This is a genomic window from Chryseobacterium polytrichastri (assembly GCF_900142445.1).
Taxonomy (GTDB): domain Bacteria; phylum Bacteroidota; class Bacteroidia; order Flavobacteriales; family Weeksellaceae; genus Chryseobacterium; species Chryseobacterium polytrichastri.
Genome location: NZ_FRAV01000007.1, coordinates 1 through 57,671 on the forward strand (window position 1 = coordinate 1; position 57,671 = coordinate 57,671).

A 57,671-nucleotide genomic window follows, 5' to 3' on the forward strand; every position below is an offset into this window, starting at 1 on the left:
TTTAGCAGAAAGAATAAATGGGATATTAAAACAAGAATTTTTGATTTATAAATGCAAAAATATTCAAGATCTAAAACAAATGGTTAAAGAAAGTATTTATATTTACAACAACAAAAGACCACATCTGAGTCTGAAGATGCAAACACCGGAAATGATGCATAAAAAATCCGGAAAAGTAAAATCTTCCGGATTCGTATCTTAATTGATAACTTGTAAACCTATTTTAGGACTAGTCAAAAATATAATTACGGAGCTTAAAAAATTTAAGTTTTCTTAATACAAATTAATAAATCACTTTAATAAGACTCATTTCTTAATCACTTAAAAAAGTAATCAGCATTACTATACATTCGTTTTACCAATTCGTGTGAAAGAGCTATATTTAAAAAAATAATATCTAATATCCACAATTAGCAACAGTACCAAACAACAACCTATTAATCAAACAGTTCTTCTTTTTTTTCTGAAATATTATCTTGAAAGTAAACGAAAATATTTTCAACTGTATTTAAATGAGTTCATTTTACATACTAAATCGGACATATTTTGGCAATAAATCTTCAATAGGATCCTATCCTAAAACAAATCTTTAAAACAACTTTTATAAAAAATTGATTTATACAACACTTTTAAATATTGCAATTTTCCAAGGAATAATCTTAGGCTTGGTTATTTTAAAGTCTTCCCTGTTCAATAGTAATTCAAATAAATATTTAGCTTACTTATTATTTACCCTTTCAATTAAATTACTGACTCATGTTTTTGATATTGAAAAGGTATTTACCTCCTATCCTCTTCTGCATTTTATAGACGATATAGAATGGGTATTTCTAATGCCTGCTTTCCTATTCCTTTTTATTATAAACCGGATTGATGATAAAGGAAAATACAAACAAAAAAAATATTTGTGTTTTATCCCATTTGCCTATTCCGCTGTGCTTAATATTATAAACGATCTTGATCATGTTGCCGGGGTTTATACTTTTTCTGAGTCAGGCATCGCTATCATCAGCATACTTGGTTTGGTTCAACTTTTTTTAGCCGTTACATTCATCCCATTCCTTCCGGTTTACTCATATTTTATGATAAGGCATTTAAAAGATTCACAGGAAAAAAAATGGGTAATTACCTTACTAACCTTTGTTTCATTATTGTTATTTGCATGGCTTATTACCGCTCTGGCGGGCTTACTTCTTAATTATGATATTTCTTCTACAATGAGTGCCTTGGCTTTATGTGCAACATTTATCATTCATTGGACCGCTTATATAGGTATTTACAAATATAAATTGGCCAAAAACAAGGATGCTATCTACCATTTTTTACATCAAGATTCAGCTGTTTCATATTCCAATCTGCAAATCGTAGAAGATGATTCCCCACAAGAATATAAGGAATCTATCACAGTTGATAATCTTTATTTTCAAAAACTAGAACTCCTTTGCAAAGATCAGCACATTTATACCGACAGTACATTAAACAGAGAAAAAGTTGCTGAAAAACTAGGCATAAGCGCTGGATATGTTTCTCAAATTGTAAACACGATAACAGGAGACAACTTCGCTCATTATATCAATCAATATCGAGTGGAAGCTGTTAAGGAAATGATATCAAATCCGGAATATGAAAACTACACTTTATTAACGATTGGATTAGAATCTGGGTTTACTTCAAAAACAACTTTTTATAATGCCTTTAAAAAAGTTACGGGTCAGACGCCCAATGAATATAAAAATACCATCAAATAAGTACCATTTTATCCATTTTTAAGGTTTTGAAACCTGCATTAATTTTTATTATTTGAGTTTTGCATTCAAATAATTCAAATTAAATTTTTTATGAAAAAAACCTTTTTACTAGTAATCATGTTGTTTGCTTTTTATTCTGTTAAGGCTCAAAATGAAACTGATCCCAATCCTTATCAGAAAAACAATGAAATTAGATTAAATGTAATTGCGCCATTATCCGGTGCTGTGGAAGTAAATTTTGAACGTCACCTCAACAAAAATTCATCACTGGGTATTGCTGCATTTTTTGTTTATGATGATAAAAAAGAAAAGGATATGAATTACTTCATTTCCCCATATTACAGATATTATTTTGGAAAAAAATATGCTTCCGGTTTCTTTGTCGAAGGATTTGGAGCGTTCACTTCCATTGATGGAAAAAAAATATACTCAGCAGACAACCTGACATTCACTGAGAATAAAGATGTCTATGATGTTGCATTGGGTGCCGGCTTGGGTTATAAATTGGTCACCAAAAAAGGATTCGTTTTTGAAGCCAACGTAGGTTACGGAAAACTTTTATTCAATGCAGACAAAACAGATCATGACGTGATTGCAAAGTATGGATTGAGTGTTGGTTACCGATTTTAATATTAACGCTATCTAAAAACTAAAGAATGAATAAAATCCTGACGAGAGTTGGGGTTTTGTTTGGGTCATAAAGAATATTTATATAAACCGTAAGGAAAATTCCGTTCAAATACGGGTTGAAAATTTTGAAATACTTTTTACTTTTGTTGTTTATAGTACACTATCATTTATTGAAGTCATCTTGACTTAAGTTTTAACTATTTCTGAGGCCAATAAAATTATTAAATTTGATACCCAGATAAAAATCCCTATAACTGGAATAAAACAGTACTGCCGTATTCGCAAATGTATTGAAAGCTATGGGTGCTGTGTCATCAGTAGATGTAAAAATTTTAACTAAATTAAAATTAACTTGGCATTATTTAGATGGGAATTTAAAAGAGATTATGCAATTAATTAAGCGGACATCCATGAAAAAACTTTACCCCATATGGGAAGCTATATTCAAATAAAACCCATTTTAGATATAAATTAATTTTAAATATAAGAATATGATCAATTTTGAAATAGAAAATAAACTTATAACGCCACAAGAATTAAATGAGTTTGAAATAGAAATGGAGCTATCATTACCCCAAGATTATAAAGAATATATGTTAAAATATAATGGAGGATTTCCGTTGAGTTACTATATCTATTTTGGAGAGCCTGATGATGGTATACTTTTATCCGGTTTTAAATCTATTAAATATGGTACTTCTCTTGTAGAAAAGCAAGACTATTTACCAAAAAATTATCTAAGTATCGGGCATATAGAAACCGGTTATTTAGCAATGTCACTAGATGAAAAAGATTATGGAAATATTTTTGTGTATTACTCAGAGGCAGATTTAGAATTTTCAGCTTCATCTTTTACTGAGTTTTTAGACGGTTTGGTTGATTATACCAATATATTTGAATAACGAAACATTTGCTAGTGGAATTATTACCATTAAAAGACGATCCATTTCCTCCTGATGAGGAATAGGTAAAATAAAAATAATGGATAACCAGTAGCTATCCATTATTTTTATATATGATTCATTAATTCAACTTCACATTCATTTTTCGAACAAAATCATCCCATTGATTATTCAAATATGGCAGCGCCTTCTTCTTTTCACTTTCATTCAGGGAAGAATAGTTGATTGAATTAAAAACCAGTTTCTTCAGTGCTTTTACATCAAGCTCCCAATACACAAAAGCTACCCAGAAATCATAGCCAAGACCTTCATATCCGTAAACACTTGGGTCGTCACTATTAATTGAGCACTGTACTCCATTGCTTAATAAAACCCTTGCAGGATGGTTTCGCAGATCACTTACATATCCTAAAATCTGGTTACTGATGGGGCTCACCTCAACTAATTTATTTTGGTTTTTAATCAATTCCATTGTCTTTGGAAAATAAATCAAATTCAAACCGTGCCCAATCCTTGGATTGTTTAATGACGAAATATCTACTATATTTTTATTAAAGACAGAATTGCTTTCGCCTGCATGAAGAAAAAGAGGCATCGTTACCCCATACTTTTTACTGAGTGCGTCTAATTTCATCCAATTTTCCTGGAAAGAATTGATACTGTTTCCAGCCGCCTCATCTGCTACAAGATCAAAGCCCGAAATAATATTAGGAAATTCTTTTTTGAGTTCAAAGGCCGTTTCAAGTTGTTGATCAATGCTTTTCGGATCTAAAAATTTAAAACTTGAATAGATCAATTTCAAACTGAACTGCGGCTGTGTTTTTTGGATTTCTTTAACGACATCCTGCAAATCAGTAATCGAAGTTTTCAATGGATATTTTCCATGCTGAAAATCATAAAGTTCATCAAAGATAAATCTGATTTCCAAGTGCTGTACTTTATTTGCCACCAAATCCTGAAAGCCTTTCTTGTAATATTCTTTAAAAAAAGGACGATAAGGCAATAACAAGCTAATACGTTTAAAACGTTTCTCAAATTCAATCCAATAATCTGTATAGCTACACAACTGATCTCTCTTCAGAATGAGAAGCTCCGTTAGTTCTTTTTCAAAAGCAGGAGTTGCATTAAGCTTTTCATTAAGATTGACAAATCCTTTTGGAACTTTTCCTCCTTCAAAAAAAGCCAGCTGACCGAAAATAAACTGGTCATTATCAGCTTGATCATAAACGTAACATTCTTTGTACTTTCTTGCTGCTGTAATTACCCATTTTACATCGGTAATCCCTCCACTATGGCTATGCAGCAGGCCTCCTTTTGGCATTGATTGAAAAATATTAAATAATTCACTGCCTTCTATCAATGGTTTTATTTCATTGAAAGAACTATTAAACAATGGTATTTTCTGTTGATTTGTTTCGGTAAGGAGCTTTTTTCGTAACTGAAATAATTTTTTATCCAATACCATTTCAGCATCAGATAATTTTATATCAGCATCAAAAGCTAATGATTCATTTTCCCGTTCTAATACAGTCCAATCTTTTTGATAAGTGGATTGTGCAGCCACTCTATTTTGGCATCCAAACAAAGGAAATCCAAAAAGTAAAATATAAGTAAAATATCTCGTCTTCATAATATTGAGATTTGCTTTGTACGATTGATTTTACGCAACAATGTATTGAAAAAAAATAAAGATTACAATGAAATTCTATGAAAAATATAATAAATTTTTAGAGTAAAAAGCAATAGCAATAAGGACTCCCTTGAAAAGTTCTCATTATCAGGATTAAAAGGATTCTTTCATTTATTAAAAAAGAAAAAACTGGGTTTAATTTAAATCATAAAATACGGATTCCCACAAATTCATTTTTTTAATATGAATATCTTTGACACAAAAATAAGATGTATATTCCAACCAGATCGTAAATGTTAATTTAGAAATAATAAACGCTCAGATATGAAACCTCAACCAATACAATCTAATGTATTTAACAATAAGGTTTTCACATCAGGCATTATCATTAAGGAAAGATTTCTCTTATTCAATTAAAGGAAAGACAGGTGAAATGCAATATAATTTTTGACAGAACAGAATCATGAAAATCCTCCATACCGCAGACTGGCATATAGGTCAGCTGTTCCATGAATACGACCGTACCTACGAACACCAACAGTTCCTGAATTGGCTGGTGCAAACTTTACAAGATGAAAAGATTGATCTACTTCTCATAAGCGGAGATGTTTTTGATATTTCTAATCCTGCAGCGGCTTCCATAAAAATGTTTTACAGCTTCCTCAACAATGCCACTAAAGCAAACCCAGATTTACAAATCATTATTACTGCAGGCAATCACGATTCTGCGTCTCGATTAGAAGCACCAAAGCCGTTATTGGAATCCTCGAATGTACATATCATTGGTTTGGTTGAAAAAGATGCTACAGGAAATATTGATTATGAGAAATTACTTGTTCCTATCTATGACCATTCAGGAAACATAAAAATATGGTGTCTGGCTATTCCGTTTTTACGTATGGGTGACTATCCAACGATTCCCGACTCTGAAAATCCTTATACCGATGGCGTAACCGCATTGTACCAAGAAGCATTCGAATATGCGGAGAATAAAAAACAGGATGGACAAACCATTATTGCCATGGGACATCTGCATACACATCATGCTGAGGTAAGTGATCTAGATGTGACCGAAAGACCGATTATGGGAGGTGTAGAATGTATTCCAGCCACAGCGTTTCATCAGGATATTAAATATGTCGCATTAGGTCATATCCACAAGGCACAATGCATTGGTGGAAAAGAGCACATTCGATATTCGGGAAGTCCATTACCGATGTCTTTTTCTGAACTTAATTACAAACATCAGGTTATTGTGTTTGAACTCAACGATGAAATCAGCAACCTTACATCATTAGAGATCCCGCTCTTTGTCCCGCTGCAAAGAATTCCTCAAACCTCGCTGCCTTTACAAGAAGTGATTGTGTTATTAGAAAAATTACCTGTTGTAGAAAACGATTTAGAAATAGCGCCTTATCTTGAAGTAAAAGTATTACTTGATGGACCTGAACCTGCTTTGCGACATAAAATAGAAACTGCATTATTGGGTAAAAAAATAAGACTTGCTAAAATTGATGTTAAATACCCTACCGCAAGCCAGCAAACACCTGAATTTATTACCCAGGAAAAACTAATCGAACTACAGCCCTTGGATGTATTCGATAAAATATACCAATCCAAATACAACAGCAATGTTCCTGCCGATATACTGAAACTTTTTCAACAGGTAACGGAGGAAGTAAACCAAAAAGGAGAATAAGATGAAGATATTGGCCATACGCATAAAAAACCTAGCCTCCTTAGAAGGAAATACTGAGATTGACTTTACCGCCGAACCCCTTTCTTCAGCAGGAATTTTTGCCATAACCGGAGCTACCGGAGCCGGTAAATCTACCATATTGGATGCGCTCTGTTTGGCTTTATACGGTAAAACTCCCCGATACCTTCAGGCAAAAGAAACAGGAATAGAAATCTATGATGTACAGGGAAGTACACTTAGTCAAGGAGATGTGCGAAGTATTTTACGTGACGGAACTGCCGATGGATTTGCTGAGGTTGATTTTAGAGGAGTCGATGGGCAACATTACCGTGCCACCTGGAGTGTAAGACGTGCCAGAAATAAAGCGGAAGGAAGTATGCAGTCTGATTCTGTCACCTTAAAGAATATAAGTTCCGAGGTAGCTATTCCGGGTAAAAAAGTAGAAACGCTGAGAGAAATAGAAAGGCTTGTTGGTTTAAATTTTGAGCAGTTTACCCGATCTGTATTATTGGCACAAGGCGATTTTACTGCCTTTATGAAAGCCAGCAAAGATGAAAAATCATCCTTATTAGAAAAACTTACCGGAACCCATATTTACTCCGAAATTTCTAAAAAGATATTCGAAAAAAATAGGATTGAAGAACAACAGCTTCGCGAACTTACCCTCCGAAAAGAAGGAATCGTAACCTTCAACGAAGAAGAACTCAAAACTTTATTGGAAGAGCAGAATGTTTTAACAATTCAAATTAAGGGGTTAGAAAAAGAAATAGAAAATCTAAGCAACGAAATAAATTGGCACGAACAGCTTGCTACATTTCAAGTCAATCTTCTTGAAGCCAATACCGCATTACAACAAGCAACTGATAATAAAGTAAATACAAGCACACGTAGACAAAAGCTATTGGTTACCGAACAGGTGCAACAAACCAGAAGTTGGGCAGATGCACAAAAATATTCACAGAAACAGCATGATGAGAAAACAACCGCTTTAGGTAAGCTAGAAGAGACAATTACATCGCTTCAAGAACAAAAAGGAAAATTAGAAACACAACTTTCAGAAGCTGGAAATCATTTAATCACACAAAATAAAGCCCTTGATGATGCTCTCCCCTTTCTTGAGCAAGCAAAAAAACTCGATACACTCCTCGTTGAAAAAAAGGAAACATTAGAAAAAACCAAAAAAGAAGCTGAGAATGCTTCAGAAGCAAGTAGCCAGCAAGAAAAATCATTGACGGATAAACAAGCGGAATTAGCAATTGTATCAACTCAGATTACCACTATCACCAACTGGCAAACAGAAAACAGAGACCGTAGCCTAATCGCTGAAAATAAAAACATCATTCTCTCCAAATTACAGGATGCTCAAAAGCTTTTGGAAACCGTACAATCTTCCACCAAAGAATTGGATGTAGTAAAGGATAAAATTAGTCATACTGAGACCGAAAAAACAACGATTGAAGCGAACCTAGGTAAACAAAATCAAGAATGGGAAAGTCTAAGGAAAACATATGATTTCCAATCGAAAGAATTGCTATTAATACCAATCGAAAGTTTAAATTCAGATAAAGAATCAACAACCCGATCTGTCGAAAATACCATCAAAGCACAAGCGCATTGGCAACTGTTATATGGCACACTTACAGAATTGGAAACTTTAAACCAGAAGCAACTAACAGATCAATCCGACTCTCAAACAAAACAACAAAGCCTGGAAGAACTTTCCAGACAATTGGTTGTAGAAAATGCTAGAAAAGAAACTGCTGCACAGCTTTTACAGCAAGCCCGTCTGGCATCAGCCGAAAATATTGAGACGCTTAGAAATGCTTTAGTTGATGAAGAACCGTGCCCGGTATGTGGCAGCACAAGCCATCCTTATACCCAACATCATCCGCAATTACAAAATGTATTGGCTAAGTTGGAAGAAGCTTACAATGAAAATGATCGCATATATCTTACCAGTTTCGGTAAGCATAAAGCTTTAGAGCAAGCTTTTCAAACGCTACAACAAACCATTCAAAATCAAAGCGTGGCAATTCAAACCTCAAAAGCTGCCTTGGAAAGTAGAAAACAAATTTGGGAACAATTCGATATTGCCCAAGAAAGTCATTCGATAGCTAATGCTAAAAAAGCAGACTGGATTGAAGAAAAATTACAATCACTCCAAACAAAACAAGACGGTTTATTTGCGCAAATAAAGGCTCATACTCATCAAAAACAACAGCTAGAAGCAGATAAAACTAAAATCGATCAATTAAAGGAAACCATTGATAGTCTAGCGAATCAATTAAAAGATAAGAATACATCCATTGCTCTTTACCTAGAACAGCAAAATGGAAAGGCTAAGGAACAAAACAAAGCGACATTGGATCTTCAGGAGGTTGAGAAAATAGTCTCCCCCTACTTCACCACCTCAGAATGGATGAAAAACTGGAAGGCAGATCCCACTACATTTGTAGAACGCATTGAAACCTTTGCCAAAACATGGAATGAAAACTCTGAGAATTTAGCGCAAAAAAATCTTCAAAAAGGTTCACTTGAGGCAACGTTAAAAGAGCTGGAAAGTCAGGCAAAAAAACTGTTATTGGAAGTTTCCAATACCTCAGCGGTATATGCACAACAAAACCAAAATTATTTGGAACTTACACAGCAACGCCATGATATTTTCGAAGGAAAATCTGCAAAAGATGTGGAAAATCAATTAAAACAATCCATCACTGAAGCTCAAAAAAAGCAGGATCAGCTTAAAGAAATACAACAGGAACTAAGTATTAACAATACAAAAGCCAACACCCAAAAGGAGGAACTGTTAGCCACAATAAGCATTCTAACAACAGAAGTAAAAAATGCTTCAGAAAAAATAAAAATCTGGCTTAATGATTATAATCAAAAAAACAATCAAAGTCTAAGTATGACTGAGCTTCATCAGCTTCTTACCTTTACGAATGATTGGATTGATGCCGAACGTATAGCATTACAAACTATTGATGATGAGGTAACCAAAGCAACTTCCATCCTCTCTGAAAGAAAACAATTGCTAGATGCTCATCAGCAAAAATCAATATCTGAACGTCCACTCGATGATCTCAATGCATTATTTACTGTGGCAAAATCGGATGCCGAATTGCAAAAACATAAAAGAAGTGAAATTGGTTTCCAATTGCAACAGGATAAAGCCAATAAGAACAAAATTGGCGACTTACTGAAAAGTATCGAAACACAGGCTGGTATTACCGAAAACTGGAGTAAGTTAAATGATATTATTGGCTCTGCAGATGGTAAAAAATTCCGTCAAATTGCTCAGGAATATACTCTAGATGCTTTGCTTGGTTACGCCAATATTCACCTGCAAGCCCTCACGAATAGATATAAGATTGAACGTATTCCTTCTACGCTTGGCCTACAGGTTGTGGATCAGGATATGGGTGATGAAGTTCGCACCGTTTACTCGCTTTCGGGTGGAGAATCTTTCTTAGTTTCGCTGGCCCTTGCGTTAGGTCTGGCCTCTTTGTCATCCAGCCGCATGAAGGTAGAATCTTTGTTTATTGATGAAGGTTTTGGCTCTTTAGATCCTACGACCCTCAATATTGCCATGGACGCCTTAGAAAGACTCCACAATCAAGGTCGTAAAGTGGGGGTAATTTCTCATGTGCAGGAAATGACAGAAAGAATACCTGTGCAAATTAAGGTGAGTAAACAACAAAGTGGGAAAAGTAAAGTGGAGGTTTTGGGAATGTAAATAATAGCTAAGAATACAGAGAAAAATACTTCCACATCATTCATTACCCTAAAAAAAGTGTATAATTTTAACGAATAATAGTTTTAATTCAAACCAATTTTAACTATATTTGTTATGCAAGGAATGAGAGATTTTTCACATTTTCTACTCATGATTTGATATTCATTAATTATTAAAATATGCCTGTAAAACAAAATAACATCTCAGAAATAGCCTTGGAATTAGGGTTGGCAATGGGAGAAATGAAAAGCCGATTGCGGCAGAAAATTCAGGCAAAAATTAATGAATATGATCCTGATCTGTCTTTTGAACTTATAGAAATACTTGGACTTCTCCGCAGGAATAACGGAATAAACCAGCAGGAAATAAGCAGTAAAGTAAGCAAAGATAAATCAAGCATTACCTATCTCATCAATAGTCTTGTAAAGCGAGAATTGGTTGAACGGGTAGAAAATACAACAGATAGAAGAAATAAACAGATCTTCCTTACTGTAAAAGGAAATGAAATTGTGGAAACCGTTTATCCCTGGGCATTAGAGCTGTATAAAAAAGCAGCCGATGATCTTAATGAAAATGATATAAACAACGCTCTTCTCTTAGTAAAAAAAATGACCGCAAATCTCGAATAACTGAATTTTACACTAATTAATATGAGAACAATACTTATACCTGTTGATTTTACATCAACCACAGAAAATGCAGTAAGGCTTGCTGCTGAATGGGCAAAGCGTTTTGAATACACGCATATTATTCTTTTAAAAACTTCTAAAGAATCTGAATTTGATTATCTGCATATGGCAGAAGGTCATTCATTTGTTAATGAAGAAAATGTCAACAGTCTGTTGGAACAAACAGAAGTACTGCTGAAAACGCTAAGCACGATAATCAACGAAAAATCACCTCAACTAAAAGTATCAACGGCGGTAAGTGACTGGACGCTTACAAAAAGTATCAATGAACTGTTAAAAGATCATCCGTCGGTAGAATTGATTATTTTAGGAAGTGACGATCAGGCAGCTTCCAATGACAGTTTTGTTTCGGAAAATATTATAAGTATTGCAAGAACAAGCCCTGTTAAGACCCTCATTGTTCCCAATGGATACACATATACTTCCATCAAAAACATTCTTATTCCGTGCGATGTAAATGCTATAACAAAGCTAAACCGACTGTTTCATCATAAATCTATCATTCAGGAGCAGGATGTTAATCTTATGTTTTTGAATATTCATACAGACGAAAAAACGGAAGTAAGTAATGATAAAAAGAAAGAGCTGCAAGAATATATTCATCAATATTTAACCGAGATCCCAAGCAGCATTCATTATTCATATGATGAAAATATTATCAACGGAATTCTGAATTTTGCATCATTGAATGAAACCGATCTTATCATTGCACTACCGGGAAGACACAGTTTCCTATATTATATGGCAAGCAGAAGTATTTCTGAGGGCATTTACCAGAATGTTAATCAGCCTGTTTTGATATTAAAATAATGATCCATTATAGAAATGGATCATTATACTAGTTTTTAGAAATAAGAAACAATAAATTCCTAAGTTTTATGTCATTTGATTCTTTTTGACAGATTCAAAGAAATATGCAATACTTATTTTTCTTTATTACTGACTTGGGTTTCTACTTTCAGGTGATCTCTTATTAAGGTAACAGAGCTTAATTTACCATTGCTGAAATCAAATTTTAATAAGTTAGGATAGTCTACAATTTTAAATAATCCATTTTCCAGATACAACAACTCATTATCGTTTTTCCCTTTAAAATATCCCAAAAGTTGAGACTCTACGTAGAGACGGTTATTTTTTTCTACTATTTTGGTTTCCACTTTTTGCCCGTAAAGAAAATCGTCGTACGTTCCTATTAGTTTTTGTTTTAGGCTTAATGGCATTTCCTGAACGTTTTCATTGGCTGGTTTTTTATTCCAATCCATCAATGTCAGAATTTTTCTTTGCGTATGCCCTATCACAGGAATACGATTCTTTTTTTCGCCATTGGCAAGGAATACAAACCCATTTCCATCTGTCATCGTCGCAAAAACACTCCCACCAACTCCAGTATTAGATCCGTTGCATGAAAACCAACCATAATTGTTATATTCAAAAGACTTTTGCCATCCGTATCCCCAACCACCAACGGCATTTTTTAAAGCAGTAGCTTCCGTTACTTTTTGGGCTACCCGATGAGAAATCACTTTGTTGTTTTTATTGCGCAAAGCATTTTGTATCTCTATAGAAAGTATAGCCAAATCAGAAGGTGTAGACCATAATCCAGATGCTCCAACTTGTGGAGTGATAGGTATTCCTGTTTTAATTACGTTTCCGTTTTCATCATGAACAAGGGCAATATTGGTTAAAAATCCCTTTTCATTAGGTTGGATCATCGTAGTATTTTTCAAACCTAGAGGTGAAAAAATATGCTCTTTTGCAAGCTCTGCAATAGACTTATTTAAAGTGTCTTCTAATGCCATTTGAACAATTACATACCCGCCGCCGCTATATTCGAAATCGGTACCCGGTGAAAAAAGAAATTCAATTTCCTTATCATATCTTGGTATTTGTCCTAAAAGACTTTGTTTTATGGTAGGAATTGTATCTCCTTCATAATAATCTGCAAATCCACCCTGATTTGTACCTGATGTATGATTAAAAAACTGTTTCCAGGTTGGGCTGTTATTTTCCGTAAACTTACTTTTTGGCAAATGCCAGCGCTTTAAATATTTTTCTATGGGATCATCCAGATTAATCAATCCTTTCTCTTCAAGAATATGGCAAAGAAGTGCTGTGATTGGTTTTGTAATAGACGCAGAAGAAAAAGCAGTGTTCTCATCAATTTTTTCGGGAGAATTGGCAGACTTTACCCCCACTTGGTTTGAATATACAATCTTATAATTTTCAAATACAACAAGACTAAATCCTCTAAGTTTGTATTTTTCTATTTGTTGATTAAGCTGTAAACTGTCTGTAAGAAAACTATAATCAGTTTTTTTTGACAACACTTTATGACTTGTCTGACAACTTGAAATAAGTAGGATAAAGATGAGTAAATAAGTAGCACTTTTCATGGTATCGTTTTTTTAGATTAAAAATTATTTCGATACAAATATGTGAAAGATGCTCAGGCTATGCGACCGAGTAAAAGTAATCGGCCTTATTGGGTAATAAAAATAAGTACGAATACTAAAATGAACAAGTACGAGTAATTACAATGCACTATACTACAAATATTTACGATACGCAGTTGGTGTATTTCCTGTGTGTTTTTTAAAAGCCGTATTAAAAGAAGATTTTGAATTAAACCCCACTTCATATAAAATTTCAAGAACCGTAACTTTAGTTTTTGTAACATCTTTTAAAATTTCCATTGCATTTTCTATACGGTAGGTATTCACAAAATCATAAAAATGCTGTCCTAATTGATGGTTAATTAAAACAGATAATTCCCGAGTCGGAATATCCATATCATTAGAAATATCCTGAATGGTTAATGAAGGATTAAGAAATGGTTTTTCTTCTGCCATATATTTTTTTAGCCTTACTAACTCTTCATTGTACTCTTCGTTAGTTACAGCTAGCTGATCGTTATTTTTCTGTTCTAAAATAATATCAGAAGTAAGCTTTAATTTTGAATCTATATTTCTAAATAAGCCGGGGTTATTTAAAGCTTTAAATAAATACCAACAAACAATAAATAACTGAAATACGAGAAGTCCAATTTTTATCCACTCAGAAATATATGGATAATCTGAAAACTTAAAAATATTTTTTAATAGCGTAATTAAATATAAAATAGTCAGTAAAACCGTAAACTGGAATAACCAATGATAGGAATTAACACTGGCACCTGCATAATTTTCAAGATAGAGCTTTTTTGCTTTTCTTAAAATCATAAAAACTGCAACAATATAAGCCATCAATTGAATATGTATTAATATATGATTGAATTGCAGCTCTATCATATGTTGGCGATTTTCAATAAAACTAATTTTAGAAGCCCCATCTACTCCATAAAAATGGGGTATTAAAATTATATTCGCTACCAAAAATGGAAGCAGATGGAGTAAATGTTTAGGTTGAAGCTTAAAATCTGAATAACAAACAGACAATACATAGAGATAAAAAACAGGAATTTGCAAAAAAGCAAACATACCTCTCAGCATTCCCAGATTTGAAGGACCGTCAACTGTCAGATTAAACAAATATTCGCTTACATCTATTGCCATTATTATGAGAAAAACCGCAAACAAAGCATTACTTGTCTTATGCTTTGTTTTCACTGTAAGCAAAAAAAAGGCAAGAAATAAGGAAATGAATAAGGAGATTGTAGTCACAACAATTAATACGTTCATCTTATCCATTATTTATTCTTTTTTGTTCATTATTAATTTTCAGAAAAGTTGTTTTCTTTAAGCTTGTAGACAACATTTCAAGGGTTATATTAGTTTCTTGAGATTCAAACCTGAATCGTGCAAATATAAAAATTAGATTGAGAAGTTATCTTTATTTTTTTTTCAGAGGAAAAAATTTTAAAAAGCATATTTTTTAGTTAATCGTAACATTACTTTTAGCATTTAAAATTTAAATTTCTGTGTCGGTTTTTTATTTTATTACCTTTACTTAAGAAATTCAGGAACACGTAACACACCTTTTTAGATTGTAGAGAATGGATATAAAAATGCTGGAAAACTGCCTCCCAGACTTTGGAAGAGATCTTATTGCAGAAATTGATAAATTTGGAATTATAAAAAACTATTCCATAAATGATTTTGTCATAAAGCAAGGTCAGTATGTTCGGTATCTTCCCATTGTTTTAGAAGGAAGCGTAAAAGTATACAGCACTGAAGACGGCCTACAATTTTTATTGTATTATATTCTCCCCAAACAATCTTGCATCTTTAGTTTTGCTCATTTATTCAGTCAGGATCCCATAGATTTTTCGGCTGTTCCGGAGGAAGAAACTCAGATTTTATTGATTCCAATTGAGAAGGCAAAAGAATGGGTGTTGAAGTTCCCTTCATTTAACCATCTTATTATGGCCGAATTTCAAAAACATTACAATGATCTGCTGCAAACCACCAAACAAATTATCTGTTACAAACTTGAAGACAGACTTTGGTCTTATCTGAAAACCAAGAGTGAAAACAGCCAATCAAAAGATTTATCTATTACCCATAAAAATATTGCTGATGATTTGGGCACCTCGAGAGAAGTGATCTCAAGGGTGATGAAAAAACTGGAACATGAAAATAAAATATTTCAAGACGGGAGAAAAATAAAAATAGTTTAAGGTAACATTTGTTACTTAGTTCAAATTTTGTGCAGATTATTTTTGCCTTACCTAAAAGGCATTACAATGAACACACACACACAATTATCATTACTATTCTCTGCCCTGCTTTTCACAGCAACCGTAAAAGCGCAAACTACGACGTCTACTCCCCAACAAATGGTGGATGCTCTGCATGGTGTTTTTGGAAAACATCCTAACGCAAGAGCTGTGCATGCTAAAGGAATTATCACGGAAGGAACTTTCACCCCCAGCGCTGAAGCAAAGAAAATCTCTAAAGCTTTGCAGTTTAAAGGAGGAACAACACCAATTACCGTTCGTTTTTCAGATTTTACAGGCATTCCGAATATTTCTGATACAGATGGCCACTCAAACCCGAGAGGATTGGCGATTAAATTTCATTTAACCGATGGTACAGAAACTGATATTGTAGCCCACAGTTACAATGGCTTTCCCGTAGCAACAACAGATGAATTCAGAGAATTATTATCAGCGCTTGCAGCCAATGGATCCGCTACTACAAAACCTACAACACCTTTAGATTCTTTTTTAGATGCTCACCCAATTGCTAAAACATTTCTGACGAGCCAAAAACCTGCATCTACCAGCTTTGCTACTCTTTCGTATTATGGAGTTAATTCATTTAAATTTACCAACGAGAAGGGAGAATCAACTTTTATAAGATACCAGTTCATTCCTGAAGAAGGCGAACAATTTTTAACCAAAGAAGAACTTTCTAAAGCGAGTCCCAATTATTTAAATGAAGAAATTAAATCACATTTAAAAACTAAAAACATAACGTTTAAACTCTATGCTCAAGTCGCTGAAAAAGGTGATATCATAGAAAATCCATCCATCGCATGGCCAGATACACGAAAAAGAATTCTACTGGGAACACTTTCAATTAAAAAACTAACCGCAAACACATTGGAAGAAGATCATAAATTATCTTTCATTCCCAATCATCTCACGAATGGAATTGAAATCGCAGATCCCATGCTTGAAGATCGCTCAAAAGCTTACCCCATATCGGTACAAGAACGTCGTGAAAAATAAAATAGAATTATTTAACTTTAATAAAAAATAACATGTCTGAACACATTGAACTTATCCCCAAAAACACCCTCATCACCAACACCCCGGAAGAAGGCCGACAACTAGCCGTAAAAATGGCAAGGCTTATCATTAAAGTAACCCAGCCTGATGCTGAGGTAAGAGGAAAACTAAGGCCTATATATGCAGAAGATGCATCCATGCTCATTGCTATCGGACAAACTGTAGCCACGGAGTTTGCCACCATTGCCGCTGCTAATAATTATTGGAGATAAGAGTCTTCCGAACTAAGTTTAATTTAAAACAATCCCCAATAGAAATTTCTCTGGGGATTGTAAAATCATTACAAATTATTTTTCCTGTTCAAAATTCTAAATTTCAATGTTGCAGAAGGATTTTCAATGATAAACCTATAAAAAAGTCCACCTCCAATACATCCGAGCAGACAGAGAAAAAGACTCAGACCTCCGGAAGGCTCAATCTTGAAATGAGCTAAACCACTCTGGATTATATGAATAATTCCTTTATGGGAAAGATAAATAGCGTAAGACAAACCTGCCAATTGTGTGGTAATATATAGTTTTGTCTTGTTGAGAAACGACGTTTTTGAAATGGCAGACAATACAATAAATCCATAGCTTATTGCCACAAACGTAAAACCAAAAATTGACGCTTCTCTTGAAGTCTGCTCTCTACACATCCAGAATGAAATACTTAACAATACTACTCCTACGATAAAAAGTATATTCCCGTTGTTATGGACTGTTGTATTAAACTTTGACGAATACTGTAATAAGTAGCCTATAAAAACTCCTACCGCTAAACCATCCAACCGTGTATGGGTTGGATAATATATTTCCATATACCACAGCCTCCAGAAATCATCGGTTCCCATGCTCGATTCAATATCACCTTGCCATGCAATATATCTCATTAGTATTGAAAAGAAGATGAGCAGCACCAAGAAAAAAGGTAAATAGCTGAACATTTTTGTTTTTACGGCAAGCAACAGTAGTAAAGGAAGAACCAAATAAAACTGTTCTTCAATACATAAAGACCATGCATGAGAAAATGTTCCCCGATTGATAACATCAAGCCCATAATTCTGTGTAAAAGTGAGAAATTTCCATAAGGAAGAAAGTGCCTCTCTTTCTCTAAAAAAGGGAAAATAAAAATATAAGAAAACCGTAAAAAAATACGGTGGCATAATCCTAAAAACACGTTTAGGAAAGAATGTTCTCAAGTTGAAGCTTCCGCTTTTATTAAGTTCTTTAAACAATTGGCTTGAGATCAAAAAACCACTTAATACAAAAAACAGATCAACTCCCGTCCAACCAAACTGTCCGATGGTATCAATCCATTCCGGATGTTTGAATGCCCGATAATGGTATAATAAAACCAATAGTATGGCTAAAGTTCTTAGATGATCAAGCCCATACAATCTGTCTCTAGATGTGTCTTCACTCATTTTTTTTAATGGCAAATATGGTGTATTGCCACTATTAATTTCAGCATTATACGTTGAAAACATCATTTTGAGTATGAACGATACGTTGCGCTTTATACACTTCAAACCATGTCGTTCGTCACCCATTTAATCCGTTTAAATGAATATCCCCTCTCCTATTTTAGGAATTCATAATTTTGAAGGTTATGAAAATTGAATTAAACAATAATATAAAGCAAAATATTTTTTTCCAGCTGGTTTTTTGGCCTGCCTTATTTCTATTTGCTATCGTAAGAGATTATGGTGACTATGAGCCTTCGGAATTTATGGATGTTGTTATTTATAATTTCTGCCATTGGATTTTTCAGATTTTCAGCGCCAATTTTATCTATTATATTCTGTTCAGAAGATTTTTTGATCAAAAAAAATATTTCAAATTTTCAGTCAATCTTTTATTTAGTCTTTATATTATTTCTGTAATCAACAGGATTTTTATTGTGTATGCAGCAGAACCTTTTTTTATTAATTTACCTAAAGACAGCTTTACCAGCATCTTTACAGATATAGGTTATCTTTTGGCTCATTATACTTTTCCTATTATCAGCAGTACATTTATTTTCATATCCATCATGTTTTTCGTACGGTATAAAGATGAAAAACAACAAACGATGAGGTTACTTAAAGAAAAAACAGAACTAGAATTACAATCTCTGAAATCTCAACTCAACCCTCACTTTCTTTTTAATACACTGAATAATATCTATTCTTTATCCTTAAGCAATTCTGAAAAAACCTCAGAATCAATAAGTCGTTTATCAGATATTCTAGACTATATTTTATACAAAGGGCAAAAAAGATGGGTTCCGATATCAGATGAACTCACCATTATTGATGACTACATTGCCCTTGAAAGTCTCCGTTATAATGAAAGATTGAAAGTTAGTAGAAATATAGAAATCAATTTTTCTAATACAATTCCTCCTTTGTTATACCTTACATTGGTTGAGAATGCCTTTAAGCACGGTGCCGGAAAAACCGCCTATGAAGTTCAAATAAAAATTGATATAAAAACCAACAAAGAATTTTCTTTTTTCAGAATTGAAAACACATGTGAAACTCCACGTAATAAAGACAATAAAGGGATAGGAATACAAAATATAGAGCGACAGCTCCGCTATCATTACCATGACAATTTTTCGTTTCTTATTTCCCAAGAAAGTAATACTTTTATTGTTGAAATAAATACGCCAGCAGCATATGATTAATTGTATTATCGTAGAAGACGAACCATTAGCAGTGACATTGCTGGAAAACCACATTGCTAAATTTGAGACAGCACTAAAAGTAGTTGGGAAAGCAGCCAATGCTATGGAAGCCTATCATTTGATTCAGACCAAAAATGTAGATTTAATGTTTCTGGATATTCAAATGCCTCATCTCAACGGAATTGATTTTCTTAAGTCTTTACATCACAAACCCAAAACTATTTTTACCACTGCATATCGTGATTTTGCTATAGAAGGTTTTGAGCTTGAAGCTGTAGATTATCTTCTAAAACCCATCACTTTTGATCGTTTTTTTAAAGCTATTGAACGCGTGTTGAGAAACATAACTCTCCATTCTGAAAATGATTTCATTATGATTAAAACAGATGGAATGCACCGTAAAGTTTCACTCTCAGAAATTATATATTTTGAAAGCCAGGGAAATGACATTAAAATTCTTTTGATCAACAATGAATCTCTTATTTCAAAAAGCAAAATAACAGAGCTGGAATCTCTATTATCTACGAAAGGTTTTATAAGAATCCACCGATCATTTATGATCAATTCTCACTATATTACCGCTTTCAACTCTAATGAAGTACTGCTCGGGGTTCATCACATTCCTGTAGGCAGAAGCTATAAAAATGAATTTGAAGCTTTTATGAAACTCATTTCTAAAAATTCTATTAATCTGTAAGAAGATCATATCCTTCCAAGCTCACAAAAGGCTGAATTGGTAAAATTCAATATTTTAACTAACTTAGCTACCTAAATTCTTAAATAACACACAAATGAAAAAAACCTTTATGTACAAAATCCCTCTTCGCACCAAGCAACAGTCATTGATTCGTTCATCATTAATTCAAATCATTTAACGTAATTCTTAATTCAAACTTGGTATATCTCTACGATATTAAAAAAACAGAATGAACAGTGATTTTAAATTAGCAATGATTTTTTAGTAAAAAATCACGTAGCAATTGTCTCTTAATAAATTACACACACATCAATTTATTGTAATGTAGACATTTTTTTAATATCAACACCACCACAAACCTTTATATACAACTCATTAATAAAGGATTAACAACAAGAATAATGCTTCAATGAAATGCATACCATTTATTGCCTATTAATCATTGATATTAAAAAAAAATGCTACTTTTGCTCAAGGAATAAAAATTGTTTTTAGCGTTTTTATTAGTAATTTAGAGATACCAAATTATAAAACATTAAAAATCATCACATGAAAAAAATAATTCTACTATTTACTTGCATGTTCGGGATTTCAGTTTTTTCACAGATTAAAGTCTTGAAAAACGAAACTTTAGTGGAAATTGGTAAGGATAATTCCGTTGGTTTATATAAAAAAGATGATAAATTCACCATCAACTATCAGGATCTTAATACCTCTAATCTAAATACTTTCAGATCTTTTTCATTTCAAAATATGAATAAAGATGTGGAAGGGCTTTATAAAATGATTACGGATGGGTTTATTGATTCTCCAGAAGGAAATATTGTACTGGAACTTCCTAGTGATATTATCGAGCTTCACTACGAGAAAAACTATGGTCAACCGACTGTTCAGTTTATTCATTATATCAACAAGAATAAAAAATATGTTGGAAAGTCACAATTTCTAAACAAAAAACAGATTGATAAAATTTTCGGAAAGACAAACGGAAAGGCCGTTTTGTATGATAAGCCGGGGATGAAAACAAATTCTACGATGGGATCTACAAACGTTAACTCTTCAACAAGTACAGCAATACCATTAAATGACACTTCTGAAAGAACACCATCTTCTACAAAAAGTAAGAAATATAAAAAATAAGCAATCTTTATAAAACATAATTAAACTCATTCTTCCCGGATGAGTTTTTTATTTCTATTTTTGTAAAAACATTGTTTTACATTATGTCACTTCAAATAATCAATCTGACCAAAAAATTTGGTGAACAAGTCGCATTGAATACCATCAATATTTCAATTGATAAAAACGAGATCATAGGTCTTCTAGGTCCAAATGGAGCCGGAAAATCTACCCTCATGAAATCTATTGTAGGTGCATTGAAAATAGATGAAGGTGAGATAATCTTTAATAAAAAAAACATTTCTGAACACGAGATTGAAAGCAAGAAAAACATTGGTTTTTTGCCTGAAAACAACCCTTTGTATCTTGAAATGTATGTAAAAGAATACTTGCAGTTTGTTGCAAATATTCATAAAATCTCTGAAAAAAGAGTGGACGAAGTGATTGAATTAGTAGGAATTACTCCTGAAAAATCTAAGAAAATCAGTCAGCTTTCTAAAGGATACAAGCAAAGAGTTGGTTTGGCACAGGCCATTATTCATCAGCCGGATCTTTTAATTTTAGACGAGCCTACAAATGGATTAGATCCTAACCAGATCATTGAGATTAGAAATGTAATAAAAGAAATTGGAAAAGAGAAGACTGTTCTACTTTCTACCCATATCATGCAGGAAGTCGAGGCGCTTTGTTCTCGTGTAATTCTTATCCATAAAGGGAACATCCTTCAAGATTGTCCGATTGATGAATTTAAAGGCAAATTTGAAAGCCTAGAAGAGGCTTTTGCAAGCTATACCCAAATGGAAGCAGTGAGCATCACAGAATAAATATAATCTATAATAAGTCCTACTATTTGTAGGACTTATTATTTTAAGCCAAATTTCAGGTTTTAAATAATTCTTTACAATTTACATTACACAGAGGATCCTACATTTGGCATTAAATTTGAAAATATCCAAATACATAAAACTCATTACAATGATTAAAAAAATTTTACTAGGAGCATTTTGTATCGCTCAGTTTTCATTAGCATATGCTACAGAAATTAAAAATGAATCACCCAAATCATCTACTGTTTCTGACAATTATCAGAAGGTACCTAAAACCGTCATTATTAAAACAAGCAAGTTCAAGATCAGAATAGACTTACAACCTAATGGGCAATATCTTTATCAATCTTGGGGAGTTAACTCAAAAATTACTTCAAAGCCAAGCATGATTATTCCTAATGGAGAATTAATTCCTGATGGTAGCGGAGGAAACTATTATTATGAATTCAACAATAATGGTTTCGTTTATCAAGTATGGAGAAATTACCTTACAGATTCGGCTACCAAAGCACCTTATACGTTAATGGTAACAGATTCAAACGGTAAAACTATCGTAAACCAAGATGGTCGCGTAGTTAAAAATTAAGCATAAAAAATCCCACTTTTACGGTGGGATTTTCTTTTTATTTATGTTCCCGATGGTTTTAATTCTGTAAAAAATCCACTTTCATCAAAACTATCTTTTGCAGCGTTATATCCAATAGTGAAAATTTCTTCCAAACGATCTTTCTTTCGCTCAAAAGCTCCATAACTTGAGAGCTCTTGTGAAGTGATAAACCAATCGCAATATCCAAACTTTATTTTTTCAACTCTGTAAGAAAGAAGATCATAAGAACGGGAAACAATGGCCTTTATCGTTTTTAAATCATGAATATTGATATCATGTGGTGGAGAAACAAACACACCAATCAATTGGTCACATTCATCCCGGATTACATCTGCTGGAAAGTTATTTAGCACACCTCCGTCGCAATACATCTCATCTCCTAAAATATAAGGGGTTGTAACACCGGGAATAGAGCATGATGCAATAACAGCATCAGTCACCCTAAAGTTATCATCAAATATTTTCTGAGTTCCGGAAACTAATTCTGTTGCTACAATTTTCACTTCCTTATCCAAATCACCAATTTTCATATCATGAAAAATCGGCTTTAAATAGTTATTGAAGATCACCGAAGAAACCAGTCCCGGTTGATTGAAGGTAAAATGTTTCCAATTGAAGAAATAAACTGACTGAAAAAAATCCAGAATCTCCTCAGGTGTTTTTCCTACTGCATGCAGACAACCAACAAGAGATCCTGCGCTACAACATGATAAAACATCAATATTGATATTTTTTTCTTTCAAGAATTTTAAAACTCCTGCATGGGCAATACCCTTCGTTCCGCCTCCGGATAAAACCAATCCTGTTTTTTCAAAATTCATAGAATAAATTTAAGAAAACAGAGTGAGAAAATGAGATTAATTTTACTAAACATCCAAATTTTAAAATTATTTTAATAATTCTTTTATTTATCTTAAAATTAAAAGCTGTTTCAGTAAAAACAATAAAGAAATATATGGTTGCTATTATCGCATATCATATTCTTTAAGAACTTCAATGTAATCTTTCTGAGTATGTACATTTTTATATTTCTCCAATAAATCCGGATATTTTTCTAATCTGTTGATCAATAATTTATTCTTTTTTGAATACTGAATTGTTGTACTTACCAAATCTCTGTTATCAAAAGTAAACTCGCTCGAAGCAGTATTTCCCATTAAATCGAGTCTCTGAAAACTTCTTACTGCTTTTATTTTTTTACCATAATATAAAATTTGAAGAATAGAACCATTGAGATTCATCTGTGGAAAATCATCTGAAGTAACATATTTAAATACCACTCCATCAAAATCAGTTATTTCCATATACTTAACTTCTGATATCGGAATAATCTCCTTCCCTTTTTCACTAACTAGTTTAATTTTTTTTACAAAAGTATCAGGTGTAAAATGATCCATTTTAAAAGGATAGCTCGCCACGATACGTGAAGATAAAGTATCCTTATTATTTGTTTTTAACACATACTTTATTGGCAGATGATTCTGCTTAGGCTCATATGCTTTTTGTGAAAATACGGTAATAGAAATTAACGAAAAAAGTAAAATTAGTTTTATTTTCATGTATAATAGTTTTAAAATTTCAGAATAGAAAAGCGGATTTTTCAGATTTAAGAATTATCAATTTTGGTATCATATAAACGTAATAATTCAACATAATCTTCATCAGTTTTCGCTGCCTTTAACTTTTCCATCAAATTAGGATCGTCTTTAAATATTTTCTTAAACTTATTTTTAATATCATTAAAAAAGCCCCAATAAAGAATATTCTTGTTCTTATCAACAATATATCCTTTAATTTCAAGTTGAAGCCTAAGGGTTGGGTTATAGTAATCTTTATACCAATTTATATTTTTTCCTTCAAACATTATTTCAAGTAAACCTTCTTCCTTTGGTAATCTTCCTGCAGAACTGAAATACTCATGTTTGATATTATTTTCATCAGTAATTTTAATATACTTTACATCATTTGGCTCTATCCAACTTTCATTTCCTTGATCATCTCTTATTTTCATTTTAAACAAAATGGTAGCAAAGTAATATTTCTTGTTGGTAAACTTCCCTACATTTCTAACCTTAGCTTTTATAGTATCATTAGAGCTTTTTAATACATATTCTGCGGGAAAATATCCTTTAGCTTCTTGATCTTGTGAAAAAATAAGAATTGAAAATAATGAAAAAAGTAAAATAAATTTTGTTCTCATAATTAGTAATTAAAAAAGCCCAGACAAAATCTGGGCTTTATGTATAATATTGATCCTATTTACGGTATAAATTAAATATGAATCACCTCACCATAAGCAGCAGCAGCAGCTTCCATGATAGCCTCAGAAACTGTTGGGTGTGGGTGGATAGACTTGATGATCTCGTGACCTGTAGTTTCTAGTTTTCTAGCAACAACAGCTTCAGCAACCATATCAGTTACACCTTCACCAATCATGTGGCAACCTAACCATTCTCCATATTTAGCATCGAAAATAACTTTGATGAAACCATCTGTATTTCCGTTTGCAGTAGCTTTTCCACTTGCAGAAAGAGGGAATTTACCTACTTTAATTTCGTATCCTTTTTCTTTAGCCTGCTTTTCTGTAAGACCTACAGAAGCAACTTCAGGGTGACAGTATGTACATCCAGGGATATTGCCGTAGTCGATTTTCTCAACATGCATTCCTTTGATCTTTTCAACACAAGTAATTCCTTCAGCAGAAGCAACGTGAGCAAGAGCCTGAGTCGGGATAATATCTCCGATTGCATAGTAACCCGGTACAGAAGTTTCGTACCATTCGTTTACCAATACTCTTCCTTTATCTGTTTGAATACCCACTTCTTCAAGACCAATGTTCTCGATGTTTGCAGCAATACCAACAGCAGACAATAAGATATCAGCTTCTAAAGTAATCGTTCCAGTAGCTGTTTTCACAGTTGCTTTCACTCCTTCTCCACTTGTATCAACACTCTCTACAGAAGCATTTGTCATAATTTCGATACCTGTCTTTTTCAAAGATTTCTCTAAGTGTTTAGAAATGTCTTCATCTTCTACAGGAACAATGTTTGGCATAAATTCAACAACAGTAACTTTTGTTCCCATTGTATTATAGAAGTCAGCAAACTCAACCCCAATTGCTCCAGAACCTACAACAATCATAGATTTTGGCTGCTCAGGAAGAGATAATGCCTGTCTGTATCCAATTACTTTTTTACCGTCTTGAGGTAAGTTTGGCAATTCTCTTGAACGTGCTCCAGTCGCAATAATGATATTGCTTCCAGCATATTCAGTTACTTTACCGTCTTTATCTGTAACAGAAACTTTTTTATCTTTTAAAACTTTAGCAGTTCCTAAAATAACATCGATCTTGTTCTTTTTCATTAAGAACTCAATACCTTTGCTCATTTTACTCGCAACGCCACGGCTTCTTTGAATAACATTAGGGAACTCAAAACTTGGTTCCACTTTATTCAAACCATAATCTTCCGCGTGGTTGATGTAATGAAAAACCTGAGCAGATTTCAACAAAGCTTTCGTTGGAATACATCCCCAGTTAAGGCAAATTCCTCCTAAATTTTCTTTCTCGATAATTGCAGTTTTGAAACCCAATTGTGCTGCTCTAATAGCTGTAACATATCCACCAGGACCACTTCCGATGACAATAATATCGTAGTTCATTAGCTTAAAAATTTTAATGCGAATTTAAGGAAAAATATTGGATGTTGCACCTTTCTTAAAATTTGCGACGCAATGCATAACAAAGCATATTTCTCCTGTATTCTATCAAAAAAAGAGAACACATAATAGGTTCTCTTTAATAAAATTTCATTTTAACTTGAAATTTAATAAAACTGAGTGTATAGAATTAAACTATTTCAATTTTAATATTTTCAAGAAAATTATAGTATTACATCTTTTTAAGTAATCTTTTCTGGCTTTGATATTTTTCATTCAACGCCTTAAGCTGATCTCTTTTCATCTTCTTTGTAGCCAATGGATGATTTAAAATCAATTTCTTTTCCTGATTATATCTTTTGTCCAGCTCTTTAGATTTAATGTTTACAAGTTCACTTTTCGAAGGATGAGGTGGTGGCGTAGGATGCTTCTGTGCTGAAACATTCATTGCTAATCCTACTAATAAAATGGCTGATATAAAAAACTTTTTCATGATATTTATTTTTATGAATGAATTTAATATTTTAATCATTTTCAATTGAATTCATTCGCATTCGAAGTAATTATTACATATATCGTACCATTAAATTTTATCCTTCCCTCTTTTCAATACTTCTTTCTGGCTTTCATATTTTTTCTTTAAAGCCTCTTTTCTTTCTTTTTTCTGAGTTTTTGTTAGGCTTTTATTGTTATCGATAAGCTCTTTTTCCTTATCATATTGCTTTTCTAATTGATCTATTTTATCCTCAACCTGTTTTTTTCGTCCCTCTTTAGAAGTTCCATATTTCTTTTTGTATGCTGTATCAAATACTTTATTATCCTGGTCCTGTTTTAAAGCCAATTGTTTTTTCAATCGAGCCTTCTCGGGACCTGAAATTTTTGAGTTTTCATTGATTTTTCTGTACTGCTCAGCATATTCTTTATTGATTTGATCTTGAGTTTTCTGAGCTGAAACAGTTCCTGACAAACCTAAAAATAATACGGTTAAAATAAAAAATTTGTTCATAACATTTATATTTTTAAATACATACTAAAGTTAAAAAAATCAATCTACATTAAATCAAAATTGTATTACTTTCTTAAATGAAATGCCCTTGTTAGTCTTTAAAACATAATACAGAATACAATTTTTGTCTGAACTTGCGATAAAAAACTATTCAACCTCAACATTCTGTTTCAAAGGTAAATTCTTCGAGGAGTTTCCTACAAAAATTCTATAGGTTCCTTTCTCTACAATCCAATTCATTGTTGAATCTAAAAACTGCAATTCTTTCACAGGAACTTCAATTGTAATTTGCTTTGTTTCTCCCGGCTTTAATTCTACTTTTTTCAATCCTTTCAACTCAATAATTGGTCTTGAAACAGAAGCCAATAAATCTTTTACATATAATTGTACTACCTCGCTTCCTGCTTTTGAACCTGTATTTTTTACGTTGATTTTTGCTACAATAATATCATTTTCAGAGTATTTTGTTTTATTTAATTGTAAATCAGAAATTTCAAAAGTTGTATAACTTAATCCAAAACCAAAAGGATACAATGGTTCACCGCTTAAATCATAATAATCATTTCCTCTTCCTGTCGGATGATGATTGTATGTTAAAGGCAACTGCCCTTCCTCAATCGGAAACGTAATCGGCAATTTTCCGGATGGATTTTCTGCCCCGAAAAGCACTTTTGCCACAGCATTTCCGCCTTCTTCTCCGGGATACCAAACATCTAAAATTGCTCCGACTTTATTTTTCCAATCTGTGGTTTTTATTGCAGAACCACCAACCAAAACAACCGTTGTTGGTTTATTTAATTTTGAAACTTCCTGAATAAATCCTTCCTGATTTCCGGGAAGACTCAAAGAAGAACGGTCCTGAAATTCACCTTCATGAATTCCTGCTACAATGATTATGTAATCTGCATTTCTAGCTAATTGTAAAGCTCCATTAAAATCTTTTTGAGCATCATTCAACCCATAATTCCAGATTAATTCAATATTTGCTTCGCCTCTATTTTCATGGAATTCTACCATGATATCATACTTTTGACCTTTCACAAAATCAACCTCAACCGTTTGGGTTGAATAACTTAACTTTTCCCAATTGTCAATCAACAATTTTCCATTTAGATACAACCTGAACCCGTCATTTCCCCGCAATCCAAGTTGAGATTTTCCTGAATTTGGAGCTTCTAATTTACCTGTCCAGCGAATGCTATAATTATCCGAATGTAGCTTTTCAGGATTTGGAGAATATAATGTCCATTTGAAATTTAATTGTTCATCCTGTCTTTCAAAATCAGAACTTCCTTTTAAATCAGAATTAGAAAAATAATTTCCCTTCAAACCTTTTTGATTATTGAAAGACAAAAACTCTGTCGGAACTGTAACAAAATCCTTCAGATCCCAATCAATTCCTTTTGAATAATTAACTTCAATATTTTTATTCTTAACGAAATTTTTAATTCCATCCAGTATATTCACTTTGCTGTTTCCCGGTCCGGAATACCCACCCAATCTTGCATCCACAGCATCTCTGCCAACTACTAAAATCTTTTTTACATTTTCAGAAACAGGAAGAGTCTGATTTTTATTTTGAAGCAAAACAAAAGATTCAACAGCTGCTTTTTCTGCTAATGGTTTATGATTTAACTTCTTTAATGCTGAAATCTCTTTATTGGATATGTAAGGATTTTCAAACAATCCGAGTTCAAATTTTGCTCTTAAAACTCTTGTTACCGCATCATCAATTCTTTCCTTAGAAATTCTTCCATCCAAAAACGGTGGAATAAACAGTTTATAATGTTGATATTCGGTCTGAAAAATCACATCAAGCCCTGCGTTAATAGCCTGTGCAGAGGCATCATCATAATCTTTTGCTGTAAAGTGCAGAACATTGGCCCCGCCAACCGCACTTGCATCACTGATAACAAAACCTTTGAAGTTCCATTCATTCTTCAATTTTTCAGTTAACAACCAATGATTGGCTGTGGAAGGTCTTCCGTCCAACAAATTATAAGAAGTCATCACTGATCTACTTTTTCCTTGTGTAAAGGTTTTATTAAAAGGAATCAAATGTGTTTCTTCCAAATATCTCTTACTCCAATGGATCGGATAGGAATCTCTTCCCCCCTCTCCAACATTCGCTAAAAAATGTTTTGGCGTTGTAATAATTCCCTCATCTTCAAATGAACGTACAAAATTAACCCCCATCACAGAAGTCAAAAACGGATCTTCACCATATGTTTCCTCTGTCCTTCCCCATCTTACGTCACTTGCCAAGTTTACAACCGGTGTTAATATCTGGCGAATTCCTCTTAATTTTGATTCCTTTGCAATTGCTGTCGAAACTTCTTTCATTAATTCAGGATTAAAAGTTGCTGCCAAACCAATTGCCTGTGGAAAAGCAGTTGCCCCTTCTCTCATTAATCCGTGTAAAGCCTCATCAAAAGGAATGATCGGAATTCCCAATCGTGATTCTTCCACAAAATATTTTTGAATGGCATTGATTTTTTTAGCTAATCTTTCCGCATCTTCATTCGCATTATATGTCAATAATTGTCCGGCAACTCCACCACCTTGATTTCCTGCGCTTACTTGTAATCCGAAAATTCCGTGCGAATACTGACCTTTCGGAACATTGTCTAAATCTCCGGGAATCATGAAACATTGCCAGAACTTTTCTTCGGGCGTCATCCTTTTTAACAAATCCTGAACTCTTGCCTCTAAAGGCTGCTTAGCATCTTTATATAAAGGTTTTTGAGCAGAAATAAAAACAGAACTCAACAAAGCAATTCCGATCACTTTAAAACGATATTTCATTATTGTATCAATTGAATTACGGTTGAATATTTTAGTTTTGTTCTTTCTTCAGGCAATTGTATTTCAATTCTATTTCCTGATTTTTTCCATTGAATTTTATTTGATAAGCCTAAAACTTTTACCGATTTGGGGTTAAAATTTTCAGGAATAGAGAAAATTAAAGTTGATGGAGATTGATATTTTATTTTTTCATCAATATGAAAAACATTCACCGTTTTTCCGTCTTTGCTTTGTGTATAATAAAAGTTTCCGTCATGATAAGGCGCCGCCGCTCGTGTTGCAAAAACAGCCGATTGATTGTTATCCATCCAAGCTGAGATTTCCTTTAATCTTTCGTAAACAATAGCGTCGTAATCTCCGTTGGGGCCAGGAGCGATATTCATCAGGTAATTTCCTCCTCTCGCAATGATTTTAACTAAAGTTTCAATGATTTTTTGAGATGATTTGTAATTGTCATTCGGAACATACGAAAAAGAATCCCCCATCGTAATACAGCTTTCCCAAGGAATTGGAAGAATGTGTTCAGGAATTGCCTGTTCTGGCGTTACATAATTCTCCCATCTTCCGGAAACCGTACGATCTACAATAATAATTCCGGGTTGGTTTTTGCGAGCCATCATCCCCACCTTATTCATATCAATATCTTGTTCAACCTTAATCGTTCTTTGCCATTCAACTTTTGGATCAATGGTGTTGAACGGACGAACCCACCCTCCATCTAACCAAAGAATATCAATTTTACCATAATTTGAAGTGATTTCATTTAACTGATTGAATGTAAATTTTTTGAAATTTTCCCATCTCTCAGGATATTTTTTCGGATCATAATTTACATTTCTGTCTTTCGGCGGAAAATAAGACCACCAATAATCATCAGAATGCCAATCGGGTTTCGAGAAATAAGCTCCTATTTTGAAACCATCTTTTCGAAATGTATTGAAAATTTCTTTAGTAACATCTGCTTTCGGGTTGTTGGAAAAAGGTGTTCGTGAAGACGTAATTTTATAATCAGATTGTTGCGTATCAAACATAGCAAAGCCATCGTGATGTTTTGTTGTGAAAACCACATATTTCATTCCTGCTTTTTTGGTAGCATTTGCCCATTTTTGCGGATTGAATTGTGTTGGATTGAAAGTGGTTTGAAGCTTTTCATAGTTTTTCACATATTCATTGTATGATTTACCATGCTCGGGCTTACGCTGCGTCCATGATTCATCTTCGGGACATAAGCTCCAACTTTCTACAATCCCCCATTGGCTGTACGTTCCCCAATGCATAAAAAGTCCAAATTTTAAATCCTGCCAATTTTCAAGATTTTGAATAACGAGCGGATCTGTTGGTTTTTGGTATCCATCTGAAACATTATGAGCCTGTGAAAAAAAAGTTGATGAGAGAAAAAATGACGAGAGAAATATGGTTTTTGCTTTTTTACTGAGCATAAAAGTTTAGTTTTTGCTAATTTAATCATCATTTCATAAATGTGCAAACGATTGTATTTCTATATTTTATGTACCCAATTTGTCATATTATTTTATTTCTAATAATAGTTTGTATTTAATTCAAATCTTCAAACGTAGATTCAACAGTTGGATAAGAAAATTGAAACCCGTTTTTGATTAATTTTTCAGGATAAACATTTCGGCTTTTTAATAATAACTCGGTTTCAGTTTTTAAAAATAGAGATGCAAGTTCTAATTGCCAAATTGGAGCATCTAATCCAAAAGGAACTTTCATTTCTTTTCTCAATTTACTCATGAACTGCTCGTTGGATAAAGGATTTGGAGCCGTTATATTGATTGGTCCTGAAATATTCTCATGGCTAATAATATATTCTACAGCTTTACAAAAATCATCAATATGAATCCAGCTTACATTTTGATTTCCCCTTCCCTGTTTTCCGCCAAGACCTAATTTTGTGATCAGTTTTAATTTCGGAAAAGCGCCGCCATTATTCCCTAAAACAATTGAAGTTCGTAACGCTACTTTTCGTACATTTTCTTTTTTAACCGTAAAAAATTCTTTTTCCCAGCTCTTACAGATATTCATAGAAAAATCATCACCAATGATTCCATTCTCTTCTGTATTTAATTGTGTTTCTGAATGAGTGTAAATTGTTGCCGAACTAGCATTCAGCCAAACTTTAGGTTGATTGATACATTGATCCATCGCTTGTTGAAGGATTTTTGTACTGTCGATTCTTGAAGAATATATTTCTTTTTTATTCTTTTCTGTATATCTGCAGTCAACAGATTTTCCTGTAAGATTGATCAAAACATCTGAGTCTTCAAGAATATTTTTCCATTCGCCCAAATTTTTTGCGTCCCAATAGATTTCATTTTTTCTTCTTGGATTTCGTGTTAAAATATAAACTTCATTCCCTTTTTCTGTAAAATACTGTTCCAGATTTTTTCCTAGAAATCCGGTTCCGGCGGCGATGATTATTTTCATTTCTGTTTTTTTAATTGATTCGTTGTCCTAATTTTTTTGATAGGATTTTATCCTATCCTGATTTAAATCGCCACTTTGTGGCTTTTTTTAATTGCACCAAAGTTTGATAAGTTTAATTATTGCAAAAATTAATAATATTATTGTTATTAAACTTTCAATAACTAAAATTGAAACAAAATATCTTGGTAGACATCGCATAAGGTTTTGCTGAAATATCAAAAATAAAGCTATAAAAGATAAATTATAAAAAATACGGGTTATCAATTTCTTTTTATTTTCATCAAGAATTATATTAATTACAAGTAAAGAAAGAATGGGAAAAATAATGGCGGAAATAGTAAGTAAAAAGATTATATATTTTAGATCTCCAAATAAACCGGTCATAATTTTTGTTTAATATTTTTATCTTTTATGTTAAAATGCTTCGACTACGCTCAGCATGACAGCGCTAATACTAAGTGTTTTTGGAAAATATTTTAAACTAGATATTTTTTAGTTTTCACTTCAATCTCAGAACCTTCCGCAAGCATGACAGAGATTGGTTTTTGGTTATTTAAAAATCCAAAATCTTCTCCATAAATTTTATTGAAATCAATTTCTAATTGATAGCTTTTCACTAAATAGTAATTCCATTTTGGATGACAGACTTCATATTCTGAGGTTTTATTTTCTCTTTTCGTAAAGCCAAAATAATGTTCCGTAATAAATTCAAATTCTGAATGAGTTTCCATTGGTAATGGCTTTTTTTCTGCCGTAATTTCTATAGAATGCCAAGTTTTATCTTTCCAGGAATATCTGATCAACAGTTCATTATCATATTCCTGCATTAGATTCTTCATAGGCATTGTCTTATAATTCTCTTTATAAATGGTGTTGGCAACAAAGCTCAATGCCGTTTTTGGAACAATTTCTTTAATAAAAACCACTCCTCTTTTCCATTCATTTCCTTCTTTTTTCTTTACATAAAATCTTAAATTAACTTCTTCAAAATTTCGATGAAAAGGGATTGGAAGTCCCAATAATTTAGTATTTAAAAACATGAAACCCACCAAACTCACATAACATTTTCCTTTATAAAAATCCAGTTCGGTACCTTCGGGAAGATATTCTAATAAGATTTCGGGGTTGATCTCGTAATTGATGATGGCTAATTTTCGCCATTCGGCTTTTAGAAAGTTCATTGTATTTATTTTTGTTGTTGGTTGACAATACCAATTTCTGCAGTCGTCTTGATTAATTTATTTCGCTCTAATAAGAAATTGGTAAGATAATTTTTAAGAAAAAATTGATTGAACAATTTTCCGATGATTCCCAAAGGAGATTCAAATTCAAAAATATCTGTCATGATTGTGTTTTTACCTTCCTGTTTGAAAATGTGTTGATGTTTCATTGATTTAAATGCACCTTTCAACATAACATCTGTAAACTGATAAGGCATTTCCATGCTGACAATCTTTGTCGTTAATGTTTGATAGATTCCCAAATGTTTCGCTCTCCAAGTCACTGTTTCATTCAATTCAATTAATCCGTTTGTACGTCCTTGGATTGCTTTTTCATTAGTTTTGGAGGTTGATTTTTGATGTAAATCAATATCTCTTGCTAAATCGAATACCATTTGAATATCAGCATTAATGATTGTTTGTAAATAGATGGTTGACATTTTTATTTTTTAGGGTTGATAAAATTGTATTTCTTATTCGCTTATCACTTTCCAACTCTTCCTAATTTTCTTTAAAAACTTAACCAAATAATCACTGCCAAAGCTGTCATTCTGAAAAGTGTCCATGAAATAGTTGGAAGAAAATTTAATTTTAATATTTTACATCTTCTGATATGTTCCAGAAACATGATTAAAACCACAATTCCGAAATAAATGATATTGAAAGCTGGACTTAGGCTAATTAATAAAGCAGGAATTAAAAGTAAAGTTCCGATCAAAGAAACAGTCATCATATTTCCTACATAATTCCAGATCATTTCTTTTAAATAAATCTTTAAAAATAAGGTTTGCCAAACAATTTGACCTAAACAAACGATCAACTCTCTCAAAAAATGTTGGTCTCCATTTAATCCTAACTTTCCTGTAAACAAACTCAAAATATAAGCTGAGAAAAATACAACGAACGTAATGTATGTGATTCTGTATTTCAAATTAAAATCAGGGATACAAGCTTGTTCTGTATCATCTTTCTTTGATGGAATAATCTGTTTTCGGTTGTAAGAAACAAAAGAATACAGCTTTTTGAAAAACCAATACAAAGGTTGTATTCTGGCAATTTTCTCCAATAGCGGAAAAGAATTTCCGATGATCAATAACAAACTGTCCAGCCCGTAAACGACTTTATTTCTGTTGTGATCTACCAAAGCAATTTCGTTTTTTGCCCGTTTGAAATCTATTAATTCTTTATTCTTCAAAGACAATTCTGTAAAGGCTTCTCTTCCATTTTCATCGAGCATTCCGCATTTTGTAAAACCTTTTGAATAAATGTTACACATCGGACATTCATTGTCATAGATCAGCGTATGGTTTTGTAGTGTTTTCATTGGTATTTATTTTAAATTTTTATAGTCGTAATGGCAAATTATATAATATGCGATGGCAAGAACCGGTGTTCCAAACATCCCAAAACATAAAACAGCATATCCGAAGCCTCTATAATAATCGTTTGTGATATATAAACCTGAAAGAAGAATCAGCGATAAAAGGCTTAACATAAAAAACATACTGATAAAATAATAGACTTTAAACCAAAATGTTTTGAAGTATTGCTTTGAAAAAAATCTTTTATTTGAGCTAATGATATGATTTAAAGCAATTAAAAAATAGATAATAGCCGAAATAGGAGATTTTAAAAACCAAAAAATCAAGAATTAGAAAAATAAAAAATAAGGCCAGTAATAAAGACTGAATATTATAATCTGATTTGATAAAAGTTTTCATAGCAATAGATTTTAAAGGTCTGTGTTTTCATTGATGACTTCCTTATTATTTTTAGCATCAAAAAAACTAATACATAAGGATTGTAAAATAAGAATAGGAGAAAGAATAAGCCAGGTGAAAACCAATAATTCAAAAATATCTTTCAAACTTTTTACATAAAAAACACAAGCCAATATCCATATAAAAAAGCCTATAACGACATACGTTGAAAGAAACATATAAACCTTTCTAGAATCTGTTCTTACATATTTTTTATTGAAAAATTTAATCGTATTCAAAGAATACTGTACCATTGCAATAAGAAAAAATTCAATGATTATTGCAAAAGCAAGAAATTCGTTCTCTGATACTATAGCGATCAAAATTGTCAATAGAAATAATAAGATAACTCCTTGTTGAATTTTTGAATCATATGTTAAAATAGTTTTCATAGCAATGAGTTTTAAAGGTTTAAGAAATCTCCTCGTGTCCGCTTATTTTGATATTTGAAAGTGAAATACATCCAAATTTTAAAGATCAATGTTTTCATGTTGAAGTTGTTTTTCTTTGTTCATGGAATGTTTACGCCCTTTTAAGAAAAGTAATAAGTTTAAAAGCATTATATATGAAATCATATTGAATATTTTATAAATATTATAGTTTCAGTAATTTTTGAAAGTTTATCTGAAATAAAAAAGGATTTGAAGCCCTTTTTACTTTAATAAGTTGGTAATCTTTCCGACCAGCCAGTGATCATCACTTTTAATCGCCAGATCCATAATATTATTTATTTTTCCTGTTACAGAACTGAAATCATCCATTAGTTTAATAAATTCTTTCGCTCCTTCGGAATCTTTATCTTCTATATTTTTAAGTTCTTCTAAAAATGCAATTACCGGTTCAATCTCTCTTTTCCTGCGCTCTTTTGTAATTTGTTTGAATAAATACCAAACATCTTTTTCTGCTACAAAATATTCTTTCCTCTCTCCTTTTACGAATTCTTTCCTTACAATTCCCCAATCCATCAAGGCCCGAAGATTCATATTTGCATTTCCTCTTGAAATCTCAAGTTGCTCCATCACCTCATCGGTAGATAATGCTTTATCACTTGCCAAAAGTAATGCATGCACCTGCGCCATCGTACGATTGATTCCCCAATTGGTAGCAAAGGTACCCCAAGTCTGAATGTATTTTTCTTTAGCTTCTGAAAGTTGCATTTTGTTTGATCTTTTAATTTCTATTACAAATATAATGATAATTTTTGAACTTTCAATAATTTTTGAAAGTTTATTTTAAAATAAAACAGACATCCGGTATGAATGCCTGTTTTAGCTTTATTTTTTGATTGCTTTATAGCTTTCAACTAATCTTATAAATTCAGATCTATAGCCTTCTTCATCTTTATTTTTTCCTTCTTTGGCTAAATCTTCAATTGTATTGAGATCTTTTTCTTTAATTAACTTAGAATCTCTTAAAACCAATCCGAACCAAGCAACAGAAGTTGCAAACTTGAAATCCGGACTTGATTGTGAAATAGACTCATTAGAATTCTTAACTACTTTTGTTATTTCTGTACTTTTATCTCCATCAGGTTTTTTATAACGGAACTTCACAGTCGCCAACTCATTGCCGAAATTTTCTGTAGTTGAAGTTGAAGAATATTTTAACTTACTTTCTTTAGGAGCATATGCAGAACTAATACCTGTAGGAATCACTTCATACAAAGCAGTTACCGTGTGTCCGCTACCCAATTCTCCTGCATCAATTTTATCGTTAGTAAAATCTTCGTTTCTTAATTTTCTGTTTTCATAACCAATTAATCGATATGATTTTACAAATTTTGGATTAAACTCAATCTGAATTTTCACATCTTTAGCAATGGTGTACATACTTCCGGCAAATTCTCTTCCCAAGAATTTATTCGCTTCCTGTAAATTATCAATATAAGCATAGTTGCCGTTTCCTTTATCTGCCAAGGTTTCCAATCTGTTATCTTTGTAATTTCCCATTCCGTAGCCAAGACAGGTAAGGAAAATTCCGGTTTTTCTTTTTTCTTCAATTAAAGTTTCAAGACCTTTTTCAGAAGAAATTCCAACATTAAAATCACCGTCTGTAGCCAAAACTACACGATTATTTCCCCCTTTAATAAAATTTTCCTGAGCTAATTTGTAAGCCAGTTCAATACCCTCTCCTCCGGCTGTGCTTCCTCCTGCCTGAAGTTTATCCAAAGCTTTAATAATCGTTTGTTTTTCAGCAGCTGAAGTGGGTTCCAACACTGTCCCAGCATTTCCTGCATATACAACAATTCCGACTTTATCCTGTGGTTTGAGTTGATCCAACAATATTTTAAGCGAAGACTTTAACAAAGGAAGTTTATTACTCTCATTCATGGAACCAGAAACATCTATCAGAAAAATAATATTGGAATTCGGAAGATTTTCCATCGCAATATTTTTTCCCTGAAGTCCAATTTTCAAAAGTTTATGATTAGGATTCCATGGAGAATCACTGTATTCGGTATTAATTCCAAAAGGTTGCTTATTTTCAGGTTGAGGATAATTATATTTAAAATAATTAATCATTTCCTCTATTCTCACCGCATCTTTATCCACAATACTTCCGTAATTGATCATTCTTCGGATATTGGAATAAGAAGCATTATCTACATCAATAGAAAATGTAGAAACAGGTTGATTTTTAGTTGATTCAAAAGGATTTTCAACTAATGAATTATATTCTTTGTCAGTATTGGTGATTTGTTTTACCCCTTTTTTTGGGGCTGTTGTCATAATTTTTTTATTGTAAACTTTATTATCAGTTGCTGTTTTAGCCTGTTTTATAGGTTTTGAAGGAATATTACGCTTTTGCTTTTTCTGTGAACCTACCATCGCAACACTTTCTATTGAATATTCAACTTCCAAAGCTGTCTGAGATTTAGGCTTCGGACAGCCGTTATACTCAGGCATTCCGGGAACTGTTGGGCAGGCATCATCTTTATCCAGAATTCCATCGCCATCGGTGTCCGGCCAAGGGCAACCGTTATTTTCTGCAGGTCCAGCAACCGTCGGACAAGCATCCTCTTTGTCAATTATTCCGTCTCCATCTGTATCCGGCCAAGGACAACCGTTGTTTTCTATAGGCCCGGCGACTTCTGGACATTGATCTAATTTATTGGGAATTCCGTCCTGATCTTTATCTTTTTTTACACTTAAAGGTTTTGATTCTTTTGTAGATTCGGAAACGGTTTTAGTCTTACAACTTGCTAATAAAGCTAAAGCCAATATTGATATACTAATTTTTTTCATGATCATTTTTTCGTTGTTAAATATAAATAAATTTAATGGCTATAATTATTTCTGATAATCAAGCTTTATATAGTAGATGCATAAATTAAAAAAGGTTTCAGTTTATTTTATTTCAATTAAGACTCAATTTTGGTTTTAATTCTTTCATTCTAAAATTCATATATAAAACTATTTTTTCTTTTCAACATTTAATTCTTTTTTAGTTTCAATAACAATTACGCCGTTTACCGCTTTACTTCCATATATTGCTATTGCTTTTTCTCCTTTTACAACCGTCATCTTTTCAATGGAATTAGCATCTAAGCTTTTGAATTTTATTACATCAGAAAGTACCCCATTGATAACATACAAAGGATTTGAATCTTCTTTAAGCGAACTCACTCCACGGATGACAATTGCATTATTGGAATCGATTTTACCTGATCCCATATTGATTGTAAGTCCAGAAACCGATCCTTGCAATGAGTTTGTAAAATATTTATTTCCTACTTTCTCCCCTAATATTGGAACTGATGTCACACTTCGTTTTATATTAGCTTTATTGTAACCCAAAACTACAGGATCAGCTCCGTTATAAGGCGTAATAGATTCAGCTTCTGCAGTTTCCTGTAAAGAACTTACTATTGAATTATTAGGTTTATTTTCAATATCCATAGAAGAGATCGGCTGTACAGAAGAAGTCATATCTTTCTTTACCTTTTTAGTTCCCAATGCCATTACCACAACCTCTTCAATATTTTTTTGTTTTAAAGTATCAGCCTTATAAGGCACAATAGATGAAGGCGCCGGCATACTTTGCGCTACAGGATCAGAAATAAGAGAAGGAGCAATATAGGTATTAACGGTAAGGCTAGCAGAGCTTTCAATCATTGCAATTGGAGGAGGAGCTATCATTTTTTTCTCAATATTTTCTTTAACAATTTGATCTATCTTCTGAATCTTTTCAGAGGGTGCAGCAACAGTAATATTATTAATAGCTACTATATTCTTTGCTATAATAGGCTTTGTAAGCTCAACTCCATTTTTATTTTCATTAAAAAAGTAAAATCCTCCTACCCCAATCAATAAACTTGCAGCAATTCCATACGGAAGCCAAATTGGGAGAATCCTTCTTTTTTTATGTTCTTTTGTATCTAATTTCTCTTCAACTTTAGCCCAAACTTTATCAAAACCAGGAAAAGTCGCAGGTTCATCTAAATCTTTAGAAGCCTCATTGAATTTTTTATCGATATCGTGATTATTTTCCATTGTCTTAAAAGTTTAAATGTTTTGATTGATCAAAAGTTCCTGTAATTTTTTTCTGGCAAAATTGAGTTGAGATTTTGAGGTTCCTTCACTAATTGAAAGCATCGTCGCAATTTCTTTGTGCGGATATCCTTCAATCGCAAACAGGTTAAAAATCGCGCGGCAACCTTCAGGAAGAAAGCTCAATAAGCTCAAAATATCTTTCTCGAAAGAAATAGTATCTGTTGTATCCGAGGACTCTATGGAATGATCATCCAATGAAATATGTAAAGCCTTTGTACTTCTCAATTTTTGCAGACATTCATTCACCGCAATTTTTCTGGCCCAACCTTCGAAAATATCATGATTCTGGAGTTGATCCATCTTCGTGAAAATTTTGTAGAATGTATCAGCCAATACTTCCTCAATATCTTCATCGTTTTTAAGATAGCGTTTGCAGACCGAATATAACTTTCCCGCCATTTTTTCGTAAACTTTCCGCTGTGCATTGCGGTTGTTCCGTTGACATTCTAACAGTAATTCTCTTTCCATAGTCAGGCTTTATACTCATATAGATGCAGAAAATTTCAAAAAGGTTGGAAGCATCATAAACTTTTTTTTAAAATTAAGCTAAAAGGCTAAGCTGCGAAAGCTTAGAAAGGTAATTTTAAGAAATGATGAACTATAATTTCACCTTTTCATAAAAAACTTTCATTTTAAATTTAACTTTTCCCTATGTAACATATCTTACCTCTTACCGACTATTCATATAAATAATCTTTTTATAGTAATGAAAAATAACAAAATTGCATCATTACTTTTTGTTTTGTCTGCAGGAAGTATGATGTTTGCACAGGATGACTTAATTAATAAGTTAAAAAACAACCAATCTCAAAATGCTAATTTTAAATTCACGACTTTAAAAGACGTGGGGGCAACTTCAGTAAAAAACCAGGGTTCATCTGGAACTTGCTGGAGTTATTCAGGAAATTCTTTCCTTGAATCTGAAATGCAGAGAATGGGTAAAAAGCCTGTAGATTTGGCAGAAATTTTTACGGCAAGAAATTCTTATCACGATAAAGCAAAATTATACGTTCTTAATAACGGAGCCATTAGCTGGGGAGATGGTGGAGAATTACATGATGTAGTGAATATGTACAAGAAGTACGGAGCTGTTCCTCAAGAAGCTTATACAGGCTTAAGAAACGGACAAACAACCAACAACTTCAAAGAAATGCAGGATAAAATAAAGCCTGTGTTGGATAGTTTGGTTCAGGCAGCTACAAAAGGAAAACTTTCTGATAACTGGATGGATTCTGTAGATGCTATCTTAGATGAATATTTAGGAAAAGTTCCTGCTAACTTTACATACCAAGGAAAGAACTATACTCCGAAAACTTTTGCTAAAGAAGTTGTAGGAATTAACCCAGAAGACTATGTTGAGTTATCTTCTTATAAAGATTATCCGTACTACCAAAAATTTGTAGTTCCAATTCCTGATAACTGGAGCCATGACTCTGACTGGAATGTTCCAATGAAAGATCTAACAGCAATCGTTGACAACGCAGTGAGCAAAGGATATTCTGTAGGTTGGGCAACTGATGTTTCTGAGCCTTATTTCTCATACAAAAATGGGGTGGCCTATGTTCCTGATGTAGATCTGGACCAGATTAATGCAGAAAACAAAAAAGACTTGTTTACGGAGCCTAAAAAAGACAAAACGATCACAGAAGATATGCGTCAGAAAGCGCTTAACAACCTTTCTACAACTGATGATCATGGAATGCACATCGTAGGATTAGCAAAAGATCAGTCTGGAAAAGAATATTATATGGTTAAAAACTCTTGGGGGGTAACTAATGATTTTGAAGGATATCTTTATGTAACAAGACCTTATGTTGAATATAAATCAACGGCAATCTTGGTTCACAAAAATGCGATTCCAAAAAACATTTTAAAGCAATTGAAACCTAACCAAAATATTGGTTTATAAGAAATCACTGTTGTCATTTATTTGACAATTTTAGATATTTAAATCTGTTAAAAAGACTGCTCTCAGAAATTCTGGGGGCAGTTTTATTTGAACTCCTGTTGGAAAGGCTCGTTATACACTACTTTAAAATATTCACACACCATCGGGGTTTTCATTGTCGGTATTTTCTGAATACGTTCGCATTCTGACTGAATATATTCCCAATACATCTCGCGCCAGCCTTCAAGACTGCGATCTCCCTCTCCGCCGTCAAAAGCAAACTGCTCTCCTACTTCATCGAATGGAATAATAGACAACGTTGTCGTTTGAATAATACAAACCGGCATATCGTCCGAATCTGTAATGATGTTATACTCCCCAATAGAAGGAATGGGCTTATTCTCACATTCGTATCCCCATAATAAGGAACCTGTTGATGTTTTTGAACCTGTGGCAACAAGTGCGGCAATCGAAGTTGCATCTTCTTTTCCACCAAAGTGAAAAGAACCGGAAAAATCCAAAGGCTGAGAGGAGCTTTCTTTTATACTCCCTAAAAATTGATTCCAATATGTTGTTATATGATCTGAAAACATATTTTAAAATTATAGTGTAAATATAACAAGTTTTGAAAATACCTATATCCTCTTTACAAACAGTTTATTTTATCTTAAAATTTCTAAATTTAAATTAATTAAATCCACCAGAATACCTATACTAAAATATAAAACCCGCTTCCAGAAAATCTGAAAGCGGGTTTTGTTTAAAAAATAAATAGGTTGAAAATTTAATATAAATGAGTGAATTGTCAATTGGTTTACAACGCCGGTAATCTAACAACAAAGTAAATCAACAATCCATAATTGTCTTTTTAGTAAAGAACTCCTAAACTTTCAGCTGAAAAATTTAAAAGGTCATCTGTATTTCCTTCTTTTACTTTTTTCACCCATTCCGGGTCTTGTAAAAGAGCTCTTCCAACTGCAACAAGATCGAAATCTCCTCTTTCCAGTCTTCTGATTAATTCTGATAAATCAGCTTTCTCCGTTCCCTGTCCAGCAAATGCTCCCATAAAATCTCCTTCAAGACCTACAGAACCTACTGTAATTGTTGGCTGACCCGTAATTTTCTTAGCCCAACCTGCAAAGTTTAAATCAGAACCCTCAAATTCAGGTTCCCAAAAACGACGCTGTGAACAATGGAAAATATCTACACCAGCTTCTTTTAAAGGTAACAACCATTCTTCCATTTCAGCAGGTGTTGTTGCTAATCTGGATTTATAATCCTGTTGCTTCCATTGAGAAAGACGGATAATGATGGTAAAATCTTCTCCAACAGCCGCTCTCATCGCTTTAACAACATCAACTGCAAATTTGCTTCTTTCTTTCAAGGTTTTCCCACCGTATTCATCAGTTCTTGTATTGGTTACTTCCCAAAAGAATTGATCAATCAAATATCCGTGAGCCCCGTGAATTTCAAGAACATCAAACCCTAAATCTTTAGCTGATTTTGCAGAAGCTGCAAACTGAGCAATCGTATCCTGAATATCTTCCAACGTCATGGTAGAAGCCTTTTCCATATCAACCAATGGATAATCTTCAGAACTTCTTGTATCTCCTACATGCCAGATCTGAGGTCCCATTTTTCCGCCATTTTCATGAACGGCATCAATTACGTTTTTCCAACCGTTTAACGCTTCTGTTCCGTAGAAATCGGGAATATTTTGGATATTTTTTGATCCGGGTCTGTTGATTACTGTTCCTTCAGATAAGATTAATCCTACTTCTGAAGCCGCTCTTCTTGCGTAATAATCTACGATTTGCTGAGTGGGTACTCCGTTATCAGATTGTGCTCTTGTCATCGGAGCCATTACCACTCTATTTTTAAGTTGAAGATTTTTATAACTAAATGGACTAAATAATGCGTCTATACTCATTTTGCAATTATTTTATATTTAACATTTTTAAATTGTTACACAAAGTAACTAATAATAGTTCACATTTGTATCTTACGTAGAAAAAAAAGTGGTAACTTCGCAGTAACTTACATTAGTAACTTAAAAGTAACGTATAAAAATCTAAATAAGTGGATGCTGTTTTAACCACAAAAGTCACAAAAGATTAACATATAAATTATTTTAAGTTCATTCATAAACCGCATCATATAAGCACACATAAGTATTTAAAAATCTTTGATTTTTATTTTTGTGAACTTCTTTTTTTCAAAATAAGAAAGCTTAAAAGATTATAACTTTTGTGTCTTTTGTGGTTTAATTTTTAATTAGTGTTAAATAAAATCTACCATGAAAAAGAATGAATTAATGAAATACAGCTGCCCATTAGGCAAAGCAATGTCTGCATTGGGAAGCAAGTGGAAACCGATTATTGTATTGGTGATCAAAGACCGTAAACTTCGTTTTGGAGAGCTTGCCGTACGAATTAATGTCATCTCAAGAAAAGTTCTGACCGACCAGCTAAGAGAAATGCAAGCCGATGGATTGATCATCAGAGAGGAGTTTAAGGAACTTCCTCCAAGAGTTGAATATTCATTGACTGAAAAGGGATTGGCGTTGTTGCCGATTTTATATTTGTTGGAGGAATGGGAAGCGTAATTTGATAACAAGGAAGTGCAATATGATAACAAGGAAGTGCAATATGATAAGGATTGTAATTTGATTGAGAAGAAAACGAAGAAGGCTGTTGTTTAAAAATTGTTATTAGTTTTAAACATTGAATTAGGAAGCGTTATTTCTCTTTTTAATAAACAATGACAGAAATAGAAATGTTATAATAAACATTATAAATTGGATAATCAAAACAGGAAAAATATTTACGTCAACAAACCTGTAGAAAAAACTAATAAACGTTACCGGCGCTGTAATTGCTAAAGCATAACCAGCCCATTCTCCATATAAGAAATCGCTTCCATAAACAGAACAAACTGCAACAGTTCCTAATCCGACATATATTACAGAAATTATTAATGCAATTTTTCTTGACTTTAAGAATGATTTTATTTCTTCCATCTATTTTCAATAATACAACATATTTCTAATTTACAAAAAAAACCGCTTCCAATCGAAAGCGGTTTCAAAATTTATTTAAAATTCCAATTAAAATATCGCAGGATATTTCTCAGGATTTGTTTCATTAAATAGGGAATAAATTCTTTCAACCATATCATCAGAAGATGGCTTGCTAAAATAATCTCCATCACTTGCATACGCAGGTCTGTGATCGTTTGCAGCAATCGTTAACGGATCAGAATCCAAGAATCTGAATGCTTTTTGCTTTTCTAAAATTTGTTGAAGAATAAACGCTGAAGTTCCTCCTTCTACATCTTCGTCGATTACAACCAATCTATTTGTTCTCTTTACGCTTTCAGCAATTTCATTCGTTAAATCGAAAGGAATCAATGACTGAACATCAATAACTTCTGCAGAGATTCCTAGTTTTTCAAGTTCTTCTGCTGCCTCCATTACTACTCTCCAAGTTGAACCGTATGTTACCAACGTAACATCTTTTCCTTCTTTAGTTACTTCAATTTTTCCGACAGGAACAGTGAATTCACCTAAGTTATCTGGTTGTTTTTCTTTTAATCTGTATCCGTTCAGACATTCAACAATCACAGCTGGATCATCACTCTGAAGCATCGTATTGTAGAATCCGGCAGCTTTCGTTAAGTTTCTTGGTACCAATACCAAGATCCCTTTTGAAAGGTTTAGAATTCCCGCCATTGGAGAACCTGAATGCCAAACTCCTTCTAATCTGTGACCTCTTGTTCTGATGATTACAGGAGATTTTTGTCCGCCTTTTGTTCTGTACTGAACCGTCGCCAAATCATCGCTCATTCCCTGTAAACAATACAAGATATAATCTAAATATTGGATCTCAGCGATTGGTCTTAAACCTCTCATCGCCATTCCGATTCCCTGACCCAAAATGGTAGCTTCACGGATTCCTGTATCAGCAACACGAACGTCACCGTATTTTTCCTGCATTCCTTCTAATCCTTGGTTTACGTCACCGATATTTCCGGCATCTTCACCAAACACTAACGTTTCAGGATATTTTTCGAATATTTTATCAAAGTTATTTCTAACCACTACTCTTCCGTCTACATCTTCCGAAGCATCAGAATAAATAGGTTTGATTTCTTTAATGTTTTCAGCTTTCCACTGAGACTGAGAATATAAGTGAGAAGAATAATTATCCTTTTCTACCTCAAAAATCTCATTGTATTTCTGCATCAACTGATTTCTTTCTGCAGAATTTGTTCCTCTTGTCGCCAATAAAGATCTTCTTACCAAATGGAAAACATCTTTTTTAGCTTTTGAAACTAATTTATTGAACTGACCAATGTAATTTTCAATCTCCGTATTCTGTCCTTTAAGATTTTCAACTAAAGGAAGCACTGAATGAACTAAATCGGTAATTGTTTTCTGGTAACTTTCCCAAGCAATTTTTTGCCCAGCTTTTACCATTTTTTTCGCTTCTTCATCTATTGCATCCAATTCTTCAATTGTTGCAATAACCTCTTCTTTTCCTTCAATTTCGATGGAATAGTTTAAGATCCATTCTCTGAATTTTACCAATCCGTCAAACTGAGATTCCCAAGCTAAACGCTCTTCATTCTTATATCTTTCGTGAGATCCTGAGGTAGAGTGACCTTGAGGCTGAGTAACTTCAATCACGTGAACAACTACAGGAACGCTTTCCATTCTTGCAAATTGTTCAGCTCTTGCATACGCATCCAATAATGCAGGATAATCCCAAGCTTTCACCTGAATAATCTCACAACCTTGGTTTTCGCCTTCATTTCTCTGGAAACCGCTTAACATTTCAGCAATGTCAGCTTTTGCTCTCTGATTTTTAGTAGGAACAGAAATTCCGTATCCATCATCCCAAATAGAAACAATCATAGGAACCTGAAGCGCACATGCCGCATTCAATGTTTCCCAGAAATGCCCTTCTGCTGTAGAAGCATCTCCGATGGTACCAAAAGCAACTTCGTTACCTTCTTTTGAGAATTTCTCAGAACCTTCAAATTTTACTGATTTATAAACTTTCGAAGCTTGAGCCAATCCTAATAATCTAGGCATTTGCCCAGCCGTTGGAGAAATATCAGAAGAAATATTTTTCTGTGCTGTAAGATCTTTCCAGCTTCCGTCTTCATTTAAACTTCTTGTTGCGAAGTGCCCGTTCATTTGTCTTCCTGCTGATGCAGGTTCTCTTTCAACACTCGTATCTGCGTATAATTGCGCAAAGAAACTTCCAACTGTCAAAGCATCAATCGCTAATGCAAAAGTCTGGTCTCTGTAATATCCTGAACGGAAGTCTCCATTTTTGAAAACTTTCGCCATTGCCAACTGTGGTAACTCTTTACCGTCACCAAAAATACCAAATTTAGCCTTTCCTGTAAGAACTTCTCTTCTGCCCAAATAAGACATTTCACGAGAGATTCTTCCTAACTTATAGTCTTCAAGTATTTGATTTTTAAAATCTTGAAAGGAAATCTGCTGAGTTTCAATATAGGTTGTTTGCATAGCCAATATAAAAAAAATTTTAGTTTTTGAAGTATTTTGCTAATATACACTTTTTAAATTAATTTTAATTTTTATTAATCTTTTTTAAAAATTTGATAATGAGGGAAATTCTGGTTTAGTTTGATTAAATTTACAATCATGGAAAAAAAGTCGCCCCATATCCTCAATGCATCAAGTAATTTATTAGGATTTTCCTTACTTATAATTACTTCTTTGAAAATTACGAAAATAAGTGGCAGCACTTATCTAGACGAGTTTGCAGCCATTTCATGTATTCTTTTTGCCTGCAGTTGCTTCTTTTCTTTTCTCTCCATCAGAGCCAAAAACCAAAAGCAGGAATTTAAATATGAGACTATTGCGGATTATTTATTTTTAATCGCTTTATTTTGCGTCGTGTTGGCTGTTATTATTGTCACAATTAGAATAATCTGATTAAAAAATCCTAAAAAATCGAGCTATTTAACATAATATTTCGTTCATTTTCAATATAAACAGTAAAATATTCTCACAAAAGCACACCATTTATTTAAATTATTAAAAAAAGTAGAAATATTTTTTATTATACATCTCAAATAGGTAGTAGATTAATGTCATAGTTATGTGATAAATCTGAGTTATTTGAAACTACTATAACCTATTATTCTTAAGCAAAATAATAATATAAACAATTCATAGTTTGATGAATTAAATTATCAAATAAATCATTTAAAAGTGACTTTATTGAATTATTCGCAACTAATTAACTTAAAATAAAATTAAAACGCATTTTTTACCGAATTTTTCTATTAAGTTTGTAAAATAATTATCATTAAAAAAAACATTTTACAAAACGCTCAAAATGAAAAAAAGAATTATTTTAATAGTACCCCTATTAATGGGTACTATTTATTACGCACAAATTGGTATTAATACCAGCAATCCCCAAGCAGCCTTTCATATAGACGGAGCCAAAGATAATGCAAACTCAGGTGTACCCACCGCTACACAGCAAGGTAATGATGCAGTTATAACCTCTGCAGGAAACCTAGGAATTGCAACCATATCACCTACCGAAAAACTTGATATCGCTTCAGGGAATGCAAGAATTAGAGGAATTAACACCAATATAGGTGTAGGAGGAACAGATAGGGTTGTAGTTGCAGATGCCACCGGTATATTGAAAACGATAAACTTTAACGCGTATGGTTTATTTCATGCACGTTTAACCGGATCGCAAAGTCTTGCGGCAAATACTTTAACCACTTTATTATTTAGTACACCGTTATCAACTTCTCCATATTACAACTACAATACAACTACCGGAACACTAACGTTCAACCAACCAGGAAACTACATCGTTACATTACAGGCAAGTTTCTCTGATTGTGCTGCCGGAACCCAGTTGGTTTTAGGGATAAGACCAATCCCTGATGCGGCTTATCTGGGAAGAGGAAGTCATTACACAGGTGCCGCAACCGCCGGAACTATTGGAGAATTAATGAATTACACAACATTAATAGTTGTACCGGCTGCTGGCTATCAAGTTCGATTAACTGCTGCTTCAAATGCAGCCTCTACTGTATTAGCCACAGAAACAGGAGCTACAGGAAGTGGAAATGTCACAAACGTAACCATACAAAAAATTTAAAACCCAAACATAAAAGGGAACTCTATAGAGTTCCCTTTTTATACTAAATATGTATTAGAATTTTCTTTCGATGACATAATCCAACATATTATGTAAAGACCTTCTAACCTCCGTATCTGGAAATTCATCAAGAATATCTTTCGCTTTTTGTTGGAATTCTTTCATTATTTTAATAGAATACTCCAAACCTCCTGAGCTTTTAACAAAAGCAATAAGCTCTTTCACTCTTTTTTGATCGTTATTATAACGTTTTATGGTATTGAAATAATATTTTTTGTCTTTTTCGTTGGCAATTTTCAAGGTATGAATTAAAGGTAAAGTCATTTTCTGTTCTTTAATATCAATCCCAACAGGTTTTCCAATAACGTTTGAACTTAAATAATCAAACAAATCATCTTTAATTTGGAAAGCCATTCCTGTATAGGTTCCGAAATCCTGCATTTTCTTGGCCAACGCCTCATCAGCATTATTTGATAAAACACCAATTTCACAACATGCAGCAATTAAAGTAGCTGTTTTTTGACGGATAATTTCATAATACACATCTTCTGTAATATCTAATTTTCTGGCTTTTTCCAATTGAAGAAGCTCTCCTTCAGACATTTCACGAATCGTTCTTGAAATTACAGCCAATAAATCGTAATCTTTATGATCTGTAGATAATAAAACTGATTTTGATAACAGATAGTCTCCTACCAAAACTGCAATTTTATTCTTCCATAATGCATTAATTGAGAAGAAATTACGTCTTTTAAAACTTTCATCCACCACGTCATCGTGAACAAGAGTTGCGGTATGAATCAACTCAATCATGGAAGCTCCACGATACGTCTTCTCATTAACATCACCTATTAACTTTGCACATAGAAATACAAACATGGGACGCATTTGTTTTCCTTTAGTGGTAACAATAAAACGAGTTACCTTATCTAATAAAGGGACTTTACTCTGCATAGATTCATAAAACTTCTGCTCGAAAAGTTTCATTTCCTCATTGATCGGTTGTTTGATTTCTTCTACAATATTCGCCACAATCTGTGTATGATAGATGTATAATTATTAATAATCACAAAGATAATTTTTTTAAGTCAATTTTAAGAGAAATTAGTCTTTGAGTTTCTCTTTTGGAACAAAATAAAAACTCTGCTTTGCTCCTCCCAACGGAGAATTGAATTTTTCTCCCGAAATATAGATTCCATTTTCATCTACCGCGATCCCTTCAATCTGACTGATCGCGAGTGCGCTTCCCAAATAATAATGCTTTGGCTGTTGTTTAAAAAAGACTCCAGGCTCGGTTTCATCAAAGATATCTAAAAACACTTCTGTTTTCTTTGTATAACCAATTAAATAAAGCTTTTTATCAAAATAAGAAGCGTCTGTAACAACAAAACCCGTGTTAAAAGATTCTGTTTTTTCAGCCTTTTGTTTTTCTAATATTTCAGGATCAACAATATAATGTGAAGTTGATTTTGAAGTCCATTCTTTTGTAAAAACATGCAATTTTCCGTTTAAATAAATCATTGCTTCTGCATCGAAATCATTATTGGTGTACTTAGGAATGAATTCCGTTTGTTCCGGATAATAGAATGAAATTATTTTTACTGAATCATTCTTTATCTCATTATTATGGAAAGGAACTTTATATATTTCCAAATCCCTTCTGGTTCCTCCATTATTTCCGAAATCACCGATGTAAAAATTATTTCCATCATTGACTAAGGCTTCCCAGTCTTTATTTTTAGCATTAATTTTAAATGTATTGAGAATATCTCCCGTGTTTTTATCAATCTCAAAAAGTTCGGGAGCGTTTCCGCTATCATTGAAACTATATAACTTTCCGTCAAAGAAACTTAACCCTGAAGTTTCCTTTAATTTATCATCAAGATAATTGATTCTGTATTTTCTTATCTTAAGGAAATCAGATTGTTGAGAAAAGGAAAACGAGGAAACGGTTATCGCTACAGCTAAAAGGATCTTTTTCATTAGATAAAAATAGAGTTTTTCTTTTTAAGTTATTGAACTCGACAAAGATGAATAATAAACTTTGTTGTGAATATTTTTGAATTATTAAGTCTTTTTTTTACTAATTAAAAAATTTAACCACAAAAGATATAAAAGCTATTATTGAATCATTTAAAGTTGAGCTATTTGAAAACAAAGCTTACAAAAGAATAAAAATCAAAGATTTTTTTAAACTTATGTGTTCTTGTTTACACTTCATTATGAACTTAAATAAATAATATGCTAATCTTTTATCTCTTTTGTGGTTAAAATAAAAAGTTTAGACAAGTTCATTTTTATATTTTGGCTAAAGCAAACTGATGTTGCTAAAAACAAAAAAATGGGCTAAAGCCCATTCCTATTGATAATTAATATAAGGTTATAATAGATTATATTTATTATATCAAGCTGATTTTTTATGCATCAGTTTTCGATTTTTCTTTTCCAAATGCTCTCTTTGATATTGTCTTACCGTCTTTCCCGTTCCGTCATGTCTCCAGCCCGGAGAATTAAAAAGATAATTAATACGGTCTGAAAATTTCAGATTAGGTTGTTTGATATCTTTCCAGATTTTTCGCCATTCATAGAAAAGAACTGTATCTGGCTTATTATCCGGCATTTTTGGATAGATCCCATATTTCACAGGAACATTTGGGTCTTCTTTTTCGAAAGTTCCAAAAATTTTGTCCCAAATAATAAGACACATCCCCATATTTCTGTCGAGATATTTTATATTACAAGCATGGTGAACACGGTGATGAGAAGGGGTAACCAGAATATATTCTAAAATTCCCATACTCTTTACCGTCTGCGTATGAACCCAAGTTCCATAAACCTGCCCAATTGCATAAACCACCATAATATGCCAAGGATTAAATCCTAAAAAAGCTAATGGAGAGAAATATAAATATCGGTACAATGGTTGTAAAACAGGACTTCTGAATCCGGTGGTTAAATTGAAATATTCAGAACTGTGATGCGTAATATGTACTGCCCAAAATGCTCTGGAGTGATGATCAACATAATGTAAAACAAAATAGGCAAAATCTGTTACTACAAAACAAATCAGCCAATACCAAATGTTGAACTCCCAAGAAAACAGTCTGTGATTATAAAAGAAAAACATCACGCCCATGGCAAAGACCTTCATGATAAAGTCTAGCCCAAAGTTCATTAATGCAAGCAAAACACTGGTTGCTACATCTTTTCCATTATAGAGTTTAGCCTCGGAAACGTGGCTATAGATCATTTCAGCTAAAATAACAGTGGCAAGAAGAGGAACCGACCAAGCGTACACATTCTCCAATCCATTTTCGCCCAAAAAGTAATCCATCATCGCTTACTATTTTCGTGCAAAGGTAAGATTTTAAGAAATCGTTAAGATGTTTTTTAACTTTTTTTAATAAAATTTTAATCCGCTACTTTATTAGCCAGCTGGCCGCATGCTGCATCAATGTCTCCACCTCTACTTTTTCGGATCATAACAGTAATTCCTGCATTCTCAAGTTGACGGACATAATTTTCCTCCGCTTGCTTATTGCATTTGTCGTATTTTCCGTCGCCGATTGGGTTGTATTGAATTAAATTAACTTTAGAAGGAACTTGCTTACAGTATCTGATTAAAGCTTTAATATCTTCATCACCGTCATTAATGCCTTTCCAGACACAGTATTCAAAGGTGATAACAGAACCTGTTTTTTGGTACCAATACTGAAGAGACTCCATAATATCTGTTAGCGGAAACTTATCCGAAAACGGCATGATCTCGTTACGCTTAGATTCAATAGCTGAGTGAAGGGACAATGCCAATTTCACACGCAATTCATCATCAGCCAACATTTTAATCATCTTTGGAATTCCTGATGTGGAAACGGTAATTCTTCTTGGAGACATTCCCAAACCTTCCGGTTGGGTGATTTTTCGGATGGCTTCTACTACGTTTTTGTAATTCATCATCGGCTCTCCCATTCCCATAAAAACAATGTTGGAAAGCGGTCTGTCGAAATACATTTTACTCTGGCTATCAATCAGGGCAACCTGATCTACAATTTCAGCAACTTCAAGATTTCTCATTCTCTTCAGTCTTGCTGTAGCGCAGAATTCGCAGTTTAGCGAGCATCCAACCTGTGAAGAAACACAAGCTGTAGTTCTTGTTTCTGTAGGAATCAAAACAGATTCTACCAATAAACCGTCGTGAAGTTTCACTCCGTTTTTGATGGTTCCGTCTGTACTTCTTTGAAGCTGATCAACAGAAACAGGATTAATAGTATATTCTTCGGAAATTCTTTCACGAAGTGTTTTCGAAAGATTCGTCATTTCATCAATCGAATGGAGATTTTTACTCCACAACCAGTCATAAACCTGCTTAGCACGAAACGGCTTTTCTCCTAATGTCAAAAAGTAGTCATTAAGCTGGTTCAGGGATAAAGTACGGATATCTTTCAAAGTATTGTTGATTATAGATTTTAAATTATAAATTTTAGATTAAAAACCTAAAAAGAACTTCGGATCTAATCTAAAATTTATAATCTATAATTTAAAATTAATTATAATATAAGCATGGCATCGCCGTAAGAATAGAACTTGTATTTTTCTTTTACAGCTTCTTCATAGGCATGCATAATAAATTCTCTTCCTGCAAACGCTGCAATCATCATTAATAATGTTGATTTTGGTGTGTGGAAGTTCGTAATCATTGTATTAGCAACTCCAAAATCGTGAGGCGGGTAAATAAATTTATTTGTCCAACCATTGAAAGCAGAGATTTTTTTGTTTGAAGAAACAGAAGTTTCCAATGCTCTCATTGTAGTTGTTCCTACTGCACAAACTCTTCTGTGCTCGTCTACTGCTCTGTTGATGATGTCTGCATTTTTCTCATCGATGATGATTTCTTCAGACTCCATTTTATGCTTAGAAAGATCTTCAACTTCAATTGGGTTGAAAGTTCCTAAACCTACGTGAAGCGTAACCTCAGCAAAATCAATTCCTTTAATCTCTAATCTCTTCATTAAATGTCTAGAGAAGTGTAAACCTGCAGTTGGTGCTGCTACCGCTCCTTCAATTTTAGCATAAATCGTCTGATATCTTTCAGCATCTTCAGGTTCTACTGATCTTTTGATATATTTTGGAAGTGGAGTTTCTCCTAATTCTTTTAATTTAGTTCTGAATTCTTCATAAGAACCATCGAATAAGAATCTTAATGTTCTTCCTCTAGAAGTCGTATTATCAATAACCTCAGCTACCAAAGATTCGTCTTCTGTAAAGAATAACTTGTTACCAATTCTTATTTTTCTTGCCGGATCTACCAAAACATCCCAAACACGAGTTTCTTTATCAAGCTCTCTTAAAAGGAAAACTTCAATTTTAGCTCCTGTTTTTTCTTTATTTCCGTAAAGACGTGCAGGGAAAACTTTTGTATTGTTGAAAATAAATAAGTCTTTTTCATCAAAATAATCAACCACATCTTTAAATAATTTATGTTCGATAGTTTGCGTTTTTCTGTCAAGAACCATTAATCTAGACTCATCTCTGTGCTCTGATGGGTGTTCTGCCAATAATTCCTCAGGAAGATCAAAATTAAAATCTGATGTTTTCATTTTTTAAATTACGGTTTAAAAATTTAATGAAATTACAAGGTGTAATTTTCGAGTTGCAAATATACGACATTGAATACCCCTTTGTCAAGTATTATTTAACAAACCTGTCAAATGGTTAAATATCAGTAGTCTTTTGAATGCAAAAAAAATGTAATTTGGCTCTTTAAAAAACAGTAATACATGAGCAAATATTCAATTGAATCTTTCGTTAACGAAACCAAGGAAAATCCACTAGAAAGAGACTATTTCGAACTTGAAAAGCCTCAGCTTTTAGAGATTAACCTTAATAACCAATCGGTATGGACAAAAAGAGGAAGTATGGTAGGCTATGTTGGAAAAATTAATTTTGAAAGACAGGGAATAATGTCTGGAGGAATAGGTAACTTTCTTAAAAAAGCAATCAGTGGTGAAGGTTCTAAACTAATGAAAGCAGAAGGGACCGGAAGATTATACATTGCTGATGCAGGGAAAAGAGTTCGTATTCTTTATTTAAATAATGAATCTGTTTGTGTAAATGGAAATGATGTATTAGCTCACGAGAATAGTATAAAAAGCAACATTACCATGTTAAAAAGCATCGCTGGAGCGCTCTCAGGAGGATTATTCCAGGTGAAACTTTCGGGGACAGGACACATTGCAATAACAACCCACGGAGATCCTATCACATTATTGGTAACTCCCGATGCACCGGTTTTCACAGATCCTAATGCTACAGTAGCTTGGTCTGGAAATCTAAGCCCCGACCTGAAAACAAATGTATCTTTCAAAAGTCTTATGGGAAGAGGAAGCGGAGAAGAATTTCAGATGAAATTTTCAGGGAACGGATGGGTTCTTATTCAGCCTTATGAAGAGGTTTATTCAGTAGACAAATAAGTAAATTATTATAAAAAGTTTCGCTCATGAAAAATATCCTTGCAGGTTTACTCTTATTGATCATACATACAGCTCAGTCGCAAATACAAAACGTAGAAAAAGTGATTGATTCCTCTGTACAAAAAGATAATTTTAATGGAAGCGTATTGCTCGCAAAAAACGGTAATATTGAATTATTGACATATAAAGGCTTAGCCAATAGACATTATAATATTAACTTTTCCGACGAAACCAGATTCCATATTTTTTCTCTAACAAAAACTTTTACTGCAGTGCTTATTATGCAGCTATACGAAAGAGGTAAACTCAATCTGGATGCAACAATATCAACGTATTATCCCGAATATAAAGGAGAAGCGGCAAAAAAAGTAACGATAAGAAACTTGTTGACCTACAGCAGCGGAAGAGATCATAAAGACATTAGCACACCGGAATTTATTCATCAGGCGTATGATAATACCATTTGGGATCTAGATACCTTTATCACCACCTTTTTATCTGAAAAGCTAATTGACAAACCGGGAACAAAGTTTAGTTATAATAATGGTGACTTTATACTGCTCGGAAAAATCATTGAGAAGATATACAACAAACCTTATGAACAGGTTTTAAAAGAACAAATATTAGATCCTCTGAAAATGCAGAACACCGGATTTTTGCATCATAATGACATCGTTAAAAATATTGATGAAGGCTACACTGCGGATGAGTCGGATGCTTTTGCGCTACACATGCCCACTAATGCATATATAGACAATCTGTATTCGGCTGGGGCTATGTATTCAACTCCAAAAGACCTTTTGATTTTTGATCAGGCTGTATTTAACCATACTCTAATTAAAAAAACAACGTTGGACACTATGCTGACCCCTAATAAAAACCTTGGAGATGTGGCTTTTGGATTTTGGGTTTATCCTAAAAAATTTGGTTCAGTAGATACTTTATTTGCAGAACGCCAAGGGGAAGGCTATGGACACAGTGCTAACTGGGTACATCTTATTGATAAAAATGTTACGTTGATTATTTTATCCAATACAAAAGACATTAAGTATTTAAATAAAATGAGAGAAAAAGTGATTGCTGCCTACTATGGTCAATGATTTTATAACAAAAATTATTCACGAAATAAGAAGTCATTTAAATCTTTAAGCAAAAAGGTCTGTTCTATAATTATAGAACAGGCCTTTTGTTAAACAAAACATTCACAAATAGCTATTAAGTACTTTATCCATGGTCATAATTTGATGTTATAAGCTTTTTTACTATTAAAATTTTAATATCTTTAAAATAAAAAAATAGGTAGATGGATAATTCCCGTAGAAACTTTATCAAAACAACAGCATTAGCAACTTTTGGTGCATTAGTTTTACCTAATTCTTTATTCGCTTATTCTGAAACTTTTAAGTCTGATAAAAAAATCCGCGTAGGTTTTATCGGAGTCGGACTGCGTGGGCGTGAGCATGTAAAATTATTGGCAAAACGCAATGATGTTGAAATTATAGGCTTTGCAGATCCCAGTAAAATCATGCTGTCTGAATGTCAAAAAATACTGAAAGACAACGGTAAACCTGCTGCAAAAGAGTTTTCTAATGGTGAATATGACTATCGAAATTTATTAAAGCTAAACAATATAGATGCCGTAGTAATTGCAACACCGTGGGAATGGCATTTATCACAAGGTGTAGAAGCCATGCGTGCCAAGAAAATTGTAGGAATGGAAGTTTCCGGAGCCATCATGTTGGGAGTTTGTAAAAGCTTACGAAGAAACAAAAGTTCCTATTTATATGATGGAAAACGTATGCTACAGAAGAGATATTATGGCTGTTCTGAATATGGTTCGTAAAGGAATGTTCGGAGAATTAGTTCATGGAAGAGGCGGTTACGAGCATGACCTGCGTGGTGTTTTATTTAATGACGGAGTTACTCCTTATAACTCAGGAGTTGAATTTGGAGCAAAAGGATTCAGTGAAGCAAAATGGCGTACAGAACATTATGTGAAAAGAAATGGAGAACTCTACCCTACTCACGGATTAG

General features: G+C 33.1%; 51 protein-coding genes and 1 pseudogene (1 of these 52 running past the window's edge). 22 read left to right on the forward strand and 30 right to left on the reverse strand.

Annotated elements, in window-relative coordinates; all coding sequences use genetic code 11:
- The 4 genes from BUB80_RS05690 to BUB80_RS05705 form a co-directional block, all read left to right on the forward strand.
- Window positions 1-202, forward strand: a 202-nt coding sequence (locus tag BUB80_RS05690) for an integrase core domain-containing protein (RefSeq protein ID WP_139262557.1), incomplete at its 5' end; no start/stop codon positions are given.
- A gap of 409 nt (window positions 203-611) precedes the next feature.
- Window positions 612-1,748: a helix-turn-helix domain-containing protein gene (locus BUB80_RS05695; protein WP_073291756.1), complete on the forward strand. Its 1,137-nt coding sequence runs from the start codon at window positions 612-614 to the stop codon at window positions 1,746-1,748.
- 90 nt (window positions 1,749-1,838) lie between these two features.
- Complete coding sequence (locus tag BUB80_RS05700; protein WP_073291758.1) at window positions 1,839-2,378, forward strand: DUF3575 domain-containing protein; 540 nt, start codon at window positions 1,839-1,841, stop codon at window positions 2,376-2,378.
- A gap of 491 nt (window positions 2,379-2,869) precedes the next feature.
- Window positions 2,870-3,280, forward strand: coding sequence for an SMI1/KNR4 family protein (locus BUB80_RS05705; RefSeq protein WP_073291760.1), 411 nt, complete (start codon window positions 2,870-2,872; stop codon window positions 3,278-3,280).
- Window positions 3,281-3,401: 121 nt separating this feature from the next.
- Here BUB80_RS05705 and BUB80_RS05710 read toward each other — a convergent pair whose 3' ends face one another.
- Complete coding sequence (locus BUB80_RS05710; protein WP_073291761.1) at window positions 3,402-4,910, reverse strand: amidohydrolase family protein; 1,509 nt, start codon at window positions 4,908-4,910, stop codon at window positions 3,402-3,404.
- A gap of 463 nt (window positions 4,911-5,373) precedes the next feature.
- On the opposite strand from BUB80_RS05710, the gene BUB80_RS05715 reads away from it, so the two are divergent.
- The 4 genes from BUB80_RS05715 (at window position 5,374) to BUB80_RS05730 (ending at window position 11,844) form a co-directional block, all read left to right on the forward strand.
- Window positions 5,374-6,609, forward strand: a complete 1,236-nt coding sequence (locus BUB80_RS05715) for an exonuclease SbcCD subunit D (protein ID WP_073291763.1) — start codon at window positions 5,374-5,376, stop codon at window positions 6,607-6,609.
- A 1-nt stretch (window position 6,610) separates the two neighbouring features.
- The gene (locus tag BUB80_RS05720) at window positions 6,611-10,345 is read left to right on the forward strand and encodes an AAA family ATPase (protein ID WP_073291765.1); all 3,735 of its coding nucleotides are present in this window, start codon (window positions 6,611-6,613) and stop codon (window positions 10,343-10,345) included.
- A gap of 179 nt (window positions 10,346-10,524) precedes the next feature.
- Window positions 10,525-10,974 carry a MarR family winged helix-turn-helix transcriptional regulator gene (locus tag BUB80_RS05725; RefSeq protein ID WP_073291766.1) on the forward strand — a complete coding sequence of 150 codons (450 nt, stop codon included), beginning with the start codon at window positions 10,525-10,527 and terminating at the stop codon, window positions 10,972-10,974.
- A 21-nt stretch (window positions 10,975-10,995) separates the two neighbouring features.
- Window positions 10,996-11,844: a universal stress protein gene (locus tag BUB80_RS05730; protein ID WP_073291768.1), complete on the forward strand. Its 849-nt coding sequence runs from the start codon at window positions 10,996-10,998 to the stop codon at window positions 11,842-11,844.
- Between the two features lie 113 nt (window positions 11,845-11,957).
- Here the strand turns inward: BUB80_RS05730 and BUB80_RS05735 are convergent, their stop codons facing one another.
- Complete coding sequence (locus BUB80_RS05735) at window positions 11,958-13,427, reverse strand: serine hydrolase domain-containing protein (protein ID WP_073291770.1); 1,470 nt, start codon at window positions 13,425-13,427, stop codon at window positions 11,958-11,960.
- Between the two features lie 153 nt (window positions 13,428-13,580).
- On the reverse strand, window positions 13,581-14,720 hold the full coding sequence (locus BUB80_RS05740; protein WP_073291772.1) for a helix-turn-helix domain-containing protein: 1,140 nt from the start codon (window positions 14,718-14,720) through the stop codon (window positions 13,581-13,583).
- A 305-nt stretch (window positions 14,721-15,025) separates the two neighbouring features.
- On the opposite strand from BUB80_RS05740, the gene BUB80_RS05745 reads away from it, so the two are divergent.
- The 3 genes from BUB80_RS05745 (at window position 15,026) to BUB80_RS05755 (ending at window position 16,977) form a co-directional block, all read left to right on the forward strand.
- Window positions 15,026-15,649: a Crp/Fnr family transcriptional regulator gene (locus BUB80_RS05745; RefSeq protein WP_073291774.1), complete on the forward strand. Its 624-nt coding sequence runs from the start codon at window positions 15,026-15,028 to the stop codon at window positions 15,647-15,649.
- Window positions 15,650-15,715: 66 nt separating this feature from the next.
- The gene (locus BUB80_RS05750; protein WP_073291775.1) at window positions 15,716-16,705 is read left to right on the forward strand and encodes a catalase family peroxidase; all 990 of its coding nucleotides are present in this window, start codon (window positions 15,716-15,718) and stop codon (window positions 16,703-16,705) included.
- A 32-nt stretch (window positions 16,706-16,737) separates the two neighbouring features.
- Window positions 16,738-16,977 (forward strand): hexameric tyrosine-coordinated heme protein, encoded by a 240-nt coding sequence (locus BUB80_RS05755; RefSeq protein ID WP_073291777.1) that lies wholly within the window; start codon window positions 16,738-16,740, stop codon window positions 16,975-16,977.
- A gap of 68 nt (window positions 16,978-17,045) precedes the next feature.
- Here BUB80_RS05755 and BUB80_RS05760 read toward each other — a convergent pair whose 3' ends face one another.
- Window positions 17,046-18,170 (reverse strand): acyltransferase family protein, encoded by a 1,125-nt coding sequence (locus BUB80_RS05760; protein WP_073291975.1) that lies wholly within the window; start codon window positions 18,168-18,170, stop codon window positions 17,046-17,048.
- A gap of 185 nt (window positions 18,171-18,355) precedes the next feature.
- Between BUB80_RS05760 and BUB80_RS05765 the strand changes: the two genes are divergently transcribed.
- The 5 genes from BUB80_RS05765 (at window position 18,356) to BUB80_RS05785 (ending at window position 22,643) form a co-directional block, all read left to right on the forward strand.
- Window positions 18,356-19,414, forward strand: coding sequence for a sensor histidine kinase (locus BUB80_RS05765; RefSeq protein ID WP_083547073.1), 1,059 nt, complete (start codon window positions 18,356-18,358; stop codon window positions 19,412-19,414).
- Window positions 19,407-20,111 (forward strand): LytR/AlgR family response regulator transcription factor, encoded by a 705-nt coding sequence (locus BUB80_RS05770; protein ID WP_073291779.1) that lies wholly within the window; start codon window positions 19,407-19,409, stop codon window positions 20,109-20,111. The genes BUB80_RS05765 and BUB80_RS05770 overlap by 8 nt, the downstream gene beginning before the upstream one ends.
- Window positions 20,112-20,660: 549 nt before the next feature.
- Window positions 20,661-21,251, forward strand: coding sequence for a hypothetical protein (locus BUB80_RS05775; RefSeq protein ID WP_073291781.1), 591 nt, complete (start codon window positions 20,661-20,663; stop codon window positions 21,249-21,251).
- 83 nt (window positions 21,252-21,334) lie between these two features.
- On the forward strand, window positions 21,335-22,054 hold the full coding sequence (locus BUB80_RS05780) for an ABC transporter ATP-binding protein (protein WP_073291783.1): 720 nt from the start codon (window positions 21,335-21,337) through the stop codon (window positions 22,052-22,054).
- A 151-nt stretch (window positions 22,055-22,205) separates the two neighbouring features.
- Window positions 22,206-22,643 (forward strand): hypothetical protein, encoded by a 438-nt coding sequence (locus tag BUB80_RS05785; protein WP_073291785.1) that lies wholly within the window; start codon window positions 22,206-22,208, stop codon window positions 22,641-22,643.
- A 41-nt stretch (window positions 22,644-22,684) separates the two neighbouring features.
- Here the strand turns inward: BUB80_RS05785 and BUB80_RS05790 are convergent, their stop codons facing one another.
- The 17 genes from BUB80_RS05790 to BUB80_RS05880 all read right to left on the reverse strand — a co-directional run bounded on the left by BUB80_RS05790 (window position 22,685) and on the right by BUB80_RS05880 (window position 40,581).
- The gene (locus BUB80_RS05790) at window positions 22,685-23,485 is read right to left on the reverse strand and encodes a patatin-like phospholipase family protein (RefSeq protein ID WP_073291787.1); all 801 of its coding nucleotides are present in this window, start codon (window positions 23,483-23,485) and stop codon (window positions 22,685-22,687) included.
- Window positions 23,486-23,629: 144 nt separating this feature from the next.
- Window positions 23,630-24,223, reverse strand: coding sequence for a hypothetical protein (locus BUB80_RS05795; protein ID WP_073291788.1), 594 nt, complete (start codon window positions 24,221-24,223; stop codon window positions 23,630-23,632).
- A 47-nt stretch (window positions 24,224-24,270) separates the two neighbouring features.
- Window positions 24,271-24,864: a hypothetical protein gene (locus tag BUB80_RS05800; protein WP_073291790.1), complete on the reverse strand. Its 594-nt coding sequence runs from the start codon at window positions 24,862-24,864 to the stop codon at window positions 24,271-24,273.
- Between the two features lie 71 nt (window positions 24,865-24,935).
- Window positions 24,936-26,324 (reverse strand): dihydrolipoyl dehydrogenase, encoded by a 1,389-nt coding sequence (lpdA, locus tag BUB80_RS05805; protein ID WP_054509801.1) that lies wholly within the window; start codon window positions 26,322-26,324, stop codon window positions 24,936-24,938.
- Window positions 26,325-26,553: 229 nt separating this feature from the next.
- Complete coding sequence (locus BUB80_RS05810; RefSeq protein WP_073291979.1) at window positions 26,554-26,814, reverse strand: hypothetical protein; 261 nt, start codon at window positions 26,812-26,814, stop codon at window positions 26,554-26,556.
- Window positions 26,815-26,904: 90 nt separating this feature from the next.
- Window positions 26,905-27,327: a hypothetical protein gene (locus BUB80_RS05815; protein ID WP_073291792.1), complete on the reverse strand. Its 423-nt coding sequence runs from the start codon at window positions 27,325-27,327 to the stop codon at window positions 26,905-26,907.
- Between the two features lie 147 nt (window positions 27,328-27,474).
- Window positions 27,475-30,132, reverse strand: coding sequence for a glycoside hydrolase family 3 N-terminal domain-containing protein (locus BUB80_RS05820; RefSeq protein ID WP_073291794.1), 2,658 nt, complete (start codon window positions 30,130-30,132; stop codon window positions 27,475-27,477).
- Window positions 30,132-31,571: an alpha-L-fucosidase gene (locus BUB80_RS05825; RefSeq protein ID WP_073291796.1), complete on the reverse strand. Its 1,440-nt coding sequence runs from the start codon at window positions 31,569-31,571 to the stop codon at window positions 30,132-30,134. The genes BUB80_RS05820 and BUB80_RS05825 overlap by 1 nt, the downstream gene beginning before the upstream one ends.
- Window positions 31,572-31,686: 115 nt before the next feature.
- The gene (locus tag BUB80_RS05830) at window positions 31,687-32,580 is read right to left on the reverse strand and encodes a TIGR01777 family oxidoreductase (RefSeq protein ID WP_073291797.1); all 894 of its coding nucleotides are present in this window, start codon (window positions 32,578-32,580) and stop codon (window positions 31,687-31,689) included.
- 476 nt (window positions 32,581-33,056) lie between these two features.
- Entirely contained in the window at window positions 33,057-33,761 is a 705-nt protein-coding gene (locus tag BUB80_RS05840) for a YqjF family protein (RefSeq protein ID WP_073291800.1), read from the reverse strand.
- Window positions 33,762-33,766: 5 nt separating this feature from the next.
- A complete protein-coding gene (locus BUB80_RS05845; protein WP_073291803.1) occupies window positions 33,767-34,240 on the reverse strand; it encodes an SRPBCC family protein in 474 nt (157 codons plus the stop codon).
- A gap of 71 nt (window positions 34,241-34,311) precedes the next feature.
- A complete protein-coding gene (locus BUB80_RS05850) occupies window positions 34,312-35,124 on the reverse strand; it encodes a DCC1-like thiol-disulfide oxidoreductase family protein (RefSeq protein ID WP_073291805.1) in 813 nt (270 codons plus the stop codon).
- 408 nt (window positions 35,125-35,532) lie between these two features.
- Window positions 35,533-35,952, reverse strand: a complete 420-nt coding sequence (locus BUB80_RS05860) for a hypothetical protein (protein ID WP_073291808.1) — start codon at window positions 35,950-35,952, stop codon at window positions 35,533-35,535.
- Window positions 35,953-36,213: 261 nt separating this feature from the next.
- Complete coding sequence (locus tag BUB80_RS05865) at window positions 36,214-36,717, reverse strand: GbsR/MarR family transcriptional regulator (RefSeq protein WP_054510046.1); 504 nt, start codon at window positions 36,715-36,717, stop codon at window positions 36,214-36,216.
- A 117-nt stretch (window positions 36,718-36,834) separates the two neighbouring features.
- Window positions 36,835-38,805 carry a YfbK domain-containing protein gene (locus BUB80_RS05870; protein ID WP_073291981.1) on the reverse strand — a complete coding sequence of 657 codons (1,971 nt, stop codon included), beginning with the start codon at window positions 38,803-38,805 and terminating at the stop codon, window positions 36,835-36,837.
- A gap of 168 nt (window positions 38,806-38,973) precedes the next feature.
- Window positions 38,974-40,053: a TonB-dependent receptor plug domain-containing protein gene (locus BUB80_RS05875; protein ID WP_073291809.1), complete on the reverse strand. Its 1,080-nt coding sequence runs from the start codon at window positions 40,051-40,053 to the stop codon at window positions 38,974-38,976.
- A gap of 12 nt (window positions 40,054-40,065) precedes the next feature.
- Window positions 40,066-40,581 carry an RNA polymerase sigma factor gene (locus BUB80_RS05880; protein ID WP_073291811.1) on the reverse strand — a complete coding sequence of 172 codons (516 nt, stop codon included), beginning with the start codon at window positions 40,579-40,581 and terminating at the stop codon, window positions 40,066-40,068.
- Between the two features lie 238 nt (window positions 40,582-40,819).
- Here BUB80_RS05880 and BUB80_RS05885 point away from each other — a divergent pair, with 238 nt between their 5' ends.
- The gene (locus BUB80_RS05885) at window positions 40,820-42,022 is read left to right on the forward strand and encodes a C1 family peptidase (protein WP_073291813.1); all 1,203 of its coding nucleotides are present in this window, start codon (window positions 40,820-40,822) and stop codon (window positions 42,020-42,022) included.
- 83 nt (window positions 42,023-42,105) lie between these two features.
- Here BUB80_RS05885 and BUB80_RS05890 read toward each other — a convergent pair whose 3' ends face one another.
- Together BUB80_RS05890 and BUB80_RS05895 are read right to left on the reverse strand one after the other, a co-directional pair.
- Window positions 42,106-42,594 carry an ASCH domain-containing protein gene (locus tag BUB80_RS05890; protein ID WP_073291815.1) on the reverse strand — a complete coding sequence of 163 codons (489 nt, stop codon included), beginning with the start codon at window positions 42,592-42,594 and terminating at the stop codon, window positions 42,106-42,108.
- Between the two features lie 275 nt (window positions 42,595-42,869).
- Window positions 42,870-43,931, reverse strand: a complete 1,062-nt coding sequence (locus BUB80_RS05895) for an NADH:flavin oxidoreductase (RefSeq protein ID WP_073291816.1) — start codon at window positions 43,929-43,931, stop codon at window positions 42,870-42,872.
- A 366-nt stretch (window positions 43,932-44,297) separates the two neighbouring features.
- On the opposite strand from BUB80_RS05895, the gene BUB80_RS05900 reads away from it, so the two are divergent.
- A complete protein-coding gene (locus BUB80_RS05900) occupies window positions 44,298-44,606 on the forward strand; it encodes a winged helix-turn-helix transcriptional regulator (protein ID WP_073291818.1) in 309 nt (102 codons plus the stop codon).
- A 123-nt stretch (window positions 44,607-44,729) separates the two neighbouring features.
- Here BUB80_RS05900 and BUB80_RS05905 read toward each other — a convergent pair whose 3' ends face one another.
- Window positions 44,730-45,020, reverse strand: a complete 291-nt coding sequence (locus BUB80_RS05905; RefSeq protein ID WP_073291820.1) for a hypothetical protein — start codon at window positions 45,018-45,020, stop codon at window positions 44,730-44,732.
- Between the two features lie 87 nt (window positions 45,021-45,107).
- Entirely contained in the window at window positions 45,108-47,540 is a 2,433-nt protein-coding gene (locus BUB80_RS05910; RefSeq protein ID WP_073291821.1) for an alpha-ketoacid dehydrogenase subunit alpha/beta, read from the reverse strand.
- A gap of 838 nt (window positions 47,541-48,378) precedes the next feature.
- Here BUB80_RS05910 and BUB80_RS05920 point away from each other — a divergent pair.
- Window positions 48,379-49,167, forward strand: a complete 789-nt coding sequence (locus BUB80_RS05920) for a hypothetical protein (RefSeq protein WP_073291824.1) — start codon at window positions 48,379-48,381, stop codon at window positions 49,165-49,167.
- Between the two features lie 54 nt (window positions 49,168-49,221).
- Here BUB80_RS05920 and BUB80_RS05925 read toward each other — a convergent pair whose 3' ends face one another.
- The 5 genes from BUB80_RS05925 to queA form a co-directional block, all read right to left on the reverse strand.
- Entirely contained in the window at window positions 49,222-50,199 is a 978-nt protein-coding gene (locus BUB80_RS05925) for a polyprenyl synthetase family protein (protein WP_073291826.1), read from the reverse strand.
- 72 nt (window positions 50,200-50,271) lie between these two features.
- Window positions 50,272-51,150 carry a hypothetical protein gene (locus tag BUB80_RS05930; protein WP_073291828.1) on the reverse strand — a complete coding sequence of 293 codons (879 nt, stop codon included), beginning with the start codon at window positions 51,148-51,150 and terminating at the stop codon, window positions 50,272-50,274.
- 421 nt (window positions 51,151-51,571) lie between these two features.
- Window positions 51,572-52,504 carry a sterol desaturase family protein gene (locus tag BUB80_RS05935; protein WP_073291830.1) on the reverse strand — a complete coding sequence of 311 codons (933 nt, stop codon included), beginning with the start codon at window positions 52,502-52,504 and terminating at the stop codon, window positions 51,572-51,574.
- 74 nt (window positions 52,505-52,578) lie between these two features.
- Window positions 52,579-53,613, reverse strand: a complete 1,035-nt coding sequence (gene rlmN / locus BUB80_RS05940) for a dual-specificity RNA methyltransferase RlmN (protein ID WP_073291831.1) — start codon at window positions 53,611-53,613, stop codon at window positions 52,579-52,581.
- A gap of 101 nt (window positions 53,614-53,714) precedes the next feature.
- A complete protein-coding gene (queA, locus tag BUB80_RS05945) occupies window positions 53,715-54,764 on the reverse strand; it encodes a tRNA preQ1(34) S-adenosylmethionine ribosyltransferase-isomerase QueA (RefSeq protein ID WP_054509827.1) in 1,050 nt (349 codons plus the stop codon).
- 180 nt (window positions 54,765-54,944) lie between these two features.
- On the opposite strand from queA, the gene BUB80_RS05950 reads away from it, so the two are divergent.
- The 3 genes and pseudogenes from BUB80_RS05950 to BUB80_RS05960 form a co-directional block, all read left to right on the forward strand.
- On the forward strand, window positions 54,945-55,637 hold the full coding sequence (locus tag BUB80_RS05950) for an AIM24 family protein (protein ID WP_073291833.1): 693 nt from the start codon (window positions 54,945-54,947) through the stop codon (window positions 55,635-55,637).
- Between the two features lie 26 nt (window positions 55,638-55,663).
- Complete coding sequence (locus tag BUB80_RS05955) at window positions 55,664-56,737, forward strand: serine hydrolase domain-containing protein (RefSeq protein WP_175549568.1); 1,074 nt, start codon at window positions 55,664-55,666, stop codon at window positions 56,735-56,737.
- Between the two features lie 203 nt (window positions 56,738-56,940).
- Window positions 56,941-57,671, forward strand: a pseudogene (locus tag BUB80_RS05960) (Gfo/Idh/MocA family protein) (it continues 650 nt past the right edge of the window).

Coding starts and splice junctions, on each gene's coding strand:
- BUB80_RS05700 (WP_073291758.1), top strand. CDS start 1,839: ATGAAAAAAACCTTTTTACTAGTAATCATGTTGTTTGCTTTTTATTCT.
- BUB80_RS05705 (WP_073291760.1), top strand. CDS start 2,870: ATGATCAATTTTGAAATAGAAAATAAACTTATAACGCCACAAGAATTA.
- BUB80_RS05710 (WP_073291761.1), bottom strand. CDS start 4,910: ATGAAGACGAGATATTTTACTTATATTTTACTTTTTGGATTTCCTTTG.
- BUB80_RS05715 (WP_073291763.1), top strand. CDS start 5,374: ATGAAAATCCTCCATACCGCAGACTGGCATATAGGTCAGCTGTTCCAT.
- BUB80_RS05720 (WP_073291765.1), top strand. CDS start 6,611: ATGAAGATATTGGCCATACGCATAAAAAACCTAGCCTCCTTAGAAGGA.
- BUB80_RS05725 (WP_073291766.1), top strand. CDS start 10,525: ATGCCTGTAAAACAAAATAACATCTCAGAAATAGCCTTGGAATTAGGG.
- BUB80_RS05730 (WP_073291768.1), top strand. CDS start 10,996: ATGAGAACAATACTTATACCTGTTGATTTTACATCAACCACAGAAAAT.
- BUB80_RS05735 (WP_073291770.1), bottom strand. CDS start 13,427: ATGAAAAGTGCTACTTATTTACTCATCTTTATCCTACTTATTTCAAGT.
- BUB80_RS05740 (WP_073291772.1), bottom strand. CDS start 14,720: ATGGATAAGATGAACGTATTAATTGTTGTGACTACAATCTCCTTATTC.
- BUB80_RS05745 (WP_073291774.1), top strand. CDS start 15,026: ATGGATATAAAAATGCTGGAAAACTGCCTCCCAGACTTTGGAAGAGAT.
- BUB80_RS05750 (WP_073291775.1), top strand. CDS start 15,716: ATGAACACACACACACAATTATCATTACTATTCTCTGCCCTGCTTTTC.
- BUB80_RS05755 (WP_073291777.1), top strand. CDS start 16,738: ATGTCTGAACACATTGAACTTATCCCCAAAAACACCCTCATCACCAAC.
- BUB80_RS05760 (WP_073291975.1), bottom strand. CDS start 18,170: ATGAGTGAAGACACATCTAGAGACAGATTGTATGGGCTTGATCATCTA.
- BUB80_RS05765 (WP_083547073.1), top strand. CDS start 18,356: ATGAAAATTGAATTAAACAATAATATAAAGCAAAATATTTTTTTCCAG.
- BUB80_RS05770 (WP_073291779.1), top strand. CDS start 19,407: ATGATTAATTGTATTATCGTAGAAGACGAACCATTAGCAGTGACATTG.
- BUB80_RS05775 (WP_073291781.1), top strand. CDS start 20,661: ATGAAAAAAATAATTCTACTATTTACTTGCATGTTCGGGATTTCAGTT.
- BUB80_RS05780 (WP_073291783.1), top strand. CDS start 21,335: ATGTCACTTCAAATAATCAATCTGACCAAAAAATTTGGTGAACAAGTC.
- BUB80_RS05785 (WP_073291785.1), top strand. CDS start 22,206: ATGATTAAAAAAATTTTACTAGGAGCATTTTGTATCGCTCAGTTTTCA.
- BUB80_RS05790 (WP_073291787.1), bottom strand. CDS start 23,485: ATGAATTTTGAAAAAACAGGATTGGTTTTATCCGGAGGCGGAACGAAG.
- BUB80_RS05795 (WP_073291788.1), bottom strand. CDS start 24,223: ATGAAAATAAAACTAATTTTACTTTTTTCGTTAATTTCTATTACCGTA.
- BUB80_RS05800 (WP_073291790.1), bottom strand. CDS start 24,864: ATGAGAACAAAATTTATTTTACTTTTTTCATTATTTTCAATTCTTATT.
- lpdA (WP_054509801.1), bottom strand. CDS start 26,324: ATGAACTACGATATTATTGTCATCGGAAGTGGTCCTGGTGGATATGTT.
- BUB80_RS05810 (WP_073291979.1), bottom strand. CDS start 26,814: ATGAAAAAGTTTTTTATATCAGCCATTTTATTAGTAGGATTAGCAATG.
- BUB80_RS05815 (WP_073291792.1), bottom strand. CDS start 27,327: ATGAACAAATTTTTTATTTTAACCGTATTATTTTTAGGTTTGTCAGGA.
- BUB80_RS05820 (WP_073291794.1), bottom strand. CDS start 30,132: ATGAAATATCGTTTTAAAGTGATCGGAATTGCTTTGTTGAGTTCTGTT.
- BUB80_RS05825 (WP_073291796.1), bottom strand. CDS start 31,571: ATGCTCAGTAAAAAAGCAAAAACCATATTTCTCTCGTCATTTTTTCTC.
- BUB80_RS05830 (WP_073291797.1), bottom strand. CDS start 32,580: ATGAAAATAATCATCGCCGCCGGAACCGGATTTCTAGGAAAAAATCTG.
- BUB80_RS05840 (WP_073291800.1), bottom strand. CDS start 33,761: ATGAACTTTCTAAAAGCCGAATGGCGAAAATTAGCCATCATCAATTAC.
- BUB80_RS05845 (WP_073291803.1), bottom strand. CDS start 34,240: ATGTCAACCATCTATTTACAAACAATCATTAATGCTGATATTCAAATG.
- BUB80_RS05850 (WP_073291805.1), bottom strand. CDS start 35,124: ATGAAAACACTACAAAACCATACGCTGATCTATGACAATGAATGTCCG.
- BUB80_RS05860 (WP_073291808.1), bottom strand. CDS start 35,952: ATGAAAACTATTTTAACATATGATTCAAAAATTCAACAAGGAGTTATC.
- BUB80_RS05865 (WP_054510046.1), bottom strand. CDS start 36,717: ATGCAACTTTCAGAAGCTAAAGAAAAATACATTCAGACTTGGGGTACC.
- BUB80_RS05870 (WP_073291981.1), bottom strand. CDS start 38,805: ATGAAAAAAATTAGTATATCAATATTGGCTTTAGCTTTATTAGCAAGT.
- BUB80_RS05875 (WP_073291809.1), bottom strand. CDS start 40,053: ATGGAAAATAATCACGATATCGATAAAAAATTCAATGAGGCTTCTAAA.
- BUB80_RS05880 (WP_073291811.1), bottom strand. CDS start 40,581: ATGGAAAGAGAATTACTGTTAGAATGTCAACGGAACAACCGCAATGCA.
- BUB80_RS05885 (WP_073291813.1), top strand. CDS start 40,820: ATGAAAAATAACAAAATTGCATCATTACTTTTTGTTTTGTCTGCAGGA.
- BUB80_RS05890 (WP_073291815.1), bottom strand. CDS start 42,594: ATGTTTTCAGATCATATAACAACATATTGGAATCAATTTTTAGGGAGT.
- BUB80_RS05895 (WP_073291816.1), bottom strand. CDS start 43,931: ATGAGTATAGACGCATTATTTAGTCCATTTAGTTATAAAAATCTTCAA.
- BUB80_RS05900 (WP_073291818.1), top strand. CDS start 44,298: ATGAAAAAGAATGAATTAATGAAATACAGCTGCCCATTAGGCAAAGCA.
- BUB80_RS05905 (WP_073291820.1), bottom strand. CDS start 45,020: ATGGAAGAAATAAAATCATTCTTAAAGTCAAGAAAAATTGCATTAATA.
- BUB80_RS05910 (WP_073291821.1), bottom strand. CDS start 47,540: ATGCAAACAACCTATATTGAAACTCAGCAGATTTCCTTTCAAGATTTT.
- BUB80_RS05920 (WP_073291824.1), top strand. CDS start 48,379: ATGAAAAAAAGAATTATTTTAATAGTACCCCTATTAATGGGTACTATT.
- BUB80_RS05930 (WP_073291828.1), bottom strand. CDS start 51,150: ATGAAAAAGATCCTTTTAGCTGTAGCGATAACCGTTTCCTCGTTTTCC.
- BUB80_RS05935 (WP_073291830.1), bottom strand. CDS start 52,504: ATGATGGATTACTTTTTGGGCGAAAATGGATTGGAGAATGTGTACGCT.
- queA (WP_054509827.1), bottom strand. CDS start 54,764: ATGAAAACATCAGATTTTAATTTTGATCTTCCTGAGGAATTATTGGCA.
- BUB80_RS05950 (WP_073291833.1), top strand. CDS start 54,945: ATGAGCAAATATTCAATTGAATCTTTCGTTAACGAAACCAAGGAAAAT.
- BUB80_RS05955 (WP_175549568.1), top strand. CDS start 55,664: ATGAAAAATATCCTTGCAGGTTTACTCTTATTGATCATACATACAGCT.